Below are 57,671 nucleotides of genomic sequence, written 5' to 3' on the forward strand. Positions count from 1 at the left end.
AAACTATGGCGATAATGCAATGGGTCTCTCTGGGTTATCTTCTAAAATAATGAGGAAGAAATTAACCTTAGATACAATGGTAAGGACAAAAAATAAAATAGAAATTAAAATTAACAGCATTAATAAACAGGCATTAAAACTTTCCGCACACAACAGAAATGAATAATTAAATAAGGTTTTATAATAGTGCCACACTTATTTTTTTATCTTCCCGATTTTTGCTGCGATGAAAATATATAATGTAAACTACTCAACCCAACAATTGACAGAAGAACGTGCGGTATGAATGGTTTTGCCAACATAAATTACTAATATATTTCCTAAAAAAACTAATAGGTGATACTATGGTCAAAAAATATAGTAAACAAGAAAAGCAAAAAAAACGCTCATCTCAATCGGATAATACTGTTGAACACGATGAAGAAAATATGCTAGATAATGAAGAAATCATGAATGAAATTGGTGCAGCGGCAGTAAATAGTCAAAAAATGACCGTCCAAGATTTTCTTAAACTTCATAAAGATAATATTGGTGCACATGGATTTAGGAAAAATGAAGCAGATCGTTTATTTAGTAATGAAAATGAAATTCCACGCTATTACGACAAAGCAAAAAAAGACGGAAAAAGACCCTATTTAACCTCTGAACATACAATATTGAATAGCATACTTATCAATAATTCGCCCAGAGGAGAAGATGACATAAGTAAAGTATTGGAATTATTTGGACATGCTTATCAAGAGCTCGATGAAAATCATAGAGCTCATACTGGAAGTAATAAAACCGAACCAGATAGTAAAAATAAAGAAAAGGCCAGAGAGTATAACGCATACAGTTCCGAACAAGCCAGTTTGTTATCAAAAGGAAAGACTGCTTTAGCTATTCAGTTGAATCAAATTTACTATAGAGGATTGGACAGCTATCAAGACACCAGGAAGAAGAATAAAAAATATAATGAAATGGCAGACGACTCATTTTTTTATTCAATAAGTAAAAAGGATTATTATGCTCATTTGAGTGGAGAAGATGAAGTCACTATAGTCACTATTTCACCATTAGATAAACTAGAATTAGCAATATCACGATTAATGGTTATTTTAGATAGAGTACCAACCAACAGAGAATTAAGATATGTGGTTAATAAATACAATTTTACTGTTCCTGCCGGATATTTGCCATTTATTAATCATCCTGGATTCGATGATATGAACATTTTTGATACTACACCACGAATATCACCAGCTGAAACACCATTATCTCAAGAAGAGATACAAGCTCGTATTAAAAAAGGAAAGAAAAAAAGAAGTGAAGATAAAAACAAAAAAAACAATAACAACAAGAAAAGCAGTAGTAAAAAATAGAATCAAATAATCATATTATCGGGAGATGGTACAGGCAATCCCCCAGGTTCATTCTTTATAGCAAAAAATGGCAAATAAAATAGCTCTATTGGGATAGACAGTTAATAACCATACCAATAACTTTCATTGAGTAGTTGTTGTAAATATAATATTTTCTCGTTTTTTATTTTATAGTATTTTATTCTTTAGGCTCTTATATTAATGCATTCGGTAAAGATTTTCCTGAGGAAATCTGAAACAATGTTTTTTGTAACTTGGTAGAAATACTATACCTTGACAATGAGTGGTAATGACTAACTGATAAGACAGAGAAACAGATTGTGGCAAAGAAAGAAAAACGGCCTCACCATGATGCATTATTCAAGCATTTTTTAACGCAGCCCGAAACGGCCAGGGAGTTTTTATCCCTTTATCTGCCCGAAGAGATCCAGTCGTTGTGTGATTTAGCCACATTGAAACTGGAGCCTGGCAGTTTTGTGGACCGGCATTTACGTCAACTGCACAGTGATGTGCTGTACTCGGTTAAAACAGTTCGAGGACAAGGCTATATCTATTGTCTGATTGAACATCAGTCCACCCCTGACCCATTGATGGCCTGGCGGCTGATGTATTACGCCATGTCAGCCATGGCGGCTCACCTGAAAAAAGGCCATATTGAACTCCCTTTGGTGGCGCCTCTGCTGTTTTATCATGGTGAGGTTCGTCCTTATCCTTACTCAAACCGGTGGCTGGATTGTTTTACGCTTCCTGAACAGGCTGCTCGCTTATACCGCCAGGCGTTTCCGTTGGTGGACGTCAGTGTGCTCAGCGATGAAGAGATCCTGACACATAAAGGCGTCGCCCTGATGGAGCTGGTGCAAAAACACATCCGCTGCCGGGATATGCTGGAATGGGTCCCCCACTTGGTGGAACTCTTGAATGCGGGGTATAATACAGCCGAGCAGCGCAATGTGGTGTTACTCTATATTTTACTGAATGGACATACTCTGGATCTCTCACACTTTGTCCATCAACTGATTGAACAATCTCCGGAGCATGAAACGATGTTGATGACTATTGCAGAACAGCTTGAACAAAAAGGGCTTGAGCGAGGTATTGAGCAAGGCCGAACAGAAGGTAGAGAGGAAGGTAGAGAAGAAGGTAGAGAGGAAGGTAAACTGGAAACGGCCCGTGCCTTATTACGGCATGGCGTGAGTTTGGACATTATTGTCACCAGTACCGGACTGAGCCGGGATAAAATTGAAACATTAAAGCATTAAATTAATCTTCTTTTTCACAGCAAAATGCCGATATTCAAAATCGGCATTTTTGTTCTTATTTATAGGGAGCAAAATGACACCTTAAGAACATCGGGAACGCGATTAAGTGAGTTGTTTGCGGAAACAAAATCACGGTTTATAAAAAAACAAAAGTTATAATCTTATAATAAACCAATTATTGTCTTAATGAAAAAATATCAATTTTAACTATTTACTGAACTTCGTAGAAAATCGGTTAAATCGAATTACTACTAAATCTCATAATCAATAAGTAATCAAAAAAGTACCAATTCCTGAACATAATTAATATTGATTTCAAATTTCAAACTATAATAGACGTATTATCTGTCGCCCTAAAGAAACAATCTAACTTCAAACATGATTTCATTTTATCTATTTATTACTACCGTAAAAAATCCATTTTATTAGCACTGCAATAAGACTATACCTAATAGATTTAGAGTTNNAAGTGAATGAATCCCCAGGAGCATAGATAACTATGTGACTGAGGTGAGTGAAAGCAGCCAACAAAGCAGCAGCTTGAAAGATGAAGGGTATATCTTTTTCTTCTCTAATCTGAAGAGATACTTTTCCTCTTATACCACCAAGATTATTTTCTCCTATAGCGATTTGTATAATCATATTTACCTATCGATTTTTTGATCACAAATTAATCGATGAAACAGAAAATAATTCTCCATTCATCATTTCCCTACCCCTAAAACCAAATAAAACAGCACCAATACCTAAAATGGTTAACCTCTGCCATACCAACTAATAATTACCCTTCATTATTAATTAATATTCCCTCCAAAGATTCATTGCTTATAATCATGCCGCTTTATTAAATGCGAACTAAATAATCGCGACATAAATTTTTTCAGCATAAATAATAACCGCCATAAGGTTGGTTGCTGCGGTAGCTATACCCATAGCTCAGTGCTAGTCAAAATAAAGCAATAACGCTTTGTTTATCTTTTAAACGTAAATAACCAATTAAGGAAAAAATCATGGCTACAACTCCAGAACAAATCGCTGTTGAATATCCAATCCCTGCTTATCGGTTTATTGTCTCGATCGGTGATGAGAAAGTCCCCTTTAATAACGTTTCCGGGCTCGATATTTCTCATGACGTCATCGAATATAAAGACGGTACAGGCAATTATTATAAAATGCCGGGTCAACGTCAGGCGATCAATATTACCCTGCGTAAAGGTGTCTTCTCCGGTGATACTAAACTTTTTGATTGGCTTAATTCCATCCAACTTAATCGGGTCGAGAAAAAAGATATTTCAATCAGCCTGACTAACGAAGTCGGCACTGAAATTTTAATGACCTGGAGCGTGGCAAATGCCTTCCCAACTTCATTAACCGCTCCTGCTTTTGATGCCACCAGCAATGAAGTTGCTGTGCAGGAAATTAGCCTGACAGCAGATCGAGTAACCATTCAAGCGGCTTAAGACTTATTTATAAAGCTGTTTACTCAAAATATTGCATAATAATTGGAGGCAATATGCCAACAGTACCAACCTATCCCGGCGTTTATATTGAAGAAGACGCTTCACCAGCCCTCTCTGTCCGCGCCAGTGCAACGGCAGTGCCTGTCTTTGCTGTTGCAAGCAACAATTCATTAATATCAGGTAAACCCTATATTCGTGTGAGTAGTTGGATGAACTATTTGACACTAAAAAAAGGCGAGCCATTTAATCCCAAGAATATCCTTGACGTTTCACTGCGTGCTTATTTTATTAACGGCGGTGGATATTGCTATCTCGTCAAAACTCAAGACTTAGAAACACAAGTGCCAAAACTTGACGATGTGACATTACTGGTTGCTGCCGGAGAAGATATCAACGAAGTTACCGGGAAACTTTGTAAACCGGGCAAAGGATTATTTGCTATTTTTGATGGCCCGCAAAATGATACCGATATAAAAGAACCAGAAAAAGTCCTCAAATCTTATTCCCCTACTCCTTATGGCGCAGTTTATTACCCTTGGCTGACCGCTAAATGGGGAGAAAATAAAGCCGCCATTGATATTCCACCCAGTGCCGTCATGGCCGGTATTTATGCCAGTGTCGATAACAGCCGGGGGGTCTGGAAAGCACCCGCTAACGTTCCTATCCAAGGGGGATTACAACCTAAATACCCGGTAACCGATGACCTGCAAACGCAATACAACCAAGGTAAAGCGCTGAATATGATCCGTACCTTTCCTAAGAGCGGTACGCTGGTTTGGGGTGCTCGAACACTTGAGGACAATGATAATTGGCGTTATATCCCGGTTCGCCGCCTATTTAACAGTGCAGAGCAAAATATTAAAAATGCCATGAGTGCGATGGTATTTGAACCCAACAGCCAACCCACCTGGAAAGCCGTCCACCGCGCTATTGATAACTATCTCCATACCCTGTGGCAACAAGGCGGACTGATGGGCAATAAAGCCGAACAGGCTTACTTCGTTCAAATCGGTAAAGACACCACCATGACCGATGACGATATCAAGCAGGGCAAAATGATCGTCAAAGTGGGTCTGGCGGCAGTTCGTCCAGCCGAATTTATTATCTTGCAGTTTACGCAGAACATCGCTCAATAATGGGAGGCAGCATGCCAACAACACCAACTTATCCTGGCGTCTATATTGAAGAAGATGCATCACTGGCGCTCTCCGTTAGCCAAGGGAACACGGCAATCCCGGTTTTTATTGGCCGTTTCTCACCGAAAAAAACCTGCACAACGCCACAAGCAACACGCGTTAGTAGCTGGTTGGATTTCACTAACCAGTTTCATGTGGGTTGTATTACGTCAATCGACATCACATCAACTGCTCCGACTCCTCCTGAAAAACCTAAAACCGTCGAAAGCGATAACGGAGCCAAGAACGATACAAAAACGGAAACAGCAGTTGTTGCCGATGCAAAGGCCGCTACTCTCAGTGCAGATGAAGAAACTCCCAGTTACAAAGTGACTGTCGGCACCTACACAACAAGCAGTGATGCTTTAAAACTTTATTTCCAAAATGGTGGCGGACCTTGTTATATCCTGCCAATTGCTAACCCGGAAGATGCTAACACGCAGGCATTAATCCCTGAGTTAATTAGGCAAGCTTTAGAAATCACTTTAATCGTCTGCCCTGAACAGGATTCTGATTACCAGAGCAAGATATATAACAGTCTGACACCTTCATTATTAAATGAAGGCTATTTCCTTATCGCGGATAATCAGAATAAAGAAACCAAACTCAACATTAGCCCGCAATCACAAACCGCAACTTATTATCCCGCGGTTAAAGTCTCACAGCTTATTCAGGTGGCGGAGAGTGGCGTCGCGGTTTCAGGTTATCAGGATGCAAAAGTTACCAATCTGGCAGAACTCAAAAAGCAAAACTCAGAACTCTATGGGCAAGCTATCGAGAAAATAAAACAAAAAATTGCTGATAACAAACACATCATTCCTGCCAGCGCAGTTATGGCAGGCGTTTATTGTGCCACCGATGCCAACCGTGGCGTCTGGAAAGCGCCCGCTAACGTGGTGCTAAGCGGGATGAGTGATGTGGTGGAACGGCTCACGGAAGATGAGCAAGGTACCATGAATCAAAAAGGTATCAATGCTATCCGCTATTTCACCAACCAAGGTTTTGTCGTCTGGGGCGCACGTACTCAGCAAAATGATGATAACTGGCGCTACATTCCGGTTCGGCGTTTATTTAATGCGGCAGAACGGGATATCAAACAGGCAATGCGCATTGCCGTTTTTGAACCCAACAGCCAACCTACCTGGCAACGAGTCCGGTCAGCGATTGACAACTATCTCCATCAACTCTGGCAGCAAGGGGCGCTGGCCGGTAATAGCCCACAGGAAGCCTACTTTGTGCAAATTGGTCAAGGTCTCACCATGTCCGACACTGACATTAAACAAGGCAAAATGGTAGTCAAGGTTGGGATGGCGGCGGTCCGTCCGGCTGAATTTATTATCCTGCAATTTTCGCAAAATGTAACACAGTAACCCTACTGAGGCGCGGTTCGCCGCGCCTGTTCTATTGAGGAAATGAGAATGGAAATAACACAGCCGGGCGTCACCATCACGGAGAACCTGATATCCCAGAAACGAGATGAGGCATTTATCGGTGTACCGGTTTTTATCGGCTATACCCAACCTGCTAAAAACAATCGTGTTAGTGACAACACCGCCGTCAAGTTAAACAACTTGACCGATTTTACCCTGTCATTTGGTGAATCAGGATTAACATACTATTCCGTGCGTCACTTTTTTGACAACGGCGGTCAGCAAGCCTATGTACTGTCGCTAGGATCTGATAAACCACGAGACGATTTTCAATCATTAACCACTACCCTACAACAAGATTGGGTTAAACAAGCGATTTCAGCGCAGAGTGCTATCACGCTGATTGTGGTCCCCGATATTGTCTATCTGAATCAGATGAACAATCCTAATTCAGAAATCAATCAAAACGATAAAGTTCAAGTCTGGCTACAATTTTGGCAATCCGTACTTAACCTTTGCAAAAGTCGGCGCGGCATCATGGGATTGCTGGATGCCCCCGATGATCCCGCACTGGCCGCTGAATGTTTAACGCAGTTCTCTTCCAATGATCGGCAATGGGGCGCGGTATACTGGCCAAGGCTGAACAGTGCCTATCAGGAACAAGATCGGCCTGTTGCCCTTTCGCCGACTGCGGCAGTGGCCGCCATCATCCAGCGTAACGATAACCCAATGGCGGTCTGGCAGGCCCCCGCCAACGTCGCGTTAGCTAAGGTGATAAGCCCAATACGCTCTCACATTGAAGCCGATGCCCTGTTTAATCGGGATGGCCCTTCGTTGAATCTGGTTCGCAGCTTCCCCGGCAAAGGGACAAGGATCTGGGGATGCCGCACGCTAGACAACACTCCCGGTTCCCCCTGGCGCTATATCCAGACGCGTCGTCTGGTTTCCTATATCGAAGCCCATATGACTCAACTGGGCCGGGCCTTTGTGTTTGAACCGAATAACGCCATCACCTGGATGAAGTTTAAAGGTCAGGCTTACAACTGGTTACGTCAGTTATGGCTAAACGGCGGACTGCGGGGTACGCAGGAAGATCAGGCATTTGAGGTGTTACTGGGGGTTGATGAATCGATGAGCGAAGCGGATCTACGGGCCGGGAAAATGATCATGAAGATCAGGCTGGCGCTGTTAATGCCGGCGGAGTTTATCGAGTTGAATCTGACATTTGATACCCGTACCGGGATCACCCATTAAACAGGGGCAAAATATGAACAATTTATACACCCCATCGGTGTCACACCGTTTTATCGCCAGTTTTCTGTTTAACAATATTCCTAGCCCTCTCGACATTGCCTTTCAACGGATATCAGGACTCAGCCGTGAACTGCAAACCACCCAACACAGCCAAGGCGGAGAAAATGCCAGAAACGTTTGGCTAGCCGAGAAGATCCAGCACGGTAGCTTGGTACTGGAACGTGGTGTTATGACCGTCACACCGCTGACTTGGGTGTTTGATCGCGTCCTGCGCGGCGAGAAAGCCGTGTATGCCGATGTGGTCATCATGCTACTGAATGAGCATTCAGTTCCCGTAGCCAGTTGGACATTAAGTAACGCTCTGCCGGTTCGCTGGTCCACCGGCGACCTTGATGCCAATAGCAATACGGTGCTGGTTAATGCGCTGGAATTACGTTATCAGGATATGCGCTGGTTAGGAGTGAAAGCATGACTGTTGAAATTAAGGAGCTGATTATTCAGGCCAAAGTCACCGATTCAGCGAGTCACTCGGTCGCGCCACCAACATTAGCGCAGGAAACGCTGGATGACGCCCGCCTGATTGAGAAAGTGAAACAAGCAGTGTTAGACGCATTGCGTGAAACAGGAGGTCATTATGAGCTTAATTGAACGCAGCCTATCCAGACTCACCCTCACCGCCTTCAAGGACCGCGAGGGGAAAATTTCGGTAGGCAGTTTACAGGCAATGTATAACCCTGATGCCATTCAGCTCGATTATCAAACCCGTTATCAGCAAGATGAAAGCATTAACAGTGCCAACCAAAGCAGCCGCTATGTGTTATCCCAACCGGCGGGTCTGTCATTAGTCCTGTTATTTGATGCCACCATGCCCGGCAACAACACCCCGGTAGAAACCCAACTAGCAACGCTAAAAGCCTTATGTGCCGTGGATGCCAGCACTCACGTTCCCCACTTTCTTAACATCAAATGGGGCAAAATGCGTTGGGAAAACAAAGGCTATTTTGCCTGCCGCGCCAGTGGCCTCAGCATTCATTACACCCTGTTCGACCGGGACGCCACACCGTTGCGGGCCAGCGCTACCCTATCTCTGGTAGCAGATGAAAGCTTTGTTATTCAAGCCACCGAGCAGCAATTAAAATCGCCCCCGGCAACAGCGGTTAACGTAACGGATATGCTCTCCCTGCCGTTGATCGCCTTAGGCGCCGGAGCGTCTTTGGCGGGTGGTATCGATTATCTCTCGCTAGCCTGGCAAAACGGTCTGGATAATCTTGATGACTTTATCCCCGGACAAACGTTGCAAGCACAGAGGAAAGCATGAAGATACCGACGATAACGATCAAAATCGAGGGCAAAGCTCTCAGTCAATTTGCGGTTATCAGTCTGACCGTTAACCATCACATTAATGGCATCCCCTCGGTCAACATCACTTTGGGTATCGCCGGTGATGCCAGCCATATTTTTGATGCCAAGGCACAAGCTGAACTGACAAGTTGTCGCCCCAATCATCAACTTAGCGTACAGATCGAAACAGCCGTGGTGTTTAAGGGGATCATCGTTCGACAAGCACTGAGGCTTAAAGGTCAGGACAGCATCATTACTTTGACCGCCAAGCACTCATTGCAAAAATTAACTCACAACTTCCACTCGCAACTGTTCAACAAACAGAGTGATGAGGCGATTATCAAGAAGTTGTTTAGCCAAGCGGGTATCCCAGTCACGATAAAACAAGCCCCTCAGCTTAAAACGGTGCATGAACAAATGGTGCAGTTTCGTTGCAATGACTGGGCTTTTCTAAAAAATCGGCTGCTCGCGACTCATATCTGGCTGCTGCCCGGCAACGATAGCGTGACACTGGTCACCCCGGAATCACTGAATCGGTCAACCGTACATACCCTCCACCAGCGAGCTAGCCATCAAGATGCGGTGTTATTTGAAGCGAATCTGCAATGGGATAACCAACGCAGCCCCAAAACAGTGAATGTACAATCCTGGGATATTGCCCAACAAAAGCTGTCTCCAGCCCATCAGGTAAAAAGCAGCGGCCTTGGTCGCAATCAACTCGCCACAGACAGCCTGACATCATTGACCGACCAACAATGGCAATGGGTTTTCAGCTATCCATTGGACAATGAACAGGCCAAACAGCTTGCTCAAGGCATCCTGAATAACCGCCGAAGTCATAACGTATCCGGTAATTTTGAGGTCGAAGGCGATAACCGTTATCAACCGGGGGATGTGCTAGCGTTAAACGGCTTTGGTCAAGGGATGGATGGTCAGGCGATTATCACCGGTGTCAGTCAGACCATCAATCAACGGCAAGGTTGGCGTACTCGGCTAACGCTGGGGCTATTACCGGAAACAGAGCAAGTTGTACCGCAGGCGAAAGAGCTGCATATCGGGATCGTGGAAAAATACCAGCGGGATAGCCAATCATTGGGTCGTATTCCGGTCAAAATACCGGCCTTAAACTTAACCAATGGCACCCTTTTTGCCCGTCTGGGTAAACCTTACGCCAGCCATGAAAGCGGCTTCTGCTTTTACCCTGAACCGGGGGATGAAGTGATTATCGGTTTCTTTGAATGTGATCCGCGCTTTCCCGTGATATTAGGCTCGATGCACAATCCTAAAAACAAAGCGCCGTTAGAACCGAGTGAAAAAAATCCAGTGAAAACCTTAGTGATTAAACAAGGGGAAAATCAGCAGGCATTAATCTTTAATAATAAAGATAAAACCCTCGCATTGAATAGCGGAAAACATACCTTATCTCTGCAACAGGATAAAGATATCACACTTAATTCCGCTAAGAATCTTATTACCCATGCTCAGGAAATTAAAATAGAGGCCAAAAAATCTCTATCCGCCTCAGGGGAATCCGAGGTTGATATTAAAGGTGCGAAGATTAATCTAACCCAATAATAAGGTAATAAGATGACAAACAAAGCATTAGCCAACACAGTATTAGCCAATATTTACGGTCGGGGTTGGGCCTTTCCACCGCAATTTTCGATTAAAGATAATGCGCATTCTGAAATACCTACCGGCGTCACAATGGCGGAAGGGGCAGAAAACGTGCGCCAAAATATGAAAATTCTTTTTCTCACCGAACCCGGCGAACGAATTATGCGTGAGAATTATGGTTGCGGCCTGAATGATTATCTGTTTGCCAATATCCGTGACGAAATGATGGCCGAAATTCAAACTCGGATTGAAGAACGGGTATTACGTTATGAACCCCGCGCCGATATCGGCGAGATCCAAGTGAACCAGAGAACGGACGTACCCAATACCCTGCATGTTCAGGTCACTTACACGCTGAGAGGCAGCGAAATTAGCCAACAGATTGAAGGCGCCCTTGAAGTTAATGAAGGCCGGGTGCAGGTGAGCCTATGAGCAAACAACTGGTGGTGGATGGCGACACTTTGCTGTTCGAACCATTATTTGGCAACCGGCAAGTCACCATTCTGGGGCCAGCGACCATCCGGGGTAGCGGACACGCCCAAATTCAGGGCAAAAAGATCGTCATCGTAGGTGATGAAAAAAAGGTGCAACTTCAAGCGCAATATATTACCCCGAGCCACCCGGTACCCGGCATGGGGATGGTCACCATTGCTCAATTGGATGCCAGCCAGCAGGTAAACTTCTGCCGTAGTCCAGTCACGGTGATTGTCGTCGGACAACAATTTATCGCCCGTTTTACCCCGACACAGCCAGCCAATAATCCATCGAGTGGCCCGGATGTGACAGCACCCAGTATGGGTAAAGGCCGGTTTATCGCCAGTCAATATGCGGTCACTGCCGGATAAATAACCTTTTTAACTTTATTTAAATAACAAGGGTGGCAAAAATATGGGACAGGCCGAGTTAGAAAATAAACTCTCTGCTATTGTGCCAGATACGGCATTTAAACTTGATGAAAGAAGTACGCTAGATATTTTAAACTGGCTTAAAGCTTACGCTAAAGAAATTCCTTTCGATCAAGAGAAAAAACAGTTCTGGGATAGTTTTTATTTTATTCAAGCAAATAATCCTCAACAATTAGCGGATATTTATCAAAATATTAATAAAGCCGATGGCCTATTACCCGCCCATCAAGCTTTTGTTTTGGCTTTTTTAAAATTATTAGAAACAACTAATCGATTATTAAATACCTTTCCGGCCCGGCACCGTAATCTTTATTACCGGGAATTATTGGGGCTGAAACCCAAAAGCGCCCAAGCGGATAGCGTTGCTTTAGGCATTACCTTAAATACAGATAATGCAGAATATTTTATCCCTAAAGGAACCCTGTTTGATGCCGGACAGGATAGCGCCGGAAATCCGTTACAATATGCATCAGATACCGATCTATTAGCGAATCAAGGAAAATTGACCGATCTGCGTTGGCATTGGAAAGATAACACTGACTGGAAATCGGCAATAATATTAAGCCACTCAGATAATATTAAATTACCTGAAAACGGTATTAAACTTTTTAGCGAAACATCCCATGATGTCAAAGTTCAATCTACCACCATAAATTGGGGAGAAGCAAATATATCGTCACTAGTCAATAATACATTCTATTTAGGCTTTACCGATGTATTACCGGGGCAAACTTTATCTCTGTACTGGCAGTTAGAAGGCTTTGAAGCATTCTCCATATCCTGGTTTTATCTTAATAAAGACAATACATGGCAGTCATTAACCCAACGGGTTCACGACCAAACCCGCAACCTGTTTGATCGGGGAACTTTGCGAACGTTGTTACCACAAAACGCTTCAAATCAAACCTCTCTAATGCCCACAGATAAATACTGGCTAAAAGCTGAGATGGTACCCACGGTATCTGGTGAAAAACCGCCTAATTATCCAAGAATTAAAGGACTGTTGTATAACGCTATAACCGCTACTCTCATTAACGCAGAAACCATTGAGTCGGATCACTGGCTAAATGGATTAGCTGCCGACAGCATTAAACAGCCGGTAAACTCATCCGTTGCAATCAATGAAATAACTCAACCCTGGGTATCCTGGAACGGTCGCCCGCCAGAAACCGAACCAGCCTTCCTGACGCGGCTCCCAGCTCGGTTGTCTCACCGTAACCGGGCGCTAAGTTGGGGCAACATTGTCACCTTATTAAAAGAGCAATTTATCAGCCTGTTTGATGTCAAATACCCTTCTGCCAGTGAATTAACCAAAATTCCGGCACCAGAAAAACAGCAACTGATTGTGATCCCCAACAGCCGTTACAAAGATAACGATGACGCGCTGCGTCCAACGTTAAACCCCGCTCGGCTGGCAGAGATGGTCGAATGGATCAAACAACTCAGCAGCCCTTGGGCAATCATTGAGATCAACAATCCCAGTTACATTGACGTTAATGTGAACTACCAAGTGACCTTTATCGCGGGCGTTAACCCCGACTACGGATATCATCAGCTACAACAGGAATTAAGCCGAAAATATATGCCATGGGGCGAAAATGCCGCTATCGGCGTGACAGTCGGTAATCGTATTGATTACTACCAGTTGTTAGCCACGATCCAACAATCGCCTCTGGTAGAACGCGTCACGGATTTAAGCATAACCATCGCTAACCGAGTCACAGGCGCCGTAGGTAAAAGTATCGAGGCCGCCGATAATGAAGTGCTGATTTTAGTCTGGCTAGAGCAGCGTCCCTCAAACCAAGGAGTTAACCAATGAGTCATCAGGATGCCCTGTTTCCCATCGTCAAAGACGATATTACCTTTGATGCCTTACTCACTCAGGCCAAAACGGTTATTGAACAGCAATCCGGCCAATGCTGGAGCAATACCAGTGAAAGTGATCCCGGCATCACCTTATTGGAAGCCTGTTGCTATGGCGCTTCCGATCTGGCCTACCGCCACACATTACCATTGAGAGATCTGCTTACGCCAAGACCAGAGGACCAAACACTCAGCGACGGTATTTTTCCTCAGGAATTCGGGCCACAACAAACACTAACCTGTGGCCCCATCACCGCGGAAGATTATCGCCGGGCTTTGCTAGACCTGCACAGCAGTGACACAATTAATGACACCAATGAAGGTTATTTTTTCTTTAATGATGTCCAATTGATTTGTGAACCTAAAGATCAACGCTATGAATACTGGTATAACAAACAGAAACGTGAATATCGCTTTAAAAACTCCGGATCAGACAGCCAATTAGCTCTGAGAGGAAATTACTGGCTTTATTTACTCCCTAACCGGGAAACGCAGGCCGATAATAAGCTGGCTCAGGAAAAACTCAACGCTTTCCTAAAAGATAACCGTAATCTGGGGGAATCCGTCAGTCACATTATCTGGCTGCAACCTACCGATCTCCCCTTACAGATTGATATTGAACTTGAAGAGAACGTCATCGATTTTGCTGATATTTTCGCTCAAGTTTATATGACGGCGGAACAGATGGTGCTGGCAAAACCCAAACGTTATACCACTCAGGCCATGAAAGATCAGGGTTACAATCATGAAGAGATATTTTCCGGCCCTAATTTACATCACGGTTGGATACCGACATTACCTCAAGCCAAAAATTACACCGGCGCTACGGTATTAAATCTCAGCCATCTGGTTAACCGATTATTAGCTATTAAAGGTATTCAGCGTGTAACCCGGCTGGCATTAACTCATCACGACGAAACTATTACTCAATTATCGGACGATAATTGGTCTTGGAAAATCGCCCAAAGATATTACCCCAGACTATGGGGTAACGATCCACTGACATTAATTACCTCAACAAACAGCCCGCTTACCATTATTGCCAAAGGGGGAGTTAAAATTGCTGTTGCTAAACAAGATGTAGAGAAAAAAATAATTGCAGAACCCCTGATTAATACACAGCCGGAATTACTGCATTGGGGTAAACATCGTAAAGTCTTGGATTATTACCCGGTAAGCAATAAATTACCGGCTTGCTATGGATTGCAGACCAGCAAACCTACGCCACAACAAGTGCAATTGCACCAATTTATGCTGCCATTTGAACAAATGCTGGCTAACGGTTGTGCTGAACTGGCCCTGTTACCGAAATTACTGGCCTTTAAACAACGGGGAAAAGCAGTACATGGTGTGCAGTGGCCTTTTAAAACGGGTACAGTCAGCCATCGTGTTCATCAACAAAGCATTTCTAAATTAACCGCAAAACTCAGCCGCGATTCACAAATCTACATTAATGACCAAATTCAGAAGTCAAACTATATAAAAGAGGCGACAATTTTAAATCATCTGTTGGGCTATTTTGGTGCTCAACTTGCCGCCAGACCGCTCACATCAGACTCACTACTAGGTTTCCAAGACTTTCTATCTACTCAGCAAGGCTATCTGGCTCAACAACCGGAACTCATCTATCAACGTAATAATATTCGGATTGATAAAGTGTCGGCGCTACAAAAACGAATTGCTGCCCGGTTGGGTTTGGGCGGAGAATGTTTCAGAGACACGCCCGATCTGGCTAACCTGCCTTTCTATTTAATTGAGCATCGTCAGCTTTTGCCAATAAAACCCGATGCGAAATTCGATGATAAACATAAACCTGACGATCTAAAGATAATTACAGAGAATTTAAATGCTAAAAATCATCAACTCATCATCACCCAGCAAGGTACAGCAGGTCGGTTATTACAAGGTCAGGTAATTAACCTGATTATTATTGAAGGTGATAGAGAGTTTATATTACGGGGCCAAATGATCACCGAAGTGACAGAAGATTCATTCACCCTTAACACCCGTAACAGTAGTGATTTGGAACGCAATCTGTACAGAGTATATCAGGCATTTGAGGATGGTAATCTGCGTTGGCAAAATAGCCCAGTGTGGCTGGAAGATATGGATTATCAATTGGTTTATGCCGATGCAGCATCTCAAAGTGATGCTGAGGATGAACGATGGATTACTTCCAGTGCTCAAAGCCCCTTCCCTGCCATGATCAAAGTAGATGATGAAATCACCCTGAAATATGTCATTACCCCATCTGGGCCAGCCAAAAAAATATCAGCTCGTACCGTTCTCCCTGAACCGCAATCTGAATATGAACTCAAAGCACGGGTAGTTAAATTTGATCGTATTCAAGGTAAGATATTAATTAAACGCAATCAAGACTCACAGAATAAAAGCTTTCCAAAAGAGACCGAAGCATGGCGCTATTGCTGGTACTTCTCCAACGAAAAATACGCCTCGGCCGATCGCTTCTCATTTGTCGTCAGCGTGGTAGTGAATCGTCAGTTAATTGAGAATGACAAAGTTGACCCTTATAAGTTGGAATCTTGGGTGAAAAAGGAGATTCTCGCTGAATTTCCCGCGCATATTTCGATGATTATTCACTGGTTATCACCGGAACATTTTAAAGATTTTGCTAGTAGCTATAAACGCTGGCAAAACAATGGAGCTCCTTTAGGAGATGAGGCATACCATATTTTACAAACTTTAACCTTGGGATGCCGGCCTTCTGATACAACCGGTATTGGTAATATGCGAATTGCCACCGAACAACAGCGTATTGAGGTAATTGGCGAATCTGGAGATCAATGGAACGAGGAAGTCATAAAAAGTGATCAATTATTATATGTGCCTTATACCGGAGGAATAGCTAAGCTAAATGCAATGATTAATAAAAACAATAGCAAAAAATAGAAATTAATTTACCCAATATAAAAACAAATTAATATAGCATCACAAAAAATTTATTTTAACATTAAATATCTTTTCTTGTTTAATTATACAGAAACATCTATACCCAATAGATTTCAAGTTGCAGCGCGGCGGCAAGTGAACGCATCCCCAGGAGCATAGATAACTATGTGACTGGGGTAAGTGAAAGCAGCCAACAAAGCAGCAATTTGAAGGATGAAGGGTATACAAGATATTTGAATCATAATAATTTAACATCATATAAAACATAGGATGATAAAAATGGAAAAAAAACCTGATCTATCTAATACAAAATCCAATATGGAAAATATCAAATCAAATGGCCCATCAGCAGATAATTTAAAAAAACGCTTTAAAGAGGGCAGTATTCCATTACAAACCGATTATGCCGACTTGATTAATATTGCTGACATTGGTCGCCGGGCTGTTGGTAAAGCGCCCGGTCAGATAGATAATCCAAATTCAGCACTGAAACTGGATAATGGCGGTGCACTAGCAGTAAAACTTAACGACAACGGCGGTTTAAAGACAGGTGACTATGGATTAAGTGTAAAAATCAAGAATAAAAGCCTATTAGCTGATAATAACGGATTAGCAGTCAATACCGGCAGAGGATTGAGAATTAATAACGACAAGCTTGAAGTCGATAATCATCACGGTATTGAAATAGTTAACGAAGGTGTAAAAGTTAAAGCCGGTAATGGCATTAAGGTAGACAACAACGGTGTCAGTTTAAAAATGGGATGGCTTGCCAGCGGCAGACACTCTCCATTAATACTAGAAAAAGATATCTTATCTGTAAAAATTGATGATGGCCTGATTGATAGAAACAATGGATTATGTGTCAAAGCTGGTAATGGTATTAAAGTAGACAATAGCGGTGTCAGTTTAAATATTGGGAAAACTAACGATTCCCGTTACTCTTCATTAAGACTAAAAAATAATGTTTTCTCTGTAGAACTTAATGATGGTCTGATTGATAAATCCGGTGGAATAACCGTTGGTCAGGGTAATGGCATTGTTGTAGATAACTCGACAGTATCTGTCAAAGCGGGTGATGGTATCACTGTTAATTCAAACGGCGTCAGTATTGATCCCAACAAAATACTCCCCAGAGGAATGATTGTGATGTTCTCTGGTGATAGTGCTCCTCTTGGATGGGCTTTTTGTGATGGTAGTAATGGAACTCCAGATTTAAGAAGTCGTTTTGTCATGTGTGGAAATGATTTTTCTGATAAAGGAAACAGCAATAAAGCCAATGATAGTAGTAATGGAAAATACTTTTTCAAAAATACAACATCAACTAAGGTTTCTGTCAGTCTTAACTTGAAATCAACTAGTATTGGGAATGTTACATCCATCCCTTCTGACGGATTCACATTAATCCCAAACCACGTAGGTCCTTATGCGCCAGAAGCATTATCCTCACCACATAATCATAGCGTTGATGTAATTCCGCCTTATTATTTATTGGCCTTTATTATGAAACTTTAATTCTATTCCACGAATATAATTTTAAATTATCTATTATTTACTCATTACCAAGGAAATATCTATATGACGTCGGAGCCAAATCTGTTAAATCGGATTACCATTACGATTGAGGCTAATGATCAACAGGTAGCTAAAAGAGTATTGCATGGCTCCCTGCTTAATCAAATCAGTATAAATAAATTATTTAATTTATACTTTGATGAATATAATATTCATCAGGATATTTATTTAGAAACATTAACCCTCAATCTTAGTGAAATAGATTTTCATGATTTTAACTCATTGTTTCCTGCTCGCCTAAAGGAGGAACTGAATAAAGCATTCAGTCAATATCAGATAAACGATCATCAAGAAGAGATTCTACTGAATAAATCAATACCAAGTAAATTTATCAATAAGTCCTCTTTGGCTGGCGATAATAATTTCATTAATGCAGAGAATTTTATTCACTCTTTATATCAACAAGATTCCCAATTAAATACATTGGAGGTAATAACCAATAATAAAGAGATTAATATTAACAGACTTATTCATCAATTAGCACAGATAGAGAACCAATGGATATTGCTATTGGCAAAAGGTTGCCTATCTGAACACGGTATACAACAGCTTTTGGCTATCAAGCAATCCACTTTATTAATCGCCATCAACCGCAGATTATCCAAAAGAGTAAATAAACCACAACCTCAGGAGGAGCTTGTCTCCTCCGGGCAATTGATACTTAATGCACTGAAATATCTACAGCGGCATAATACTCAGGACATACCTAAACCCAATGCAAAAATCATCTCGCGTATTACAACTGAACTCAATAACGGCGTACTTAATGTTGCGCCTGTTATTACATTATTCCGCCAAACTATGACCGACAATAGTCCATTAAATAGTTGGCTGAAACAACTTTGGCAAACCGTTTCTGTTTCACGACTTTGCCAAAAGCATCTGTCGGTTGAAGAATACCAATATCTATTGGAATACTTTATGCCAAACCATACAGATAAAAATCCGCCTAGTAAAAAATCAACCATGAATAACGTTAATTTTTCAAATGTTCAGCAATATCGACATTCGACAAACCAAAAGATAATTACTGGAGATCAGCAAACATTATCAACATCGGATACCACATCGGTTACAGCAGGAAATAACCCTAACCCACTTCGAATTATTAACAAACCACACTCTGAACGGACTTTATTACCTGCACAAATCTCTCCACGCCAAGTTAGTAATGCGGGAGTATTAATTTTATGGCCGATGCTGCCCTCACTGTTTAATCAACTTGGTTTACTTGAGAAGCAAAAGTTTATTCATCGTCAAGCCCGATTCAGCGCCGTTAATTTCCTTGACCATCTAATTTGGGGAACCGAAGAAACACCGGCAGAACGTAAGAGACTCAATAACGTTCTGTGTGGATTAACGGCTGATGAAAATAGTGAATCAATCTCTCTTGAACCAGAAAAACAATTAATAACCGCGCAATGGCTGGATACCGTTATTGCTCAACTTCCCGGCTGGAAAAAACTAAGCCGCAATGACGTTCGCCAACTATTTTTACAACGGCCGGGGGAATTGCTGATTAATGATCAGGAAATTAAAATCACCATCCAGCAACAACCGTTTGATGCATTACTGGCCGATTGGCCATGGCCATGGCCATTAAATATCGCCAAACTTCCCTGGCTGGATCATGCTTTATTAATCGACTGGCAAAATATTTAACAGGTTTATATGAACTCTTTACTTAAAAATAATCACCACATGGTGACAGAATTGCGCTGGATTTATCCCCATCTGGAACGTATTGATCTGCGGTTACAACATTACTATTACCAAAACAGAGAAAAATACGATTATTTACCGGAAAGCTTTCTACTTACCGAAGATGAATTAAAACAGCATTTGGTAAAGCCACAGGGTATTCCTCATTGGATAACCAAACAGGGTGATATTATTAATATCCCTGAAATTGAAGGAAATCCCAATGCATTATCACGATTAATCGAATGTTTTGAACTCACTGAATTTGAGCGTGATGTTTTATTATTAGGTTTATTACCGCATTTCGATAACCGTTATCATGCGTTATTTGCCGCTCTGCATGGTAACAGTAAAAAACAGTGGCCCAGTTTTGCTTTAACTATTGAACTATTTAGCCAATGCCAAAGTGACCGGCAATTACTGCAAAACAGCTTCTTACCACAAACACCGTTAATCAATAACCAACTATTACGGCTCAATAATCACGAAGAGTCTATTTGGTTACAAACCCAATTTCTAACTCATAGCGCTGTCTGGCATTGCTTATCAGGCCAGCAAGTTATTTTACCGCCGCTGACAACTTGTGCTTATTGGCATTCTCCGGCTTCACATCTTTGGTATCCACAAACTCTTTATCATTCACTTGAAAAAATATTACTAAATGAAACCGATGAAATACGCCCGCTGATCATACTCAGAGGAAAACCGGATAGCGCCAGAGAATTAGCTGTCAGTCATATTATGGCATCTCATGATATCAGTACATTAACTTTAGACTTAGCTCAACTACCGGAGGAAAATAACCCTAACTTGCTGATGGACGCAGTCCGGGAAGTCAGGTTACACCATGCCTGCTTATTAATCCGCAATTTCTCTTTACTGAAAGAAGAAAAGAGAATATGGCACAACGAATTATCTACATTATTGAACCAACCAAAATTAAAGGTAATTTGTCTGGTAGAACCGAGTGATACATTAATATGGATTAAACATCTGCCAATGGTGCAAATTGATATGCCCGCACTGACTCTGGCAGATAAAGAAACCATGCTGGCAGCAAACTTACCGGATAATATCGCTCAGGAAATCAATATTACTCAGTTATGCCAACGTTTTTCATTTACCGCCGAAACATTACCGCTAATCCTTCAAGAAGCGAGTCAATACCAAATCTTACGGCAACCGGCAGGCCAATTAACAGAAATCGATCTGCGTAAGGCATTAAGTTTCCGCGCTCAACAAAATTTCGGTAAATTAGCTCAACGAATAACCCCCAAACGTAGCTTTAATGATTTAGTCATTTCCGATGCATTAGCGCAACAATTAAAAGAGATTATTGCGGCTATTTATTACCGTGACCAAATTCTTAGTGCTGGCTTTCAGGAAAAAATTGGTTATGGCACCGGCATTAGTGCACTATTTTACGGAGAATCCGGTACCGGCAAAACAATGGCCGCCGAAGTGATTGCCGGGCATCTTGGTGTGGATTTGATTAAAGTCGATCTCTCTACCGTGGTGAATAAATATATTGGTGAAACGGAAAAAAATATCTCTCGCATTTTCGACTTAGCCGAAGCAGATTCTGGCGTGCTGTTTTTCGATGAAGCGGATGCGCTATTTGGCAAACGCAGCGAAACCAAGGACGCCCAAGACAGACACGCTAATATTGAAGTCTCTTACCTATTGCAACGACTGGAAAATTATCCGGGATTAGTGATTTTAGCCACCAATAATCGTAGTCATTTAGATAGCGCATTTAATCGTCGCTTCACCTTTATTACCCGTTTTACTTATCCTGATGAAACACTACGTAAAAAAATGTGGCAAACCATTTGGCCGGAGCAACTGACACTGTCTGATGAACTTGATCTTGAACATTTGGCTAAACGGGCTGATTTAACCGGCGCTAATATCAGAAATATTGCTTTATTAGCATCAATGTTAGCGAAGCATGATCACGGTGAACAAATCGAAAATAAACATATAGATCGCGCCGTTACACTTGAATTAAATAAAACTGGCCGATTGGTTTTTTAAATATTCAATAAAATTGGAATAAACATGACAACCCTAATTGCTTCTGACAATGCGATTATTGAAGTAAATAACGCATTAAATAATATCTTATCCCAGTATCTAAATATCAATGGCAATAAAATTGATATCCGTTTTGACCTGCCCGAAATTAATGCCATCCAATCTGAACCCACCGTAAGCATATTTCTTTACGATATACATGAAGATCTGCAATTACGTTCCGCCGAACCAAGACGTTATAACCCGGTAACCAGCACATTATTACCGGGATGGATCAATATCAATTGTAACTATTTAATTACTTACTGGGAGGCTAATAACCCCTCTAGTGACAGCTCCAACCCAAACAGCCAGCCCAATAACCAAGCCACGCAAGTGATGACGCGAGTTTTAAATGCATTAATTAACAACCGTCAATTAACCGGCATTCCCGGTGCTTATACCCGAATTATTCCACAACAGGAGAACTTAAACAGCCTGGGTAATTTCTGGCAGGCTCTGGGTAATCGCCCGCGCCTCTCTTTAATGTATTCCATTACCGTACCAATGAAACTGCAAGATATTAAGGACAATATTACACCGATTAGCCAAATCTCCGCTTCTGTGCAGCAAAAACCAAACCTAAATAATTCACAAATCAATCAAGCTCTGGCAAATAAATTATATGCCGAATTGGGCGGTACAGAAGATATTCGCCTTGCCCTCTCTAAAGTGCGCCTGATAACTGACACAACAACAAATAGTAATGAAAGTCAAGAAAATATAAGCATTATTCTTGAAACTTATGGCATTACCCATTTAACTTATTTATCCAAAATAAAGGATACTCTTTCAAAATGGCAAAATAGCCAAAATGCTGTTGTTGAGATAAATGGTGTCAGTATTATTATCTCCAAAGAAAACTCTGACAAATTAATTGGAATTTAATTTTATTTCCATTTAAATCGCCCACCAAAAACTAACAGGTAATAATATGCCAAACAACAAATACAGTGAAGAAGTTAAACACTCAGGAAATAGAACGGGAAAACGCTCGATATATTCTAATGGATATAATACTATGAATAACTGTTCATTGGGATTAGGATTGGATTTACAGTTAGATAAAAAATTAAGAACAGGGAATGAACGAAATATAAAAGGTGCACAACCTTTTATTCCGTCCCCTTCGAAACAAAAACAATATAGCACCAACCCCATAGCAATGTCTGATATATTAAGTGAAAGCGCACTGACTTCACAACCGATTATTACTGATTTAATTAATCCGCAAAAAATAAACATGTCAAAAGAAGTAAAAGATATTTTAAATAACAAAGAAGGAAACGAAAATCTGGTGTTCAAGGCACTACAAATTAAACCCTCAGATGGAACTCTGCCATTCAACGCATTAAAAATTGTCGATACCCATCAAAAAGAAATGCCGGATAAAAACATGTCCATTTTAGCTTATTGGGCCCCACAAGGAGGATATGTTGATATCCCGGCACAACCCAATCTCAGTCTCCATCCACAGTATGTATTTACTCCAGGCTTTAGTGGATGTTCATTTGTTGTCGATAAAATGAATAAAGATATTCTCCGGGTTCGGCACGTACAAGGTGGTCAAGAAGATGTTGAATATAATAACCAGAATATTGATCACGGAATGGGTATGATTGCAGCAATGGAATTTCGCGATTATGGATACCACGAAGCTGATGGCAAAGTTATAGAAAATACCTATGGTTTTGCATTCTTAAAATTTAACCCAGAGGAAAAACAATGGCAACTTCACTATCAGAAAATAGCCGCTGCCCCTAATATCATAAATATAAAACCTAAATCTAATCGGTGGTTATTCAGTGAGCCTTCAATTGAAGCCAACACCTTTACCTCCAAAGATATGAAAGTCTCTGGGTATAATAGGAAGAATATCTCTGAATGATTATTTTCAGATAAATATTAAACGTAAAAAATTAATTATTATAGAGGGTTTATCAATGTTCAAACAATTTATTGCGAATAAGGTGCTTAATCAAGGCAATATTTCCCCGCTGAAAAAAAAGGGATTATTAGTGGGTAGTGACAATGCCCCAATCGATATACCGGTGACAGCACATCGTTATGACAGCAATCAGCAACTTACTCAGGCGAGGTCTTTGAGAAATAGTGACGCTGATCAGGAGAACCCTTTTCATGATGTTATTACGGGATTTCGTGGTGACCAAGTGACCTCTTCAGAATCCGGTTCAGGAACGATAGGAAAGCATTGGGGAAAAAATAGATTAGGCCGCAATATTACCGGTATTAATGTGGTTAATGGCGCATCGGGAACAGTGGGAATAAAAATTGCCTTGCGAGATATTCGGCCTGGGTATCCGGTCATTGTCACGTCTGGGGCGTTAAGCGGTTGTACCATGATGTATGCCGTGAAGGATAATTATTTCTTTGCCTATCATACGGGCCAGAAACCGGGTGATAATGAATGGAAAACCGGCCAAGATGGCGTTGTCACTACCGGTCAGAGTCATAAAGCCCTTTTATCGGATAGCAAACCAATTGCGGTTAACAAACAAAATAACGATTTGGTGAATATTTTTGCAGAGTATGATCAAAGTGTTATTACCTATATGGGAAAACAGGCAGTTGTGATTGATAATACCGCAGAAAATGTCAGTGTTTTTAACTATGATGAAATCAATCCGGGAAGACCAGTTATTAGAGCGGGCTATAGCTATGCGCTGTTGGCTAATGATAATGGCAAGGTGAGCGTCAAAGTATTATCGGAAGACGCTATCGTTTCACCGGGCAAGAAAGGCAATAGTATTGAGGTTATCAATTCACTTAAAAAACGGTTGTTATAGCCTGTCCGAATTATATTCTCTGCCGTTTTATAAAGGCTAATCTGATATACAAGATAGCTATCTCGATATTAAGCAGTTGCAAGAATCGCCGATTTTGATTAATTCAATAATTTATAATGGCACTTTCTTAAAAAGAAAGTGCCATTATATCAAGGGGATTCTGGATAGTGCCCTCTTTTAACGAATCCCGGTCAACTAGGCATTTCATCACCAAACCATATCGCGACTGGGAGTTCCAGTTCGCCCCATCACACCTTCCGACCAGCTCATGCAGCCCATTGCTTTAGGTTGCGCTTTGCCGGTTTTTCAGTTTTACATTCGATGATTTTTTAAATCAACAATTTGTTGACCAAAAGGTCTTTTATTGATATTTTGTTCAACATTATGTTTAATAATGGCTGTATTATGACCGTATCTGATAAACAAAATTATGCCCAAGATATGATTAACATACTGTCGGCAACTGTACGCGCACTGGGTAGTGTACTGGCCGGCAATACCGAAATTGTCCTTCATGACCTGCGAAATCCGGCCTTTTCAATAACTGAAATTGCTAACGCAGGTGTCACTGGGCGCAAAAAAGGCGATTCGGTGCTGGCTGGTATGCGGACTGATCGCGCATTTATCAGTGCAATGGAGAACAAAAATGAACCCGTGTCTTTATTGCTGGATTACGAAACGCTCACCCGCGACGGAAAAGCGTTGCGAAGCAGCACCGCTCTTTACCGCGATCGCACCGGTAAACCTTACGCTGCACTCTGCATCAATGTGGATAACTCCGGCATTGATGAGGCACTCAGGCTTCTCCAGTCACTGGCAGGTATTCGACCAGACGTGCAACCAGCCATGCAGGAAGACGCTTCATCTGAGGCCAGTCACGACAATATTGAAGATCTGATGCGGGACATCATCAGTACCACGACGGCTCTCAGTTCTGGCAGCCGCCGCGCGGATACCAAACGAGCCAATTTACTGGCGGTAAAGAATATGCAGGAAAAAGGCATATTCCTTATCAAAGGTGGTGTGGAGAAGGCCGCAGCTGCGCTCGGAGTCACCCGCTATACCATTTACAACTATCTCGATGAACTTAAAAGCGGTGATGGATAATGCGCCCATGCGCCATTCGTACCCATTTTTCTGACGGATTTCCGGCACGTACTACTGTTGTCGTGAGCCGTCTTGCGTTCGATCTTGATGTCGAACTGGAAGTTTAGGCACTGGCCTGAGCCCCCGAAATTTACGGAGTTAACCACATGTCTTTGAGTATCAATACTCCTCTGCTGGAGTCACTGCCATTGGGCCGCCTGAATAAGACCCGCGTCTGGATGAAGATGGAGGCAATGCAGCCATCCGGCTCATTTAAGATCCGTGGAGTTGGTCATGCCTGCGAGCAGCATTATGCCCGTGGTGCACGCCGATTCATTTCTTCTTCTGGCGGAAATGCAGGTCTGGCCGTTGCTTATGCCGGGCGCAAACTGGGGATACCCGTCATTGTTGTTGTACCCGAGTCAACATCAGAGCGCGCACGTCATCTGCTGGGGCTGGAAGGGGCTGATGTCAGAGTACACGGGAAAACCTGGGTAGAAGCGAATGAACTGGCTCTGTCACTACTGAACAATGATGATGCGTTTATTCATCCTTTCGACGATCCGCTTATCTGGGAAGGTCATGCATCAATGATCGACGAAGTGGTGGCCGAAGGTTTGCGTCCTGATGCGGTAATCCTCTCCGTCGGAGGTGGCGGTCTTCTTTCAGGGGTTGATGCTGGCCTTCGCCGCAACGATCTGGATATCCCTGTCTTCGCGGTTGAGACGAGCGGGATGTCATCTTTCCGCGCTGCATTACAGGCTGGTCACCCGGTATCACTGCCTGAACTGACGGGGGTAGCGACTTCCCTGGGGGCTCGTCAGGTGTGCCAACAGGCATTTAACCTCGTGAGTGAGAGAGAAATTATTTCCTTAACGGTGAGTGATAAACAGGCGGTGGATGCCTGCCTAGCCTTCCTAGATGACCACCGTACTCTGGTTGAACCGGCATGTGGGGCATCTCTTGCCGTTCTCTATGATCAGCAAATCGATGTCAGTGAAATGAAAAACGTGCTGGTCATTGTTTGTGGTGGTTCAACGGCTACTACGACATCTCTGCAAGGTTTCCGGGGCTAATAACATCTATTGCGCCATCCGTGGCGCATTTTTTTATTTTCTACTCATTAATACCGTAAAATAAATGGCCGTCGCGATGCATCTGAAATCCATAGGGTATATAACTAAAATATTACATTACTGATTCACAACTTGATCTTTAGGGTCAAATGTAAATACAGCATCTGTTGCCTGTTTTACATTTACACCTTTAGGTAATTTGATTTTAACAATAGGTAAAAATTTACCTGTTGCATCTTTATAATCACGTTGATCTTTTTGTGCATTAACTAAACCTGCATTTTCTGAATAAAAAAGGGCTTCAATAGGTAATGTTTGTGGCTTATTCTCATCCCAAGGTTGAACGACTATCTCATTATAATTTAAACCATTACCATGATAAGGCATTGCAAGTAATGTTTGATAAAAAGCATCTGCTGGGTTTTTAGCCGTCGGTCTAACATCAAATGCACAGATTCCCCATGCAGATTTTCTTGCAATAGCTTTATTTAATTGATGAGCGGTGAAAACACCAAAATCTTGGCATGATTTCGCATCTGAAGGTTTAGGCGGTGCACCACAATAATTTCCCTGACGCCCCCAAGTATTTGCATCAAGAACATAGGAGCATAATACAGGAACTTTAACCTTATCTTTAGGGGCCATCTGTTCAGGAAAAAGAATAAAACCATTAACGCTAGCAAATGTATTGCCAAATTTAGAATCTTTTCTTAAATATGAAAAAGAAACTCCATTATTTTTTATAGAAGATGGATTTAACTTCCAAAAGTTAAATCCAGGACGAGTCCCTCTCATCAAAACGCCAGAGCAAAGAAAAGCAGGTGATTGAGCATCACCACAATCTTTAACGGTATTATTATATTGTTGGGTTAATATACTCGCAATATCATTTTGTACCTCAGTTTCATTTTCCGCTTGAGTGAAAGCAAAAGTATTTGCTGAAAAAAAGACAATACTAAGGAGCAAACCTACGATAGGCTTTTTCATAAAATCCTCACTTAATTTAAAGTGTATTAATTGAAATTAAATTATTCCTCATTCACTGCCTAGTAGAGTTTTTCACTGTTTTGTTTATATCACAACTATCAGATTTGATAGTAAAACAAGGCTTCATAATTCTATTTGGCCATTTTCAATGGCCTTTATTATGGCTGCACCTCTAGAGTTAACATTAAATTTTTCTCTAATTTTTTTAAAATGAAAATTAACATTTGCTTCTGAGCAATTAAGTATGCGTGATATCTCCCATGTTGTTTTGCCAATTAAATACCAAGAACAAACTTCTTTTTCTCTTTCACTTAATTTAATGTTGTTTTTTTTGTTCTTTAAAATAATTAAATAATGTAGTATTATATCTCTTAATGCCATTAGTTGATTGAAATTTTTATTTATTGTCCTTGTATAATCATCTTCTTTGCAATAAAAAGATAAAGTTAAAATTCCAAAATCATGATTAATACCATGCATAGGAAAAGATATGCCATGGTTTATGCCATAATCTTTAATTTCATGTAAAAAAAGTGATTTTTCTTCTAGTTTATTGCAATCCCATATGAAAGGGATAGTGTTTTTTATGCAATATTCAAAAATGGGATTGTTATTGATATATTTTTCTTTCTGATATGTTAAGGCTAATTGATCATTATTGGTAATGAAATTTGCTTCTTTAATATTATTTTTAGTTGAAGAGTAAAAGAGAGAGTACCATTCTATATCAGTAATAGATTGAATGGTTTTAATAACAAAATGAAGATCATTAAATTCCTCAACAACACAATCTGAATAAAATTCATACAAGTCAATCATAGTTCAACCTGGGTATTGTTAAATATTTCAAAATGTTAATACTAAGATTAGTCCAATAATTGACTAGAACAACTATCAAATCTGATAGTTGTGATATAAACAAAACAGTGAAAAACTCTACTAGGCAGTGAATGAGGAATAATTTAATTTCAATTAATACACTTTAAATTAAGTGAGGATTTTATGAAAAAGCCTATCGTAGGTTTGCTCCTTAGTATTGTCTTTTTTTCAGCAAATACTTTTGCTTTCACTCAAACGGAAAATAAAACCGAGGTACAAAATAATATTGCGAGTATATTAACCCAACAATATAATAATATCGTTAAAGATTGTGGTGATGCTCAATCACCTGCTTTTCTTTGCTCTGGCATTATATTGCGTGGCACTATACATTCAAATAATCATAAATTTTGGCAACCTAGCCCATCATCTATAAAAAGTGGTGGTGTTTCTTTTTCCTATTTAAGGAAAGACGCTAAGTTTAAACGCTTAGCTTATGGCTATAAAAATGGATTTATTGTTTTTCCTGAACATATAGCACCTAAAGATAGCGTCGATTTTTCTGTATTGTGTGCATTTCCTATTGATGGCTATACAAATGAGAGAACGAATAAAGGCTGTGGTGAAAATATTACTAAGGCGACAGGTAAAGGTAAATCTTGCCAAGAACAAAATGTGATGAATTCCGATGATTGGATAAAAAATTATAGGAAAGTAAACTCTCAAGATCTTTTTCAATGTGGATTTAATGTTACTAAAGATGTAAATAATCCAGCTATAGCTTTCTATCAAATGTTAGAAAGTATCAAAAAACTTCCACGTACTCCGAATACGCCACCAAAACAGAATGAAATCAGAATGTCAACCTGGGAAGAAAATGATCCTAGTAAATTACCTATTGAAGCCCTTTTTTATTCAGAAAATTCAGGTTTAGCTGATGCACAAACAGATCAGCGTGATTATAAAAACGCAACAGGTAAATTTTTGCCTATTGTTAAAATGCTACTACCAAGAACTTTAAATGAAGATGCATTATTCAAATTTAATATTGAAGATCAAGTTATTAAGCCATAAACGATTATTGGATTACTGTAAGCTCTATTTTTCATACTGAGCTTACCTGTAATCCACCTTCGCTCTTCGTGATGAAACAGAACTCCACTTTGACATCCTCTTCACCCTAAAGAGGGTGTCGCAAAAGGCCAGCATTGAAAATAAAACCAATCCACTTATCCCAAGCAATAAAAACAACCCTATTCATTATCCCCGATCTGTCATACTTAAAATTGAACAACCAGAGAAAATAAACATCAGATAACAATCTCTGTTATTAATTGATGTTGCGTCTAAAAATCCCCCGCCCATAATTGTTTTGTTTCACGAAAAATTATTTAAATAACGATTGATTAAATTTTTAAATATAAACAATAACATCTATAAATCATGTTATTGCGGTAGCTATACTTTTCAATAAAAACCAAGTAATAAACGCTTTTTATATTTTAAATGCAAATAGTAAATAAAGGAAAAAATCATCAATTTCATTGATAAACAAAACAACCCAATATCATATACAAGGTGATAAAAATGGAAAAAAAATATAACCGATCCACTTCAGAATCCAACACAGAGCTTACCAATACTCTGGATCGCCATACAGTTGGTAAAACGCCCGATCGGACTGATAATCCACATTCAGCACGAAAACCAGGTGATGACTATACACAAGCAATAAAAATTAACCCTAACGGCGGCTTAAAAGTAGATAAAGATGGACTAAATGTAAAAGCGGGTAATGGTATTAAAGTAGACAGTAACGGTATCAGTATTGATCCCAATAATATGCTGCCAAAAGGAATGATTATGATGTTCTCCGGTATGGATGCTCCTACAGGCTGGGCTTTTTGTGATGGTAATAATGGAACCCCAGATTTAAGAAGTCGTTTTGTCATGTGCGGTGAAACTCTTTCTGAAACAGGGCAAAGCAGTAGTAAAGCTAATGGTAGTGGTGCCGAAAAAAGCTTTCCCAAAAATACAACATCAACAACAGTCTCTGTAAATGTTACTGTGGAAAATACAATATTAACAGAGTCACAAATACCTAGTCATAAACATATTGGGGGTATGTCTTATTGCTTCTGGACTGGAATGAAATATGGTTATAGCCATTATCCCCGAACCGAATTTCAAATAGATATTAGCCGTGATAGCTCAATATGGCAGAAACCTACAATAGGATCTAATCTTTATGCCAACACATCAAACACAGGAGGAGGACAAGGACATAACCACCCGGCAACGGCATCGTCTCTTGCACATGATCATAGTGTTGATATTATTCCACCTTATTATTTATTGGCTTTTATTATGAAACTTTAATTCCATTTCACCAAAAAGATTTAAATTATCTCTTATTTTCTAACCACAAAGGATACATAACAATGAATATATCTAGTTATTTCTTCCTAAATGAAGAGAACATTAAGTTCAATAATCAATGTTTAAATACATACATGGATTATCCCCAACCCATCGGTAAAGATTGGCCCAACCTGCCTACCGGGTTCCAAAGATATATTGACGATGTTATTAATTTAAATGGTTTTTTATATTTTTTTAAAGGTTCACTATATCTTAAATTCGATATCGAGAAAGCACAGGTCGTTGACGGCCCAAACTTCATTATAGATGGCTGGCCTGGATTAAAAGGAACAGAACTTGAAAATGGAATAGATGCAGCCATAGAATTGACCACCAACACCGTTTGTTTCTTTAAAGGTAGACATTGCATAGATTACACCATCGATTTACACACAGTTAAGATAAGTACTATTTCAGACCGGTGGGGAATGACAGAGGAATATGAAAAATTTAGTAGCAATCTGGATGCTATTATTTCATGGCCAGATATCGATGGAAATTTTATTTATTTTTTCAAAGGTGATTCTTTTATTCGGTTCGACCCAAATTTGAATGCACTTGATGCCGGGCCTATCATTATCTCCAGCGATAATAATGGTTGGAGAGGATTAGCCTTCAAAAATGTTCAAGCGGCAGTATCGGTCGACACTGATTTATTAGGCAGTCACCGAGACAATAATGGAGGCAATAGTAAAGTCTGTAATGGAACATGTGGTACTAATGATACGGGTAAATATTGTTTCAAGTTACCTCAAAGTATTAGATTCGGCCTGATAGCCTACGCTAATACAAATATTTCGCAAACTGTAAAAGTATATATTGATGATCTTCTGGTAGATACATTAACCGGTAAAGGTCAAAATAATCTCATAGCGACTAAAGCCTACACATCAGGTACAGGCAAAATCTGTATTGAGATTGCAGGAGATGGCAAACCATGCAAACTTCGTTATTTCGATAATACATTTGATGGAAATCCGGGAACAGCTATTATCGGTGCTGAAAATGGTACCAATAGTCATTACAATGATAGCGTGGTGTTCTTGAATTGGCCTCTGACATAAACTAAAAATACTTGCTAGATTAGAATAATTATTGCGCCACCCTTGGCGCATTTTCTTTATTAACGCGTTTATTTATCTGACTGCCTTTCCTGCAAACTCCCACCACTCACCTGCTCTAATGATTTAAGTAAATGTTTTGCATTAGCTGATGATCGTAATAAATAAGCGGTTTCTTCAAGACTTGCATATTCTGAACTTGAAATAATGACACAATCTCCACCGTTTTGTCTGGTGATCAATATTGGCGCACCATCCTGAAAGGCTTGATCCATAATTAAAGCAAGATTTCCCTTTGCAACGCTATACCCTTCATCTTTCAAGCTGCTGCTTTGTTGGCTGCTTTCACTCACCCCAGTCACATAGTTATCTATGCTCCTGGGGATTCGTTCACTTGCCGCCTCGCTGCAACTCGAAATCTATTAGGTATATATGTTGTCTTCCGCATAATATGTCCTTTTCCCGTATCAATAATACCGAATCTTAATAAGCAGAAAATAATGGTACAATTTTTCAAGCTAAATATCTATTGCGCCATCCATTTTCCTCATTAACCCGGTTTAATCCCCCACCAAGGCGTTATTATTGTGGCAATATAATGGGGCAACTCATTCGCGGAGGAGATCGAAAAGGTATTTGGGCGGTAAGCGTATCGGGTAACTGGAGATTAACTTTCGAATTTAACGATGGTGATGTTTATATACTGAACTACGAGGACTATCATTAATGACTAAACGTATGCCACCCCATCCGGGGCGCTATATCTCTGACGAGATGGAGCACTTAAATATTAGTCTTAGAGCGCTTGCACGTGCGCTGGATGTCTCACCGTCAACTATTGGGCGTGTTGTTGAAGGTAACGCGGCAGTAACGCCAGGAATGGCGGTTCGTTTAGCCAGCGTGATCGGCAGTACGCCGGAAATGTGGCTGAGACTCCAGGAAGCGTATAGCTTGGCACAAGTTAAACAGGAAATAGATTTAACTCGTCTAACTCCCCTGTTTACACCAGCACCTTAACATGGCAGCAAGCTCCGTCTGGTGAACGGAGCTGAATTAAAACAGAGTGCCAGATAAAAAACCCGCACTTTGTCAATAATCTATTGCGCCATCCGTGGCGCACTTTCTTTATTTTCCCAACTTATAATGACCGTAAACCATCCATTTAATTAAGCGATAGCATCTGAAATCAATTGAGTTGCCGGAACATCCTGCCCAAATCCTCGCAGCCCAACCACATGAACATGTTCGTGGTTGTTAAATACTTTACGCACCAGTTTATAGGTGGTCCCTTTTTCAGGGCTGATATTTTCAGGCGCGGCGATAATTAACTGCATTTGTAGGCGTTCGCATAATTCAAATAAGGTCGCGATAGATTTGGCATCCAGACGCGCCGCTTCATCAAGGAATAACAACCGACAAGGGGAAATATCTTTACCACGCAGACGGCGGGATTCCTCTTCCCAACTCTGCACCACCATCACCAGAATCGACATGCCGGTCCCAATCGCTTCACCGGTCGATAACGCCCCACTCTCTGCTTTTAACCAGCCATCAGATCCACGGTTAACTTCAACGTCCAGTTCCAAGTAGTTGCGATAATCCAGCAACTCTTCACCTATGGTTTGCGGCAAGCGCTGCCCCATATCTACTTGCGGATTCAGGCGCTGATACAGTTTTGCCATTGCCTCCGAGAAGGTTAATCGCTGGCTGTTAAATAGATCCTGATGCTGTTCCTGCTGTTCAGAAAGCACATCCAGCAATATCGCGTGGCTTTCACGCACGTTTACATTCAACCGCACACCACGAACTTGTCCGAAGGAGACCGCTTGTAATCCCTGATTTAGCATTCGGATACGGTTCTGTTCACGCTGAATGGTTTTGCGGATGATATTCGCCACACTTTTTGAACTGATAGCCAATTTTTGCTCACGAGCAGTCAGCTCTTCTGTCAAACGGGCCAGCTCGATTTCCATCTGTTCAATGGCATCAACCGGATCGTCAGTGCGGATAATATCTTGACGAATGCGTTCACGCAGGTGCTGATAAACAGCAATAAAGAACTGAATTTTACGTTCAGGGCGTTTTGGATCTTCGGATAAACGCAGCGCATCGCGTAGATGTTCGTTATCAGCTACTGCCAGACGCAATGCACCCAGTGCTTTATCCGACATGGAGCGTAATGCGCCCCCCTCCATATACGCCAGTTCACGACGATGCAGACGACGCTCAACACCGTTGTCTTTCACCATGCGCATCACTGAGCACCAACCCGCTTTGGCAGAAACCACCTGCTCACGGATTTGATAGTAATCGCGTTCCAGTTTACGCAGCTTTTTCTGCAAGCTTTCCATTTCCGCTTCGCAAAAGGCAATCTGCTTCTCAAGCTGATTGACTCTGGAACGGTTAGCGCTAAGCGCTTCATGCAGGTGATCCCGACGTTCACGAGCACGCGCTTCTGCATTAGCATCTGCCTGAACACCGAGAGCTTTCATCTCCTGTTGCAACTCTTTCAGCATATCCTGTTTGGTTTCGTAAGAACTTTTCAGGGATGCCAGCACTTGGTTAAATTGGGAATATTGCGCTTGCTGTTGACGCAGTTGTTCGCGGGCGCGGCTGCGGTCCGATTCTGCATGTTCCAGACGCTGACGCAGTTTGTCATTCAGATCCGCATTTTCGTTGAGCATACCGGCAGAATCGCTGTAGCTAAAATGCGCACGACGCTGTACCATTTCCACCAGCGTAAAAGCCCGTTGTTTAGCTTGATGCTGGTTCTGTTTGGCGGTTTCATAATCCTGTTGCAACTGTTGATGCTGCTGTGGATCGCTTTGCAGAACAGCAACCATCGGTTCCAGCTTCACCAGTGCCGAACCATGCCGTTGCAAGAAACGGGCGGCTTCTTGCGCTTCATCCAATTCTTCACGTATTTCTTCTACGCGATCGATTAAGGTTTCATCCAACAGTAATGTGATTTGGGGGAGCAAACGATTTAATGCGGTCAGGCTCTCTTTAGCCTGAGTATATTGCTGGCGCTGTTGTTGAGTCTGCTCTTCAAACCGGGATAGCTCCCGCTCTAAGTCTGTACGCTGCTGTTTCAGTTCGCGGATTTCCGCTTCTGGATCGGTATCAAATGCGACAGAGAGGTGTTTACCGACAAACTGACTGAACGACTGATGCGCACGCTGGATTTTCTGCACATCAAAAGAGAGCGTGGCATAACGCTCTGCCAAAGTGTCACGTTCCAAATTCAAAGTTTCTAAACGGTTTTCTCTGGCAGCACGACCAAACAGCGGCAATTCAGGATAACGAGAATAACGCCACTGGCGGTCAGAGGATTTGACTAATACCGCACTTTCTTGCTCTTCGGCATTAAATACGCTGTCATCAAAAGATTGCGGATCTCCTTCAATTAAATAGAGATCTTCCGGGCAATCTTCCAGCGTTTCAAGCTGTGGACGCACCAAAGAGAGATCTGGCACTACAATGCCGTGGCGGGCAGGCCCATACAGGGCGGAGAAGTACGGTGCATCATCAATGGTGATATCGTCATAAATTTCTGACAGCAAAACCCCACCGAAACGTTCCGCCAACGCAATCATTCGGCTGTCTTCCGCACCACTTGGCTGACTGAGACGCTCGATTTGCTTTTCCAACTCACGTTTCTGTGCGGCAACTTCATCACGCTCTACCGTGGCTTCACGCTCACGCTCAAGCAACTGCTGCATATATTCGGTCACGTCATTGCTGCTTGCCAGTGTTTCACCACTCTGTTCGCACAGTTGATGCAAGGTATCCTGTGCAGCCAACCAAACCGGCGCACGAGCAGTCAATGACTGAATTTTCTGTTTCAGTTGTTCAAGCGTCTGACGCATCTCCATACGGCGTTCACCGCTTTCATTGACACTCAGACTCAGCGCATCTTGCCGGGCTTCAAGTTCATTTTGCAACGCTTCCAGATCTTCGGCTTGATACTGTCGCCCCTGTCGCTTACAAAACTCGCTTAATAAACTCTCAGCATCCTGTTGGTTGTTCAAACTCTGTTCCAGTTCAGCCAATCGCATCCGCAATGGCTGCACACGAGCCGCCAGATGTTGCTGTGCCGGCCAATCACGCAGCAATTCACGAGCGCTCTGCCATGCTGCACTACGGCTGATTTCACCAACCATACTTTTGACTAATTGATACGCCTGTTCGAACTGATTATGAGCCGCATCGGCAACACTTAATTTCTGTTCCAACGCCAACAGGGCTTCTGTTGCCTGTTGCTCTTTATCCTGAAAAGTTTCCAACCATGTTTCTGCATTATCAGCGGAAAGATCCGATAGCCGACACAGCTCTCGGGCGCGCTCCAGCGCCTGTAACGCCTGTTGATACTGAATGGCGCGGGTTTGCTGAACATCCAATGCCTGCTGGTAATCCGCCAACTGGCTTTTCAGCTCATCGACTTCCTGTTCTGCCGCTTCCGCTCTGGCTTCATATTCAGACTGAATTTCCGCTGCTTCTTCAACAACCTCAGTCTGCTCTTCCAAACGGTAAGAAAGCTCTTCCAGATCCCCCTGATAGCGGTCAATTTTTTCCTGCTGACGCATGGCTGTCTGCACCAGATTCAGGTGGTCACTGGCCGCCTGATGATCAGCTTCTAAATCAGTAGCGGCGCCATTCTGCTCAGCCAGTTCTCGCGCTATCTCTACATGACGATACCGCTCAGTCGCCAGTTGCCTATGGCTGCCAAACAGTTCTCCACGCAATGCTAATGCCTGATCCAGATGGGTGCGACGTTCATTGGCATGACGCATATAATCAGCAGAAACGTAAGAAGTCGCTTCGGTGATCAAATGTTTAAACAGATCGCGATCAGATTGGGTTACCCGGATAGCTTCCAGTGTTATACGGTTTTCACGCAGCGCCGCTTCCATATCCTGAAATGCTTTCCGAACCCCACTGTTTTCCGGCAGCAAGTAATCGCGCAAGGAACGGGTAATGGCGCTGGAAATACCGCCATACAGGGAAGCTTCGATCAGACGATAGAATTTACTGCGATCACTCGCTGAACGCAGGCGTTTGGGTATCACCCCCAAATCAAACATCTGCGCATGATAATCGGTGATGGAGTTAAATTGTTTGAACTGCACGCCTTCCATTTCATCAAGGCGGTCTTTCAGTTCATTTAGCGGCAATACGCGCGCCTGCCTTTCACCCACATTTTCAGTTAATAGCTGCGTAGGTTGAATAGCGGTTGGCAAGCCTTGGATCATAAAGGGTTTGATATCGACCTTACGGTCACGCCCCGCCACTTGTTGCAACCTCACCCCAACGATGACTCGCTGATGGCGAGAGTTAATCACATCTAACGTTGAGTAACAGACCCCCGCTCGCAACTTGCCGTGCAAACCCTTATCACGAGAACCGGAAGTGGCACCGGCTTCGGTGGTGTTACGGAAATGCAACAAGGTTAAATCAGGGATCAGCGCGGTGACAAAAGCTGCCATCGTGGTGGATTTACCCGCGCCATTGCCGCCTGATAAGGTGGTCACTAATTCATCAAGATCAAATGTTCTGGCAAAAAAACCATTCCAGTTAACCAGCGTCAGTGAACGAAATTTACCGCGTTCAATCATGGTTGTTCATCTCCCGCATCTTCTGCTGAGTTATCCGGTGTTTCATCATTTTCACTATCATCAAGCGATAAGCCGCCTTCAACCGGCATTGCCTCACCGTCACGGATCATCCTCAGTTGGACTTCACGAGGATCGTCGCCACTGCGTACATCCGCACCAAAACGGAATACCGCCTCAGTGATGGTAAATTTGTTGTTGTCATTTGGCAGGAAATAGACCATACCCAGACGGCGCAGCCGATTCAGCGCCGTGCGCACTTTTTCCTGCAATTTCTGTTTATCCAAATCGGAACCGGAAGAGCGCTGGTTGACAAATTTCATCAACTTGCCTTCATCGGCCAATGAGATCAGCTCTTCATACAGCTCCTGAGCAGTAAAAATCCCCTGATTAGCCAGACGTTCCGGGCTGAGATAGAGGTAACAGAGGATTTTTCCTACCATCATATCCAGCTCTGATAATACCGAGCGCGGGATTAAGGTCGTTGAACGGGGACGCAGATAGAAGAAGCCTTCCGGTGCACGGATCAACTCCACATTATAGCGGGCGTAAAATTCTTCCAATTGCTCCTGAAAATCCATCAGAAAAGCGTGATTATCAAGATCATCTATCCCGATATGACGGCCCGCGCGAAGCTGGCTGTCCAGTTCCGGGAAAAGTGAATTGGCTAACGCCTGTGCCAGTTTAACCGGCATAAATTGTTCAATATGTGTCGATGACATGTGCCTGTACCTTGGCTCCGTAATCATTAATCGCTAACCATTCCGCTGGCAACCCAGAGAAATCCGCTTCTGCAACACCCAACCGCACAGCCTGATCCACCAAAATACGCGCCACATCGAAGTGACGGGGAAGCGGATGTTGAGCAAGGTAGTCTCTTAGTACCGCCCCCAAATCCAGTGGGCGTTGCTCCTGCTGATATACCAACAGGGCTTTTTCAATCATTGCTGCCAGTTGATCGTTTATTTCACTGAATTCTTCATATTCCAGTTCTAACGGCAGTTCGCCGGTCACTTCTTCATTACGTAACGTCAATTCTTCGTCCCGCATATCTAGCAAACGTTCGGCGTTAGCAATCGTGAGGGTCCATGGGTTATCAAAATAGTGTTGAACCGATTGACGTAAGCGCTGAGAGAAAATACGGTTTTTATCCATATCAATCGCGGTACGGATAAATTTGTGAACGTGACGATCATAGCCGATCCATAAATCAATCGCCTGCTGACCCCAACTGATAATACGGTCCAATTTGCTTTGCAGATCAAATACCAGTTTATCAACCAGTTCTGATCCGCCACTGCCCATATTCGCATCCTGAATGCGCAGCAAATTGGCCTGTAGTTTATCTCCCGCCGCTTCCAGTGTGTCCTGGAGTTCCCGCAATGTCCCTGATGTTTCGGATAACAGTTGCTCACAGTTGGCAATCGCTGCCTGCCAATCTTGATTCAGCAACGCCGCGATATCTTCTTTAACCGAGCTTTGCTGCTCATCCATGACGCGCTGAGACATGTCGATGCTATCGAAGATTTCTGCAACAGAATATTTCAGCGGCGCAAAAACATTACGGTGCCAATGAAATTCATCGCCCCCTTCTTCCGCCGCCTCTGCCGCCCGGTGCAACTCATTCGCCACAATTGAAAGCTGCATAGAGAGGCGTAAGGTAGAAAACTCCCGCTGGCGAATGTAGTAGTCACTGATACTGATACCCAGCGGTGTTAAGCGATAGATTGCGTTGCCATCGGCCAGTTCACTGGTAAAACGGTTAAGCAGTTTCTGGCGCACCATGTCATTGATAGCATTATTGGCCCGCACCGCGACAGATTCCGTGGTCTGCTCAAATCCTTTGCAAACTTCACGAAAGGCATCAACCAGCTCTTCTTCGCTCATCTCGCCATCCAGACGCTCACTATTCAACACCGCGATTGCCATCAGAAAAGCCAGTCTTTCCGCGGGCAAGGAGATGGAAAAGTCGTTTTTCCTGGCCCAAGACACCAGTTCCGGGACAGTCTGGGAATATTCACTCATAATTTGTCCTTTAAACCGTTAAAGCTGGCTTACGTGCCATGACATGAATGTAACGCCCCAAACTGATATAAGGCTCCTGTCGGCAATAACGCTGCTCTAATTCCAGCAACGCCGGAAAGTTTTCATTCTGTAATTGGCGATTTTGCAAATAGTCGTGAAAAACACGCACGCCTGTTTTGCCGGTAATCGTCATATTTAATTCATCAAGCCATTGATATACCTGCTCAGGCGCCAATGGATTCTGAGGCGATAATGAACGTTTCCTGCGACGTTGTATATTGGGTGTCGCTAAATGAAAATTACCTAAAATAGCATTACGCATGACCAAACCATTGGCATTGTAAAACATTAAAGACAGAGCACCACCCGGATTAATGATATTCATTAGCACTTCTATTGCATATTTCTGATCGGTAATCCATTCAAGTACTGCATGGAATAATACCAAGTCTACCGGTTGCTCTATATATTGGCTAATTTCTTGTACCGGACTTTGTATAAATTGCATATTTTGGCTGACCCCTTTCTCTTCCGCGGCCAGCCTTGCCCTCTGGATCATCTCTTCTGATAAATCGCACAATATCACTTGATGACCCAATTCAGCTAATTGGCATGCCATATTTCCCTCTCCGCCACCCGCATCTAAAATACGTAGTGGACGTTGAGGTAATTGAGCCAGTAATTCGCTAATATCCTGCCAGACAACGGCTTGCCTGATTTTACCTTTGGTTGTGCCGTAAATATTACGAGAGAATTTGTCTGCAATATCATCGAAATTGCGATCCCGCATGAAAAACTGCCTCACTAATGGAATATACCCTTCATCTTTCAAGCTGCTGCTTTGTTGGCTGCTTTCACTCACCCCAGTCACATAGTTATCTATGCTCCTGGGGATTCGTTCACTTGCCGCCTCGCTGCAACTCGAAATCTATTAGGTATAGATCTGATTTATCTGTTGAGATTTCATTACGCTGGCTGCTATTTTGGCACAGCATTCGTTGATATAACCACTTTTGACAACAAACTGTGAACCACATGGCTACAATTCAACCAAATTAAGGTAAATAAATGCAATTTTTATTTAAAAAGTACCTCGGCGCAATGGTGATGCCTCTGCCATTAATATTGCTAATTTCATTTGCCGCTTTATTACTGCTGTGGTTCACCCGTTGGCAAAAAACAGGAAAAACGGTTCTGACATTCAGTTGGCTCACGCTACTTCTACTAAGTTTGCAACCTGTTGCCGATAAGCTGCTGTTACCACTGGAATCGGTTTATGCCAAAAGCGATCAAGCTGATCCCAGTCACATCAATCCACCGGTTGATTATATCGTCGTTCTTGGCGGCGGCTTCACTTATAACCCAAATTGGGCACCCAGTTCAAACTTACTTAACAACAGCTTGCCACGAGTGACAGAAGGCATCCGTTTATATCGCCTGAACCCCGGATCTAAAATGGTCTTTACCGGTGGTAAAGGAGTGAATACTAAAAGCAGTGCTGAAGTCGCCGCTATCGTAGCCCAATCGCTCGGCGTGCCCGCAGAAGATACGATCGCACTGACAAAACCAATGGATACTGAGCAAGAAGCCAATGAGGTTGAGAAACTGATTGGTAACCAACCCTTTATTTTAGTGACTTCCGCCAATCATATGCAGCGGGCAATCACTTTCTTTAAACAACATGGATTGAACCCCATTCCCGGCCCAGCTAACCAATTAGCGATCACTTCACCATTACATCCTTGGGAAAAATATCTGCCCTCAGCTTACTTTCTGTCTTATTCGGAACGAGTATGGTATGAAACTTTAGGCACCCTCTGGCAACGTATTAAGCCGTCGAAAAGTTCAGCATCCCCACAAACATCAGAGCATGCTCAACCGGTAAATGATCCACAAACCATGCCTTGAAATAACATGGAGAAACGAAAACACAAATAGTAATAAAATGACGCGCTTTCGTTAACTCGATAATGGGTTCAAACAAATCATGAGATTTCAGCAAAAACTTTTCTGACGGCGGCTAAATCTTCCGGGGTATCAACGCCCACTCCCGGCGCTTTTAATGCAATCCCAACATGAATTTTTTCGCCGTACCAAAGTACCCGCAGTTGTTCCAACATTTCAATCTGCTCCAACGGGCTTGGCTCCCATTGTACATAGCGACGGATAAAACCCGCGCGATAGGCATAAATACCAATATGACGCAGGAAATTATCTCCAATCGTTTCCCGTGATTGAATAAAACGGTCGCGCTCCCAAGGAATAGTAGCTCTGGAGAAATAGAGCGCATAGCCCTGTTTATCCATAACGACTTTCACAGCATTAGGGTTGAAAGCTTCCTCTGCATCATGAATCTGCACGGCCAACGTTGCCATTCCCGCTTTGCAGCCCGCCAAATTCTCTGCAACCTGTTTAATAATCTCTTCGGGAATTAATGGTTCATCCCCCTGAACATTAACGATAATTTCATCATCAGAAAATTGATATTTGTTGATAACCTCAGCTAACCGTTCGGTACCAGAATGATGATTTTCGTTGGTCAGACAAGCCTCTCCCCCCGCCGCCACAACGGCATCAACAACATCATGATTATCTGTTGCCACAATAACGCGTTCAGCACCTGAACGCTTCGCTCGTTCCATAACACGGACAATCATCGGCTTGCCGTGAATATCGGCTAAAGGTTTACCGGGTAAACGGATTGAAGCAAAGCGGGCTGGAATAATAACGGTGAACATGCTTTATTTTTCCTCATCCAGAGGTAATTCACGAGCTTCGTGATCTAACAGGACGGGAATACCATCACGTACAGGAAATGCAAGTCGATCCAACTTACAGATAAGTTCAAAATTCTCTTTATCGTAACTGAGTTTTCCGTTACATACAGGACAGGCAATAATTTCGAGTAAACGGTGATCCATATACATCCTCCCGTTATGGAGCTTTTATTTGATGCGGCCCAGAATAACATAAGCCTGGTATCACCGTTAACTCTTGTTATTTGATCTTTCGATCCTTTTCCCAATATCATTCACAAAAATCCAAATAGAGGAAATGTGAAGGTTCAGAACCCTCTCAGGAGATGTTATGCTTTTGTCTGAGAACCGATTTAGCTCTCTCTTTAATCATTAAAGAGCAACAAATAAAATAATCTAATGAGATGAAGTCTTAAAATGCAATTACATCGGTTGCAGTTAAGCTATAACCGTTACGAGTAATTGAAAATTCTACATTTTGTCCTTCTGTGAGTGATTTGCTTTTTGTATTAGCAATCGCTTTTCTTCTGACTAATATGTCTTGCCCCCCATCTTGTGGAGAAATAAAACCATATCCTTTATTCTCATCAAACCATTTCACTCGGCCCATCTTTAATTGTAATGTCATGATAAATCCCCCATTTGTTCATCTCACAATAATTTAATTTATTGTTTTTGATGTTTTTTACTCTTGATTAAGTTTTCGAATAGAACCTCGTCTCAGTTTCAATACGCTAAAATACACTTAATTCGAGTAGTACATTTGCTTATACCCTTCATCTTTCAAGCTGCTGCTTTGTTGGCTGCTTTCACTCACCCCAGTCACATCGTTATCTATGCTCCTGGGAATTCGTTCACTTGCCGCCGCGCTGCAACTCGAAATCTATCAGGTATATAAGATTTACTTAAACTTGTTTATTCGCTTCCAATAATGAATCTATTTCATTCAGCATTGCCTGCCCTTTTTCCTGGGGTAATTGGGCATCTACCGGTAAATACCACCAATTTGGCCGGGCAAATTTAAAGCACTTAACGGCATCTTTTTCCGTCATCAGTAAATTCTGGTTTGTATCAGCCAGATGAGTCAACTGCTCTTCGGTGTACATTTGATGATCGGCAAATGCATACTCTTTTTGCAACTCAGCCCCCAACTGTTGCAGGGTCGCAAAGAACCGAGGTGGATGGCCGATTCCAGCCATAGCAACAGCGCGAGGTATCAGATTCACGGCGCGCTTTTCACCGCTCACCATATTCACGGCTAACTCGCCAGCTAATGTCATGGATAATTCGCCTGGCTGAGAAGTACCACCGTTGGTAACAATGGCATTAACCCGATTCAATCGCCCAGATAATTCACGCATTGGACCTGCCGGCAGCCACCAGCCATTACCAAAACGGCGAACACCATCAATAACCGCAATTTCAAAATCCCGCTGCAAAGCATAGTGCTGTAAGCCATCGTCAGTCACGATAATATCCAATGACGTATCTGCCAGTAACGCTTTCACTGCTGCAACCCGTTTTGGCGCAACAGCCACTGGTGCGCCAGTACGACGATGAATTAATACCGGTTCATCACCGGCTTGAGCCGTAGTGATATTTTCAGTCACCAACAGAGGATAACTTTCCGCTTTACCTCCATAGCCGCGGGAAACAACACCAACCCGATAACCTTTTTTCTGCAACTGCCCCACCAGCCAGATAACTACCGGCGTTTTACCATTACCGCCGGCAGTTAGATTACCCACGACCACAACAGGTACAGGCGCTTTCCAAGATTGCCTTAACCCTGTTTTATAACTCAACCACCGTAAGCCACTTATCAGCCCATAAAGGGCTGAAAAAGGTAACAACAGCAAATAAAGCCATGAGCGGCCTGACCATATGCGTTCAATCATTGACCAAATTGCATCCGATGTAGTTGTGAATAGACACCATTTCGTTCCAGCAGAGAGAGATGATTACCTCGTTCAACAATATGACCATCTTCAATCACCAGAATTTCATCCGCGTTTTCAATGGTTGATAGACGATGTGCAATAACCAGCGAGGTTCTGTTTTTCTGCAATTCATCCAATGCTGCCTGAATTGCCCGTTCAGATTCCGTGTCCAGCGCCGAGGTTGCCTCATCAAGAATCAAAACCGGAGAATCACGCAACAAGGCACGTGCGATAGCAATACGCTGACGTTGACCGCCAGAAAGCAGCACACCATTCTCACCGATCATCGTATCCAAGCCGTTATCCAGCTTCCTGATGAAATCCATTGCATAAGCCATCTCAGCGGCTTTCTCAATCTCTTCACGGCTGTATCGGTTTTCACTGGCATAAGCAATATTATTCGCTACCGTGTCATTAAATAGATGCACATTCTGCGATACCAGAGCAACCTGTCCACGCAAGGAAGAGAGCGTATATTCCCGCAAGTCATGCCCATCCAACAAAATATTACCTTCGTTGACATCATAAAAACGGGTCAGCAAATTCGCTATTGTGGATTTACCAGAACCAGAGCGCCCTACCAAAGCAACAATTTTTCCCGCCGGGATATACATGGAAATATTTTGTAACGCCGGTAATTCCTTGGTTGGATAGCAGAAAGTCACATTACGGAACTCAATATCACCGTTCGCTTTTTTAAGCTCCCGCTTGCCATCATCTTTTTCCTGTTCCATATCCAGAATCGAAAACAGAGTCTGACAGGCGGCCATGCCTCGCTGGAATTGCGCATTAACATTCGTCAACGATTTCAATGGACGCATCAACGCAATCATTGATGAAAACACCACCGTAATTTTACCCGCTGTCAGTGTTTCCATAATATCCGGGAAACTTGCTGCATACAGGACAAAGGCCAAAGCAAACGAGGCAATAAGCTGAATGATAGGATCAGAAATTGATGAAGCAGAAACCATTTTCATGCCTTGCTGACGCATATGGTTACTGACTTTATTAAAACGCTCAGTTTCTACTTTCTGCCCACCAAAAATGAGCACTTCTTTATGCCCCTTCAACATTTGTTCAGCGCTGGCTGTGACTTGCCCCATGCTGTTCTGCATATTTTTACTGATACTGCGAAACCGCCCCGATACGGCACGAATAACTAATGACACTATCGGCGCAATCACAATCAGGATCATAGATAGCTGCCAGCTATAGTAGAACATTAGGATAAACAGGCCGATAATGGATGCCCCTTCCCTGACCACGGTAATCAGTGCACTGGAAGAGGAGGAGGCCACCTGTTCAGAATCATAAGTAATGCGGGAAAGCAGTGTCCCGGTAGATTGTTGATCAAAGAATGACACCGGCATCCCCATCATATGGCTGAACAGACGACGGCGCATCTGCATTACCACTTTACCGGAGACCCAAGAGATACAATAACTTGATACAAACCCGGATAGCCCCCGCATAATCATTAAAGCAATCACAATCAGTGGCATCCATTTCAGTACATCACTGCTTGCTTTGCCGAAACCTTCATCAAGTAAAGGCTTAAGCAATGAAAGCATTAACGTATCACCGGCAGCATTAAGGATCAGTGCAACCGCAGCAACTATCAGCCCAATCCTGAACGGAGAGACAATTGGCCATAGTCGGCAAAACGTCTGCCAGGTAGAAAGGTCTTTATCATTCATTATTGAGTTACCAACACAAAAAGAAATAGCGGGTTATTCTACTCATGATCACCACGAATACCAAACCACTGATGATACCAACGTGACATAATTTGTTGCCTATAGCTCATCATTTCAACATGATCGCCATAAAAATAACCCGTTATCTGCCCGGATATTGCGGTACTACGCCATTCTGCTCCGGTTTTACGATAACGTCGCTGCACTTTAACCGAAGGAAGTCGCCACGGGCTATAACGTGCAACAGAGGCCAGTGCATATTGTGGTGAGACGGTATGAATAAAAGCGGCTGTAGATGACGTGTTACTACCATGATGTGGAACCTGCAAGATAGTCGATCTTAAATTCTCTTTTTCTATTCCCAATAGCTTATATTCCCCTTGCTTTTCCAGATCTCCGGTTAAAAGCAAGCTATGTTTGCCATCGTCTACCCGAATGACACAAGATTCGTCATTACCTGCGTGTAATGATCTTACCGGCGGCCATAATACACGGAAGCTCAACCCCTGCCAGAACCACTGTTCACCGCGTATACATGGAAGATGTTGCTGATTAATTAAAGAACTTCTCACAGCAATACCAGGATATTTTTGTTGTAAGAATTCCAGCCCGCCCGTATGGTCAAGATGATCATGACTGATAATAATCTGCTCTGGCGTTAATCGATGCCAACGCAAATAAGGGATAATCACCCTTTCAGCCATACTGCCGGTTTCCCAACGATTAGCGGTATCAAAAATCAGCGCTTTGCCATCTTTTTCAATGATAACCGCAAGCCCATGCCCTACATCCAACATAGAAAATCGCCACAGATATTCTTCGGTGCGCCTCAGATAGCAGAGCATTATCCCTAAAGAAATACCAATCAGTAACTTATATGATTGCCACCAAGCGAATCGCCAAATGATGACAACAAACCAGCCAATAAACGTTATTAATAGGGGAAAACGACCCGTTTCACTCCATGACTGTTGCAAAACTGGCAAAGGAATTAAAGAGAAGGTTACAGAATAATCGACTAATTGCCATAATAAAGCGTTAATAAAGCAACAAAAATGGCTGATTAATGCCAGCATAATCAACGGAACAGTAATAAAAGAGATGATTGGCACGGCCCAAAAGTTAGCAAATAAAGCGGCAAAATTGACTCCATGAAATAATAATAGCTGGAGAGGAATAAGCATCAGCATCATACCCATTTGCATATATAACCCGCGCAACCATAGCCATTTCCAACCATAACGAAATGGCTCAATCAACGGCGCCCAACAGAACCAGAACATTAGCGCCATCACAGCAAAGAAAGAGAGCCAGAAACTGTCAGAAAGCACAGTTAAGGGATCAAATAAGAGAATCATTGCGGCTGTCCACAATGCCCACTGCCAAGGGAAACAGAGAATATTTCTGTAACGTAAATATAGCCAGAGCGTTAAACCCAGTAGTGCACGAATAGCCGGAATGCCCCAACCCGATAGCCAGACATAATTTATTGCCACTATCCAACCGATAATCAATGGAAATCTGTGCCCTATCCAGTGCACGGGAAAGAAGAGCTGTAATAATCTTGCCATCCACCAACCAAACATACTGGCAACGGTAATATGCAACCCGGAAATAGCCATAAGGTGAGCCGTACCTGTTTGTTGCAATAATAAATTGTCCTCCTTACTTAACCACCGACGTTCCCCGAATGCTAATGCCATCGCAATGCCACTATGCTTCAATTCACGAATATCCGGTGCAATATGACTGACCAATAGCTGACGTAAGTTACATTTCCCGTCAATTAATTCAGCGTGAATGACTTTCCCTGTTAAAGGTCGGCGGATAGCTAATGCCCTACGCTGGCTGTCATATCCACCTTGATTTAGCTGGCTATGCACTGGCCGCAATTTCATTTTCAACAACCATTCTTGACCGGCACACAGAGATTCAGGCGAAATATCCCAAGCAGCGGAAACATACAGTGGTGGAAAAATAACTTTGTTTTCATTCTCAATAATACGCAGGATAACCCTACCTTTATCTTCATTATCTAATGATAAACTTTCAATAATAACCCGTGATAAATGCGCTTTTTCACTAAAATAGATTATCTGTTCGAGCAGATGATTTCCCTGCCAACACCCAATAAGAAATGCCAGTAATGAAATTGAAACCATCCGGCAAAGACAAAATGGCAAAAATAAGTAGAATAGCGCCAGTAATAACAATGTCATAATCTGCCATTGCTGTGGTAACTCAGGCAGAAAAAGCAAGGGTACAATACCGACAATAATAGCTATTGCAGCCTGATTCACGCTAATGATTGGTATAGGTTGTTTCCAATTTGTTGTTATCTTATTTATCACAACTGAAAACCACATCCTTATTCATCCTTACCCTTTTATTTTTCCAGCAGAGTATTCCTTATTTTTTACAAAGCAGCCAGAAGCACAAAAAAGATTATCAAACACCTTCGCAGATTAATTTCAGGCTAATAATCATTTCACAAATATATGCGAACAGCTTCGCAAATACAGAAAATCCCACCTGCTAATTACCAACTATGTGTTATATTGATATACCCTTCATCTTTCAAGCTGCTGCTTTGTTGGCTGCTTTCACTCACCCCAGTCACATAGTTATCTATGCTCCTGGGGATTCGTTCACTTGCCGCCTCGCTGCAACTCGAAATCTATTAGGTATAGCAAATGCAATATTGCGATCCTGATATCAAATAAAATATTTGGTAAGGTTTTGTCTACATCCTCATTACAGATATAAAAACTCACTAAAAGTTACATTATCCACTTATTATTATAATTAAACACTAAATCCATTTTTGAAATTATTAACCAATCCTATAGATTAATAAAATAATTAATCTAATCATACGTAAAATAGTAAAAAATCATTATTACCAGAGATTACATCAATTATTGAATACTGAATTAGTTAAACTACTTAAATGAGTACCCACTTTTTGTTTTGTGATTAAGATCGCATTGATTGAACTTGAATGATACTAAATTAATATTTCCATTCTATTTTTATATGGAAAATAATCAAAAAATCATGTTAAATACAATAAGGTGGTTTTTATGAAAAACAAAATAATTGTGTCTGACTCTCTACAAGAAAATTATCTTACTAAATTATTTAATGACGAAGTGTTAGCAATCCATATAAAAAAATATGTTAATAGTGATATCGCAAACAAGCTTTCTGATTTTTTCCTCTCCCATGAAAATCTAGAATGCCATCCCCATGATTTGAAAAAAGGAGATGAAGTTGTTTTAGTTGATTATGGTGTTGATAGAATTGGTCCGTCTTACAATACAACTTTTGGTCACCCCAAAGATAGCGATAGCTATAAAAAATATTTTGAAAATGCGCTACCTGCCATCAGAAACGTCAGAAATTTCTGTGCTCCAATGTTAGCCCCTTTCGATAAATTTCGTTTAGAACTGGACGAAGTATGGTCCGCAGGGGCCAGTATTGCCAACTTTGAAGGTAAAAAGATGCATGCTGGGATTGCTAGAGTAATGAACAGACCAGAACGCTCTTTCATGGTTGAAAAACAACCTCATTTTGATGGACTTCAACAACAATCCGTCAATTTGTTGGGGCAATTCTCAGTGAATATATACATAAAAATGCCTGCAACTGGAGGAGAGCTGGAGCTGTGGGATGTTCCTGAGATTCCTATCACCAAGTTAATTGAAGATAATGCAGAAAATGATTGGCGAGGCACGCTTCCGCCATCTGTCCTTATTAAACCAGAACAAGGAGATTTGATCATAATAAATACCAGGAAACCCCATGCTATTCGTAGTTTTTCCGAAGGGTGCAGAATATCATTACAAAGCTTCATTGGATTATCACTAAATAAACATCTCATGTTATGGAATTAATTATATGGTTGATGTAATCAGTACATTAGGAACATTTTTTCTTTTAGGATTGGGAGCTGCGGCTCCCGTTGGACCTATAAATATAGAAATTATGCGTAGGCACTTGAATATCAGTTGTCTTCACGCAGTAGTTTTTGGTTTAGGTGCTTGTTTTGCCGATATAATTTATTTGTTACTTTTAGGCTTTGGTATATTACAATTATTTTCCAATACTATTTTTATGCCTATTTTGGGTTTTTTAGGGGCATTAATGGTCATTTGGTTTGGTATTACCAGCTTCATAAATAAGAAAAATGAGGAAAATATCAATATCATCTCAAAACCCTATCATAAACAATTTTTTGATGGTGTATTGTTAACACTATTAAATCCATATAATGTTATTTTTTGGCTGTCTGTCAGTGCACAACTCAACAATATTGCATCAGGTAAATATAGTTTAGCTATTGGTGCAATAGGGACCATTATTGGCGTTATTGTTTGGGTTGCCTTTATTAATATTATTATATTCTTCTCCAGGAAAATGCTCAGTCATCGTGTTATCAAGTTTATTAATTACACCAGCGGTGTTATTCTCATTATGCTTGGAATCTATTTCTTCTCATATTCAATAACATTATTTAATCTGAATTTTCATTAAATCAGGAAATTCCATGCCTGAGGCTCTAATAACGTTTTTAATCAAACTAAATTTCGTGGAGATCCTTAGGCATCACTTCTAGAACTTGCTGGTAAAGCCCCGGTAGAGCAGCTGTCGATACGCTTGATGGCTTCTAGGTGTGCGCCAGATAGTCGACAAGACGCTGCTGATCACGGCTCATACAGGCACAGCCTCGGCAAGAACGGTCGCCCTGAATTTCTCTGGTAGTGCCTTCGGAGTCAGCACATCCACTGGCACACCGAGCAGTTGCAACAACTCATGCCGGATCGCGCCAATGTCAAAGAGAGTGGTTTCCGGCGTCGGGTCAATCAGGATGTCTAAATCACTGTCCTCGGTGTCATCACCGTGTATAACAGACCCAAAAACACGGGCATTACGGGCACGATGAGACTCCACTACACGACGGATGGCCTCCCGATTGGCAGCCAAAGCTACTGATGGTTTCATGCCATTAACTCCACAACAAAATGTGGTTTTATAATATGGTGGCACCAAGAGGAAAGCAGCACCAAAGTCCGCTTTCCATCATCAATGTCGGTGCCAAAATCCGTGTTTTTTCTGATGATTATGACGCAGGAATCGCTCCGTGAGACAGTAACGCGAAATCATAGTTGTCAATTTATGTGGCAGTTGCTTAATTATGTTGATGCCTTTTTGAGATCGTTTTCATCACAGCAAGAACCAGGAAGACAAAAAAATGGGTGTAGCACTATTATGAAACCTTATTTAAAATAACTGCTCTGATTTCATTATTTATTGTTAATTAAACGAGAAGGATTGGTATCAAGCTGTGGAACGTCTTATCCGTACTGAACAGAGGATACCGGAGCGGTAACGATTCTCGACACACGCATTAAATTCAAGAACTACGGCAAGGATATTCTCAATTTCTTGCCCCCGTTCCATTGTGTTATCCGATAAGGCGTTTACGCCATTAAAAAAATGATCAAACAAACTTAGTTGAAGTTGCTACGACTTTGGCATATATTTTGTGCAAGGATTTTTTAAATTAATTCTCTCGTAGGGCGAACTTCAAGATGAATGTACCTGATATCAAAAAAGCACAACATGTTGCCTACACTCAGCGTGTAAAAGAGCAGAGGAGTGGTCATGCGACTCCACAGCCTGTTATACAAAGACCTGCTTTAAGTGTGCCATCAGGTAGTTCCGTTGCTGGTATGGCTCCGAACTTCTGATTCTTTCCCCTGTACCGAACATGATATAATGAGCCAAGTGTTTATAATATTTGGTTCTTTTTTATGACGGTTGAACACATACCGCCTTCTGAGCAAATTTATTTGCTTAATCAAGAGTTAATCCAAAACGCTGATAGCTTAGCAGGGCCAGCAATCACTGTTGGTGGTCAAGCTGTGCGCTACTGGGTAAATACATACCTTCATAAATACTCGAAAAATAATTTACCTAATGAAGTTTTCATAACTTCTGTTGATGTTGATTATGTAACAAAACGAAACAATGTTGAAAATATCGCCAAAGTATTCAACGTTGAACCTCATTATAACAACCCTCTTGATCTCCCATCTATTGCAATATGCCTTCTGACCGATAAGGACACAAAGACGATATTGAGGTCGAGAAAGAGCGCATCAAAAGCCTGATGATCCCTGCTTACTACTTCCTGTTGGAAAAACTTGAGCATGAAGATTTTCGAACAGCCAGAAAATATATTGAAAACTTTGGTTATCTGCTACAAGAACGAGCCCGGCGTCACTGTCTTGTGAAGTATGGGATTGAACTCTATAAAGTTCTTGAATCACTTCACGTTAATCTTTCTGAACACCGGGATGATTACGAGCTGCCGGATATGTTTCTTGATGAAAAGTTAAGGCGAATGGCTGATTATCATAAGAACCAATACCTTAGGCTAAGAACTCACTTACAGTTAGACCAATAACCTTATAAGAACGAACGACCTATTGGGCGTTTCAAACCGCTACTTTTTAAAGCCCGGTGTACCGTTTTTAGCTCGCCATTCTTTAATTTTTTTCGTTATTGCCTTAGGGAAACAATGTCAAATTGACAGGATTATGGGGTAGGTTTTCTCAGTATAAAAATCAGCTCTTTTTATATGAGCCTTGATTAGATCAAAAAAGTGCTGACCAGAAAGGCCAGCACTTTATTATGAATCTAAAACAGCATCGAAAGCGCCGTTTAGAATAAGCAATAACTTGTTATCTTCAAACTTAATCGTAGATATTCACGCGATCACGTAACTCTTTGCCAGGTTTAAAGTGGGGAACGTATTTACCTTCCAATTCCACTTTATCGCCGGTTTTAGGGTTACGGCCTACGCGCGGAGCACGGTAGTGAAGAGAAAAACTGCCGAATCCGCGCACCTCTATACGTTCACCATCTGCCAATGTTATTGCCATGTGGTCGAGTATTTCTTTCACTGCATCTTCAACGGTTTTGGCCGAAATATGAGATTGCTGGCCAGCAAGTCTTTCAATTAATTCAGACTTGGTCATAAGTACCTCCCTAAACTACCGCACCTGGATAACACTTCCGTGTTATCCACCGTTATTCACTTGAATTATTCGCCTTTCGCTGCTTTGAAAGCTTCAGCCATTGCATTGTTAGCAAAGTTTACGTCTTCTTGTTTGTTCACAGAAGCGATAGCGTCTTTTTCGTCAGCTTCGTCTTTAGCGCGAACAGACAGATTGATAACGCGGTTTTTGCGATCAACACCAGTATATTTAGCTTCAACTGCATCACCCACGTTCAGAACCAGCGTTGCATCTTCAACACGGTCACGAGAAGCTTCTGATGCACGCAGGTAACCTTCAACGCCGTCAGACAATTCTACTGTAGCGCCTTTAGCATCAACCGCAGTCACTTTACCAGTCACAATAGCACCTTTCTTATTCACAGACAGGTAGTTATTGAATGGATCTTCCGCCAGTTGTTTAATGCCCAGAGAGATACGCTCACGCTCTGCATCTACTTGCAGAACAACAGCCGCGATTTCATCACCTTTTTTGTATTCACGAACTGCTTCTTCGCCGGCAACGTTCCAGGAGATGTCAGACAGGTGAACCAAGCCATCAATGCCGCCATCCAGACCAATGAAGATACCGAAGTCAGTAATAGACTTGATCTTACCTTCAACACGGTCATTTTTGTTGTGAGTTTCAGCAAACAGCTGCCAAGGGTTAGCTTTACACTGTTTCAGACCCAGGGAGATACGACGACGTTCTTCGTCGATATCCAGAACCATAACTTCTACAACGTCACCAACATTAACCACTTTGGATGGGTGAATGTTTTTGTTGGTCCAATCCATTTCTGAAACGTGTACCAGACCTTCAACGCCTTCTTCGATTTCTACGAAGCAGCCGTAATCAGTCAGGTTAGTTACGCGACCAGTCAGTTTAGTGCCTTCTGGATAACGCTTAGCGATTGCTACCCAAGGATCTTCGCCCAGTTGTTTCAGGCCCAGAGATACACGGGTACGTTCACGGTCAAATTTCAGTACTTTAACTGCGATTTCGTCGCCCACATTGACGATTTCACTTGGATGTTTAACACGTTTCCAAGCCATATCAGTAATGTGCAGCAAGCCATCAACACCGCCCAAATCAACAAATGCGCCGTAGTCAGTCAGGTTCTTAACGATACCTTTAACTTCCATACCTTCTTGCAGGTTTTCCAGCAGTTGATCACGTTCTGCACTGTTTTCAGATTCGATAACAGCACGACGAGAAACTACGACATTGTTGCGTTTCTGATCCAGTTTGATGACTTTAAACTCAAGCTCTTTACCTTCCAGGTGAGTTGTATCACGAACTGGACGAACATCAACCAGAGAACCAGGCAGGAATGCACGGATACCGTTCAATTCAACAGTAAAGCCGCCTTTTACTTTGCCGTTGATGATGCCGGTAACTGTTTCTGCGTCTTCGTAAGCTTTTTCCAGCATCAGCCACGCTTCATGGCGTTTTGCTTTCTCACGAGACAGAACAGTTTCACCGAAACCATCTTCAACAGCGTCTAGCGCAACATCAATTTCATCACCGACCTGGATTTCCAACTCACCCTGAACATTTTTAAACTGTTCTACAGGAATAGCGGATTCTGATTTCAGACCTGCATCAACCAATACAACATCTTTATCAATAGCAACAACGATGCCACGAACGATAGCACCTGGACGAGTTTCAATAGATAGCAGGGATTCTTCAAAGAGTTGAGCAAAAGATTCTGTCATGTTAATGATCTTCAAGATTTTAATTTAACGTCCATTTAGCTTCCCGCCGAATGGGGTTGTTTTACATGCCCTGCTACAATTCCCTGTAACAGGGTTGTTTGGTTTGCGAAAAAATTCGATACCCGAGTACCTAATTTTTAGTACATCGTCATCAATTATAAGCTAAAAACTTAAAATCGCTCAGGTAATTGAGAGAATTTTTTTCGCATAATTTAGCGCCTTGTCGATAACTTCTTCGATAGACATACTGGTTGAATCCAATATTAATGCATCTTCAGCCGGCGCTAACGGCGCAACTGCCCGGTTACGGTCACGGTAATCACGTTCCTGTATCTCGGACAAAAGACATTCAAAGTTAACACTAAAGCCTTTTTCCTGCAACTGTAGCATACGTCTGCGTGCGCGTTCTTCTGCACTGGCATCAAGAAATATTTTTACCGGAGCGTCGGAAAACACCACAGTTCCCATATCACGGCCATCCGCAATCAAGCCCGGTGCAACCCGAAAAGCACGCTGACGCCGTAACAACGCTTCACGAACTCGTGGGAAAGCAGCCGCCTGCGAGGCAGTATTGCCGACCGTCTCGGTACGGATCTCATTACTGACATCCTCGCCCTCAAGCATCACACTGAGCTTCCCTTTTCTAGGGACAAAGCGCACATCAAGATTAGCAGCCAGAGGAACTAACGCGTCTTCAGACTGGATATCCACCTGATGATGAATCGCTGCCAGTGCCAACACTCGATAAATAGCACCTGAATCAAGCAGTTGCCAACCTAAAGCCTCTGCCAGTGCCTGACATAATGTTCCTTTACCTGCACCGCTTGGCCCATCAACAGTTATTACTGGGGCTATCGCCACCATTATTGTTCTCCTTTAGCATGGCAAGTTAACACTTCACCAGATGCTGAATATTTACTCAATAAAATAATCAATATCTGCCGTTTATTATACGCACTCACAGAGTGAACGAAATAAGCGCATGCCATGTATACCCGTTATCCTTCAAGTTGCCTCTTTGTTGGCTGCGCTCACTCACCCCGGTCACATAGTTCGCTATGCTCCCGGGGATTCACTCCCTTGCCGTCGCGATGCATCTTGAAATCCATAGGGCATAGATAGATTTTGATCAAAGAAATACGCTTTATTGAATCATAATAATCGATAATTATGACTTTCGCTGGCTTAATCTCTCCAACTGATTGAAATAATCAGGAAAGGTCTTTGCTGTACAACCTGGATCGAGAATGGTAACCGGTGTATCGGACAGCGCCACCAACGAGAAACACATCGCCATTCGATGATCATTATAGGTACCAATTTCAGCAGGTAATAATCTTGGTGGCGGTGTGATGCGAATGTAATCAACGCCTTCTTCCACCTCCGCACCGACTTTACGCAATTCAGTTGCCATCGCATGGAGCCGATCTGTTTCTTTTACCCGCCAGTTGTATATATTGCGAATGACGGTCTCCCCTGCCGCAAACAACGCAGTGGTTGCAATGGTCATAGCAGCATCAGGGATCTCATTCATATCCATATCAATGCCAGTAAGGGTGCCACGTTCACATTCAACAAAGTCATCACCCCAACGAATTTTCGCCCCCATTTTCTCCAGTACATTGGCAAATTTGGTATCTCCTTGCAGGCTATTTTTACCAATTCCGGTTACGCGCACAGTGCCACCTTTAATTGCCGCGGCCGCCAGAAAATAGGAAGCAGAAGAGGCATCACCTTCAACCAAATAGTGACCCGGAGAAACATATTGCTGTTGGCTTTTAATATGGAAAATCTGATATTGATCGTGATTTAAGGTAATACCAAAACTTTTCATCAATGCCAGAGTGATATCAATATAAGGTTTGGAAACCAATTCCCCCTCAATATGAATCTCAGAATCATGTTCCGCCAATGGCGCTGCCATCAGCAATGCGGTCAGAAATTGGCTGGAAACCCGGCCATCTACCGTCATTTTGCCGCCAACAAAACCCCCTTTGATGTGTAACGGCGGATAATTTTCCTGCTCCAGATAATCAATTTCTGCTCTCCCTTGACGCAAAGCATCCACCAGGTGACCAATTGGACGCTCTTTCATTCGGGGTTCGCCGGTAAGAACGACGTCATTTTTACCCAGGCATAACGCGGCGGTTAGAGGGCGCATTGCCGTGCCGGCATTACCAAGAAACAGTTCTATCGGGCCTTTATGGGTAATCAACCCACCAATACCGTCAACTTCACAACGGGTGCGATCATCAGATAAACGATAACTGACGCCCAACTCAGCCAAGGCATTGAGCATATGGCGAATGTCATCACTGTCCAACAAGTTAGTTAAGCAGGTAGTACCTTTAGCAAAAGCCGCCAATAATAGTGCACGGTTGGAAACACTTTTTGACCCTGGCAGGTTAATAATTCCGTTAATGGAGGAAATAGGTTGTAGCATCAAGGATTGCATAAATAACGGGCTCTCCGATTCTGGATTACATTGTTTTAATTATTGAGTCATTTTTACGTTTGAGGAAATATTTTTTACCTTGAATAGGCCGGGAACCATTGTTCCCGGTAATAGTTGACAAATTAGCCGTTACGGCGCTCAAAATCAGCCATAAAATCAACTAAAGCCTGAACCCCTCCTATCGACATCGCATTATAAATAGAAGCGCGCATACCGCCGGAAACCCGGTGCCCTTTCAGTGCCTGCAACCCTTGTGCATCAGCCTCTGCCAGAAACT

Annotated in this window: 52 protein-coding genes and 2 pseudogenes (1 of these 54 cut by a window edge); 33 read left to right on the forward strand and 21 right to left on the reverse strand. The window is 42.2% G+C overall.

Annotation, left to right across the window (positions count from 1 at the left end; genetic code table 11):
- Window positions 1-344: 344 nt before the first annotated feature.
- From KZ793_RS00300 to KZ793_RS00405, 22 genes are all read left to right on the forward strand, one after another.
- Window positions 345-1,361 (forward strand): hypothetical protein, encoded by a 1,017-nt coding sequence (locus tag KZ793_RS00300; RefSeq protein WP_225812479.1) that lies wholly within the window; start codon window positions 345-347, stop codon window positions 1,359-1,361.
- Window positions 1,362-1,681: 320 nt separating this feature from the next.
- Window positions 1,682-2,620: an Rpn family recombination-promoting nuclease/putative transposase gene (locus KZ793_RS00305; RefSeq protein WP_225812481.1), complete on the forward strand. Its 939-nt coding sequence runs from the start codon at window positions 1,682-1,684 to the stop codon at window positions 2,618-2,620.
- A gap of 1,010 nt (window positions 2,621-3,630) precedes the next feature.
- Window positions 3,631-4,080 (forward strand): phage tail protein, encoded by a 450-nt coding sequence (locus KZ793_RS00310; protein ID WP_225812483.1) that lies wholly within the window; start codon window positions 3,631-3,633, stop codon window positions 4,078-4,080.
- A gap of 53 nt (window positions 4,081-4,133) precedes the next feature.
- Window positions 4,134-5,216 (forward strand): phage tail sheath family protein, encoded by a 1,083-nt coding sequence (locus tag KZ793_RS00315; protein ID WP_225812492.1) that lies wholly within the window; start codon window positions 4,134-4,136, stop codon window positions 5,214-5,216.
- A gap of 11 nt (window positions 5,217-5,227) precedes the next feature.
- The gene (locus tag KZ793_RS00320; RefSeq protein WP_225812502.1) at window positions 5,228-6,625 is read left to right on the forward strand and encodes a phage tail sheath family protein; all 1,398 of its coding nucleotides are present in this window, start codon (window positions 5,228-5,230) and stop codon (window positions 6,623-6,625) included.
- 48 nt (window positions 6,626-6,673) lie between these two features.
- Window positions 6,674-7,879 (forward strand): phage tail sheath C-terminal domain-containing protein, encoded by a 1,206-nt coding sequence (locus KZ793_RS00325; protein ID WP_225812504.1) that lies wholly within the window; start codon window positions 6,674-6,676, stop codon window positions 7,877-7,879.
- A 13-nt stretch (window positions 7,880-7,892) separates the two neighbouring features.
- Window positions 7,893-8,351 carry a phage tail protein gene (locus KZ793_RS00330; protein WP_112876577.1) on the forward strand — a complete coding sequence of 153 codons (459 nt, stop codon included), beginning with the start codon at window positions 7,893-7,895 and terminating at the stop codon, window positions 8,349-8,351.
- Window positions 8,348-8,527, forward strand: coding sequence for a DUF5908 family protein (locus KZ793_RS00335; RefSeq protein ID WP_225812506.1), 180 nt, complete (start codon window positions 8,348-8,350; stop codon window positions 8,525-8,527). The genes KZ793_RS00330 and KZ793_RS00335 overlap by 4 nt, the downstream gene beginning before the upstream one ends.
- A complete protein-coding gene (locus KZ793_RS00340) occupies window positions 8,514-9,197 on the forward strand; it encodes a CIS tube protein (protein ID WP_225812508.1) in 684 nt (227 codons plus the stop codon). Before KZ793_RS00335 ends, KZ793_RS00340 begins: the two co-directional genes overlap by 14 nt.
- Complete coding sequence (locus KZ793_RS00345) at window positions 9,194-10,795, forward strand: phage baseplate assembly protein V (protein WP_225812510.1); 1,602 nt, start codon at window positions 9,194-9,196, stop codon at window positions 10,793-10,795. The genes KZ793_RS00340 and KZ793_RS00345 overlap by 4 nt, the downstream gene beginning before the upstream one ends.
- 12 nt (window positions 10,796-10,807) lie before the next feature.
- Entirely contained in the window at window positions 10,808-11,269 is a 462-nt protein-coding gene (locus KZ793_RS00350) for a GPW/gp25 family protein (RefSeq protein ID WP_225812512.1), read from the forward strand.
- The gene (locus KZ793_RS00355) at window positions 11,266-11,682 is read left to right on the forward strand and encodes a hypothetical protein (RefSeq protein WP_225812514.1); all 417 of its coding nucleotides are present in this window, start codon (window positions 11,266-11,268) and stop codon (window positions 11,680-11,682) included. The genes KZ793_RS00350 and KZ793_RS00355 overlap by 4 nt, the downstream gene beginning before the upstream one ends.
- A gap of 43 nt (window positions 11,683-11,725) precedes the next feature.
- Window positions 11,726-13,561, forward strand: coding sequence for a hypothetical protein (locus KZ793_RS00360; RefSeq protein ID WP_225812515.1), 1,836 nt, complete (start codon window positions 11,726-11,728; stop codon window positions 13,559-13,561).
- Entirely contained in the window at window positions 13,558-16,515 is a 2,958-nt protein-coding gene (locus KZ793_RS00365; RefSeq protein WP_225812517.1) for a hypothetical protein, read from the forward strand. Before KZ793_RS00360 ends, KZ793_RS00365 begins: the two co-directional genes overlap by 4 nt.
- Before the next feature lie 279 nt (window positions 16,516-16,794).
- Window positions 16,795-18,027 carry a tail fiber protein gene (locus tag KZ793_RS00370; protein ID WP_225812519.1) on the forward strand — a complete coding sequence of 411 codons (1,233 nt, stop codon included), beginning with the start codon at window positions 16,795-16,797 and terminating at the stop codon, window positions 18,025-18,027.
- Window positions 18,028-18,090: 63 nt separating this feature from the next.
- Window positions 18,091-19,749: a contractile injection system tape measure protein gene (locus KZ793_RS00375; RefSeq protein WP_225812521.1), complete on the forward strand. Its 1,659-nt coding sequence runs from the start codon at window positions 18,091-18,093 to the stop codon at window positions 19,747-19,749.
- A 9-nt stretch (window positions 19,750-19,758) separates the two neighbouring features.
- On the forward strand, window positions 19,759-21,825 hold the full coding sequence (locus KZ793_RS00380; protein WP_225812523.1) for an AAA family ATPase: 2,067 nt from the start codon (window positions 19,759-19,761) through the stop codon (window positions 21,823-21,825).
- 24 nt (window positions 21,826-21,849) lie between these two features.
- Window positions 21,850-22,752, forward strand: coding sequence for a DUF4255 domain-containing protein (locus KZ793_RS00385; RefSeq protein ID WP_225812525.1), 903 nt, complete (start codon window positions 21,850-21,852; stop codon window positions 22,750-22,752).
- Between the two features lie 46 nt (window positions 22,753-22,798).
- Complete coding sequence (locus KZ793_RS00390; RefSeq protein WP_225812526.1) at window positions 22,799-23,752, forward strand: hypothetical protein; 954 nt, start codon at window positions 22,799-22,801, stop codon at window positions 23,750-23,752.
- A gap of 55 nt (window positions 23,753-23,807) precedes the next feature.
- Window positions 23,808-24,671, forward strand: a complete 864-nt coding sequence (locus tag KZ793_RS00395; protein WP_225812528.1) for a cytotoxic necrotizing factor Rho-activating domain-containing protein — start codon at window positions 23,808-23,810, stop codon at window positions 24,669-24,671.
- Window positions 24,672-25,076: 405 nt separating this feature from the next.
- Window positions 25,077-25,778, forward strand: coding sequence for a helix-turn-helix transcriptional regulator (locus tag KZ793_RS00400; RefSeq protein WP_225812530.1), 702 nt, complete (start codon window positions 25,077-25,079; stop codon window positions 25,776-25,778).
- A gap of 146 nt (window positions 25,779-25,924) precedes the next feature.
- Window positions 25,925-26,833 (forward strand): pyridoxal-phosphate dependent enzyme, encoded by a 909-nt coding sequence (locus tag KZ793_RS00405; protein ID WP_225812532.1) that lies wholly within the window; start codon window positions 25,925-25,927, stop codon window positions 26,831-26,833.
- A 117-nt stretch (window positions 26,834-26,950) separates the two neighbouring features.
- On the opposite strand, the gene KZ793_RS00410 is transcribed toward KZ793_RS00405, so the two are convergent.
- Both KZ793_RS00410 and KZ793_RS00415 read right to left on the reverse strand, forming a co-directional pair.
- Window positions 26,951-27,820 (reverse strand): hypothetical protein, encoded by an 870-nt coding sequence (locus KZ793_RS00410; RefSeq protein ID WP_225812534.1) that lies wholly within the window; start codon window positions 27,818-27,820, stop codon window positions 26,951-26,953.
- A 123-nt stretch (window positions 27,821-27,943) separates the two neighbouring features.
- Window positions 27,944-28,639, reverse strand: a complete 696-nt coding sequence (locus KZ793_RS00415) for a helix-turn-helix transcriptional regulator (protein WP_225812536.1) — start codon at window positions 28,637-28,639, stop codon at window positions 27,944-27,946.
- Between the two features lie 183 nt (window positions 28,640-28,822).
- On the opposite strand from KZ793_RS00415, the gene KZ793_RS00420 reads away from it, so the two are divergent.
- From KZ793_RS00420 to KZ793_RS00430, 3 genes are all read left to right on the forward strand, one after another.
- The gene (locus KZ793_RS00420; protein WP_225812538.1) at window positions 28,823-29,713 is read left to right on the forward strand and encodes an N-acyl homoserine lactonase; all 891 of its coding nucleotides are present in this window, start codon (window positions 28,823-28,825) and stop codon (window positions 29,711-29,713) included.
- Between the two features lie 513 nt (window positions 29,714-30,226).
- The gene (locus KZ793_RS00425; RefSeq protein WP_225812540.1) at window positions 30,227-31,018 is read left to right on the forward strand and encodes a tail fiber protein; all 792 of its coding nucleotides are present in this window, start codon (window positions 30,227-30,229) and stop codon (window positions 31,016-31,018) included.
- A gap of 62 nt (window positions 31,019-31,080) precedes the next feature.
- Complete coding sequence (locus KZ793_RS00430; RefSeq protein WP_225812542.1) at window positions 31,081-32,124, forward strand: fucose-binding lectin II; 1,044 nt, start codon at window positions 31,081-31,083, stop codon at window positions 32,122-32,124.
- A 68-nt stretch (window positions 32,125-32,192) separates the two neighbouring features.
- On the opposite strand, the gene KZ793_RS00435 is transcribed toward KZ793_RS00430, so the two are convergent.
- Window positions 32,193-32,444, reverse strand: coding sequence for a type II toxin-antitoxin system prevent-host-death family antitoxin (locus KZ793_RS00435; protein WP_225812605.1), 252 nt, complete (start codon window positions 32,442-32,444; stop codon window positions 32,193-32,195).
- A gap of 296 nt (window positions 32,445-32,740) precedes the next feature.
- Between KZ793_RS00435 and KZ793_RS00440 the strand changes: the two are divergent.
- Together KZ793_RS00440 and KZ793_RS00445 are read left to right on the forward strand one after the other, a co-directional pair.
- A pseudogene (locus KZ793_RS00440) lies at window positions 32,741-32,848 on the forward strand (type II toxin-antitoxin system RelE/ParE family toxin); the annotation flags it as partial.
- Entirely contained in the window at window positions 32,848-33,138 is a 291-nt protein-coding gene (locus KZ793_RS00445; RefSeq protein ID WP_225812544.1) for a HigA family addiction module antitoxin, read from the forward strand. The pseudogene KZ793_RS00440 and the gene KZ793_RS00445, both read left to right, overlap by 1 nt.
- Before the next feature lie 149 nt (window positions 33,139-33,287).
- On the opposite strand, the gene mukB is transcribed toward KZ793_RS00445, so the two are convergent.
- Genes mukB through cmoM form a run of 4 tightly spaced genes read right to left on the reverse strand, consistent with a single transcriptional unit; the run spans window position 33,288 to window position 40,548 of the window.
- Window positions 33,288-37,736 (reverse strand): chromosome partition protein MukB, encoded by a 4,449-nt coding sequence (gene mukB / locus KZ793_RS00450; RefSeq protein ID WP_225812546.1) that lies wholly within the window; start codon window positions 37,734-37,736, stop codon window positions 33,288-33,290.
- Window positions 37,733-38,455: a chromosome partition protein MukE gene (mukE, locus tag KZ793_RS00455; protein ID WP_225812548.1), complete on the reverse strand. Its 723-nt coding sequence runs from the start codon at window positions 38,453-38,455 to the stop codon at window positions 37,733-37,735. The genes mukB and mukE overlap by 4 nt, the downstream gene beginning before the upstream one ends.
- Entirely contained in the window at window positions 38,436-39,758 is a 1,323-nt protein-coding gene (mukF, locus tag KZ793_RS00460; protein WP_225812551.1) for a chromosome partition protein MukF, read from the reverse strand. The genes mukE and mukF overlap by 20 nt, the downstream gene beginning before the upstream one ends.
- Before the next feature lie 10 nt (window positions 39,759-39,768).
- The gene (gene cmoM, locus KZ793_RS00465) at window positions 39,769-40,548 is read right to left on the reverse strand and encodes a tRNA uridine 5-oxyacetic acid(34) methyltransferase CmoM (protein WP_011145927.1); all 780 of its coding nucleotides are present in this window, start codon (window positions 40,546-40,548) and stop codon (window positions 39,769-39,771) included.
- 278 nt (window positions 40,549-40,826) lie between these two features.
- Here cmoM and elyC point away from each other — a divergent pair, with 278 nt between their 5' ends.
- Window positions 40,827-41,666, forward strand: a complete 840-nt coding sequence (elyC, locus tag KZ793_RS00470; RefSeq protein WP_225812553.1) for an envelope biogenesis factor ElyC — start codon at window positions 40,827-40,829, stop codon at window positions 41,664-41,666.
- A gap of 77 nt (window positions 41,667-41,743) precedes the next feature.
- On the opposite strand, the gene kdsB is transcribed toward elyC, so the two are convergent.
- The 6 genes from kdsB to KZ793_RS00500 form a co-directional block, all read right to left on the reverse strand.
- On the reverse strand, window positions 41,744-42,496 hold the full coding sequence (kdsB, locus tag KZ793_RS00475; RefSeq protein WP_225812555.1) for a 3-deoxy-manno-octulosonate cytidylyltransferase: 753 nt from the start codon (window positions 42,494-42,496) through the stop codon (window positions 41,744-41,746).
- Window positions 42,497-42,499: 3 nt separating this feature from the next.
- Window positions 42,500-42,679 carry a Trm112 family protein gene (locus KZ793_RS00480; RefSeq protein WP_049585246.1) on the reverse strand — a complete coding sequence of 60 codons (180 nt, stop codon included), beginning with the start codon at window positions 42,677-42,679 and terminating at the stop codon, window positions 42,500-42,502.
- Window positions 42,680-42,926: 247 nt separating this feature from the next.
- A complete protein-coding gene (locus KZ793_RS00485) occupies window positions 42,927-43,142 on the reverse strand; it encodes a cold-shock protein (RefSeq protein WP_021325185.1) in 216 nt (71 codons plus the stop codon).
- A 277-nt stretch (window positions 43,143-43,419) separates the two neighbouring features.
- Entirely contained in the window at window positions 43,420-44,412 is a 993-nt protein-coding gene (gene lpxK, locus KZ793_RS00490) for a tetraacyldisaccharide 4'-kinase (RefSeq protein WP_225812557.1), read from the reverse strand.
- Entirely contained in the window at window positions 44,409-46,157 is a 1,749-nt protein-coding gene (msbA, locus tag KZ793_RS00495; RefSeq protein ID WP_225812614.1) for a lipid A ABC transporter ATP-binding protein/permease MsbA, read from the reverse strand. Before msbA ends, lpxK begins: the two co-directional genes overlap by 4 nt.
- Window positions 46,158-46,192: 35 nt before the next feature.
- Complete coding sequence (locus tag KZ793_RS00500; RefSeq protein ID WP_225812559.1) at window positions 46,193-48,520, reverse strand: ComEC family protein; 2,328 nt, start codon at window positions 48,518-48,520, stop codon at window positions 46,193-46,195.
- A gap of 717 nt (window positions 48,521-49,237) precedes the next feature.
- Here KZ793_RS00500 and KZ793_RS00505 point away from each other — a divergent pair.
- Window positions 49,238-50,050 (forward strand): 2OG-Fe(II) oxygenase, encoded by an 813-nt coding sequence (locus tag KZ793_RS00505; protein ID WP_225812561.1) that lies wholly within the window; start codon window positions 49,238-49,240, stop codon window positions 50,048-50,050.
- A gap of 4 nt (window positions 50,051-50,054) precedes the next feature.
- On the forward strand, window positions 50,055-50,690 hold the full coding sequence (locus tag KZ793_RS00510; protein WP_225812563.1) for a LysE family translocator: 636 nt from the start codon (window positions 50,055-50,057) through the stop codon (window positions 50,688-50,690).
- A gap of 177 nt (window positions 50,691-50,867) precedes the next feature.
- Here KZ793_RS00510 and KZ793_RS00515 read toward each other — a convergent pair whose 3' ends face one another.
- Together KZ793_RS00515 and KZ793_RS22490 are read right to left on the reverse strand one after the other, a co-directional pair.
- Window positions 50,868-51,203, reverse strand: a complete 336-nt coding sequence (locus KZ793_RS00515; RefSeq protein WP_265379819.1) for a nucleotidyltransferase family protein — start codon at window positions 51,201-51,203, stop codon at window positions 50,868-50,870.
- A 291-nt stretch (window positions 51,204-51,494) separates the two neighbouring features.
- On the reverse strand, window positions 51,495-51,617 hold the full coding sequence (locus KZ793_RS22490; protein ID WP_255619110.1) for a hypothetical protein: 123 nt from the start codon (window positions 51,615-51,617) through the stop codon (window positions 51,495-51,497).
- Between the two features lie 131 nt (window positions 51,618-51,748).
- Between KZ793_RS22490 and KZ793_RS00520 the strand changes: the two genes are divergently transcribed.
- The 3 genes from KZ793_RS00520 to KZ793_RS00530 all read left to right on the forward strand — a co-directional run bounded on the left by KZ793_RS00520 (window position 51,749) and on the right by KZ793_RS00530 (window position 52,626).
- Window positions 51,749-51,907 carry a hypothetical protein gene (locus tag KZ793_RS00520; protein WP_225812565.1) on the forward strand — a complete coding sequence of 53 codons (159 nt, stop codon included), beginning with the start codon at window positions 51,749-51,751 and terminating at the stop codon, window positions 51,905-51,907.
- Window positions 51,908-51,970: 63 nt separating this feature from the next.
- Window positions 51,971-52,330, forward strand: coding sequence for a hypothetical protein (locus KZ793_RS00525; protein WP_225812567.1), 360 nt, complete (start codon window positions 51,971-51,973; stop codon window positions 52,328-52,330).
- The gene (locus KZ793_RS00530; RefSeq protein WP_225812569.1) at window positions 52,330-52,626 is read left to right on the forward strand and encodes a hypothetical protein; all 297 of its coding nucleotides are present in this window, start codon (window positions 52,330-52,332) and stop codon (window positions 52,624-52,626) included. Before KZ793_RS00525 ends, KZ793_RS00530 begins: the two co-directional genes overlap by 1 nt.
- A 39-nt stretch (window positions 52,627-52,665) precedes the next feature.
- Here the strand turns inward: KZ793_RS00530 and KZ793_RS22785 are convergent.
- The 6 genes and pseudogenes from KZ793_RS22785 to serC all read right to left on the reverse strand — a co-directional run.
- Window positions 52,666-52,734, reverse strand: a pseudogene (locus tag KZ793_RS22785) (bacteriocin immunity protein); the annotation flags it as partial.
- A 181-nt stretch (window positions 52,735-52,915) separates the two neighbouring features.
- Window positions 52,916-53,200 carry an integration host factor subunit beta gene (ihfB, locus tag KZ793_RS00540; protein ID WP_011145915.1) on the reverse strand — a complete coding sequence of 95 codons (285 nt, stop codon included), beginning with the start codon at window positions 53,198-53,200 and terminating at the stop codon, window positions 52,916-52,918.
- Window positions 53,201-53,265: 65 nt separating this feature from the next.
- Entirely contained in the window at window positions 53,266-54,939 is a 1,674-nt protein-coding gene (gene rpsA / locus KZ793_RS00545; protein WP_225812571.1) for a 30S ribosomal protein S1, read from the reverse strand.
- 180 nt (window positions 54,940-55,119) lie between these two features.
- Window positions 55,120-55,803, reverse strand: a complete 684-nt coding sequence (cmk, locus tag KZ793_RS00550; protein WP_225812573.1) for a (d)CMP kinase — start codon at window positions 55,801-55,803, stop codon at window positions 55,120-55,122.
- A 304-nt stretch (window positions 55,804-56,107) separates the two neighbouring features.
- Window positions 56,108-57,394, reverse strand: a complete 1,287-nt coding sequence (gene aroA, locus KZ793_RS00555) for a 3-phosphoshikimate 1-carboxyvinyltransferase (protein ID WP_225812575.1) — start codon at window positions 57,392-57,394, stop codon at window positions 56,108-56,110.
- Window positions 57,395-57,516: 122 nt separating this feature from the next.
- Window positions 57,517-57,671 carry the 3' portion of a 3-phosphoserine/phosphohydroxythreonine transaminase gene (gene serC, locus KZ793_RS00560; RefSeq protein ID WP_225812577.1) on the reverse strand. 934 nt of this gene lie beyond the right edge of the window, so only the last 155 of its 1,089 coding nucleotides appear in the window; the start codon falls outside the window, past its right edge — the gene reads right to left on this strand; its stop codon occupies window positions 57,517-57,519.

This window comes from Photorhabdus antumapuensis, assembly GCF_020387775.1.
GTDB classification, from domain to species: Bacteria; Pseudomonadota; Gammaproteobacteria; order Enterobacterales; family Enterobacteriaceae; genus Photorhabdus; species Photorhabdus antumapuensis.

Excerpts from the sequence above, each read along its gene's own strand:
- mukF (WP_225812551.1), bottom strand. The coding sequence starts at position 39,758 with ATGAGTGAATATTCCCAGACTGTCCCGGAACTGGTGTCTTGGGCCAGG.
- lpxK (WP_225812557.1), bottom strand. The coding sequence starts at position 44,412 with ATGATTGAACGCATATGGTCAGGCCGCTCATGGCTTTATTTGCTGTTG.
- KZ793_RS00330 (WP_112876577.1), top strand. The coding sequence starts at position 7,893 with ATGAACAATTTATACACCCCATCGGTGTCACACCGTTTTATCGCCAGT.
- cmk (WP_225812573.1), bottom strand. The coding sequence starts at position 55,803 with ATGGTGGCGATAGCCCCAGTAATAACTGTTGATGGGCCAAGCGGTGCA.
- KZ793_RS00480 (WP_049585246.1), bottom strand. The coding sequence starts at position 42,679 with ATGGATCACCGTTTACTCGAAATTATTGCCTGTCCTGTATGTAACGGA.
- ihfB (WP_011145915.1), bottom strand. The coding sequence starts at position 53,200 with ATGACCAAGTCTGAATTAATTGAAAGACTTGCTGGCCAGCAATCTCAT.
- KZ793_RS00350 (WP_225812512.1), top strand. The coding sequence starts at position 10,808 with ATGACAAACAAAGCATTAGCCAACACAGTATTAGCCAATATTTACGGT.
- KZ793_RS00370 (WP_225812519.1), top strand. The coding sequence starts at position 16,795 with ATGGAAAAAAAACCTGATCTATCTAATACAAAATCCAATATGGAAAAT.
- KZ793_RS00395 (WP_225812528.1), top strand. The coding sequence starts at position 23,808 with ATGTTCAAACAATTTATTGCGAATAAGGTGCTTAATCAAGGCAATATT.
- KZ793_RS00360 (WP_225812515.1), top strand. The coding sequence starts at position 11,726 with ATGGGACAGGCCGAGTTAGAAAATAAACTCTCTGCTATTGTGCCAGAT.
- elyC (WP_225812553.1), top strand. The coding sequence starts at position 40,827 with ATGCAATTTTTATTTAAAAAGTACCTCGGCGCAATGGTGATGCCTCTG.
- kdsB (WP_225812555.1), bottom strand. The coding sequence starts at position 42,496 with ATGTTCACCGTTATTATTCCAGCCCGCTTTGCTTCAATCCGTTTACCC.
- cmoM (WP_011145927.1), bottom strand. The coding sequence starts at position 40,548 with ATGCGGGATCGCAATTTCGATGATATTGCAGACAAATTCTCTCGTAAT.
- KZ793_RS00335 (WP_225812506.1), top strand. The coding sequence starts at position 8,348 with ATGACTGTTGAAATTAAGGAGCTGATTATTCAGGCCAAAGTCACCGAT.
- KZ793_RS00525 (WP_225812567.1), top strand. The coding sequence starts at position 51,971 with ATGACGGTTGAACACATACCGCCTTCTGAGCAAATTTATTTGCTTAAT.
- KZ793_RS00340 (WP_225812508.1), top strand. The coding sequence starts at position 8,514 with ATGAGCTTAATTGAACGCAGCCTATCCAGACTCACCCTCACCGCCTTC.
- KZ793_RS00385 (WP_225812525.1), top strand. The coding sequence starts at position 21,850 with ATGACAACCCTAATTGCTTCTGACAATGCGATTATTGAAGTAAATAAC.
- mukB (WP_225812546.1), bottom strand. The coding sequence starts at position 37,736 with ATGATTGAACGCGGTAAATTTCGTTCACTGACGCTGGTTAACTGGAAT.
- KZ793_RS00375 (WP_225812521.1), top strand. The coding sequence starts at position 18,091 with ATGACGTCGGAGCCAAATCTGTTAAATCGGATTACCATTACGATTGAG.
- KZ793_RS00420 (WP_225812538.1), top strand. The coding sequence starts at position 28,823 with ATGAAAAAGCCTATCGTAGGTTTGCTCCTTAGTATTGTCTTTTTTTCA.
- KZ793_RS00320 (WP_225812502.1), top strand. The coding sequence starts at position 5,228 with ATGCCAACAACACCAACTTATCCTGGCGTCTATATTGAAGAAGATGCA.
- aroA (WP_225812575.1), bottom strand. The coding sequence starts at position 57,394 with ATGCAATCCTTGATGCTACAACCTATTTCCTCCATTAACGGAATTATT.
- KZ793_RS00520 (WP_225812565.1), top strand. The coding sequence starts at position 51,749 with ATGAATGTACCTGATATCAAAAAAGCACAACATGTTGCCTACACTCAG.
- KZ793_RS00445 (WP_225812544.1), top strand. The coding sequence starts at position 32,848 with ATGACTAAACGTATGCCACCCCATCCGGGGCGCTATATCTCTGACGAG.
- KZ793_RS00505 (WP_225812561.1), top strand. The coding sequence starts at position 49,238 with ATGAAAAACAAAATAATTGTGTCTGACTCTCTACAAGAAAATTATCTT.
- KZ793_RS00400 (WP_225812530.1), top strand. The coding sequence starts at position 25,077 with ATGACCGTATCTGATAAACAAAATTATGCCCAAGATATGATTAACATA.
- KZ793_RS00430 (WP_225812542.1), top strand. The coding sequence starts at position 31,081 with ATGAATATATCTAGTTATTTCTTCCTAAATGAAGAGAACATTAAGTTC.
- KZ793_RS22490 (WP_255619110.1), bottom strand. The coding sequence starts at position 51,617 with ATGGAACGGGGGCAAGAAATTGAGAATATCCTTGCCGTAGTTCTTGAA.
- KZ793_RS00325 (WP_225812504.1), top strand. The coding sequence starts at position 6,674 with ATGGAAATAACACAGCCGGGCGTCACCATCACGGAGAACCTGATATCC.
- KZ793_RS00510 (WP_225812563.1), top strand. The coding sequence starts at position 50,055 with ATGGTTGATGTAATCAGTACATTAGGAACATTTTTTCTTTTAGGATTG.
- KZ793_RS00345 (WP_225812510.1), top strand. The coding sequence starts at position 9,194 with ATGAAGATACCGACGATAACGATCAAAATCGAGGGCAAAGCTCTCAGT.
- KZ793_RS00410 (WP_225812534.1), bottom strand. The coding sequence starts at position 27,820 with ATGAAAAAGCCTATCGTAGGTTTGCTCCTTAGTATTGTCTTTTTTTCA.
- KZ793_RS00355 (WP_225812514.1), top strand. The coding sequence starts at position 11,266 with ATGAGCAAACAACTGGTGGTGGATGGCGACACTTTGCTGTTCGAACCA.
- KZ793_RS00300 (WP_225812479.1), top strand. The coding sequence starts at position 345 with ATGGTCAAAAAATATAGTAAACAAGAAAAGCAAAAAAAACGCTCATCT.
- KZ793_RS00425 (WP_225812540.1), top strand. The coding sequence starts at position 30,227 with ATGGAAAAAAAATATAACCGATCCACTTCAGAATCCAACACAGAGCTT.
- KZ793_RS00390 (WP_225812526.1), top strand. The coding sequence starts at position 22,799 with ATGCCAAACAACAAATACAGTGAAGAAGTTAAACACTCAGGAAATAGA.
- KZ793_RS00500 (WP_225812559.1), bottom strand. The coding sequence starts at position 48,520 with ATGTGGTTTTCAGTTGTGATAAATAAGATAACAACAAATTGGAAACAA.
- KZ793_RS00405 (WP_225812532.1), top strand. The coding sequence starts at position 25,925 with ATGTCTTTGAGTATCAATACTCCTCTGCTGGAGTCACTGCCATTGGGC.
- KZ793_RS00315 (WP_225812492.1), top strand. The coding sequence starts at position 4,134 with ATGCCAACAGTACCAACCTATCCCGGCGTTTATATTGAAGAAGACGCT.
- KZ793_RS00485 (WP_021325185.1), bottom strand. The coding sequence starts at position 43,142 with ATGACATTACAATTAAAGATGGGCCGAGTGAAATGGTTTGATGAGAAT.
- KZ793_RS00365 (WP_225812517.1), top strand. The coding sequence starts at position 13,558 with ATGAGTCATCAGGATGCCCTGTTTCCCATCGTCAAAGACGATATTACC.
- KZ793_RS00415 (WP_225812536.1), bottom strand. The coding sequence starts at position 28,639 with ATGATTGACTTGTATGAATTTTATTCAGATTGTGTTGTTGAGGAATTT.
- KZ793_RS00530 (WP_225812569.1), top strand. The coding sequence starts at position 52,330 with ATGATCCCTGCTTACTACTTCCTGTTGGAAAAACTTGAGCATGAAGAT.
- rpsA (WP_225812571.1), bottom strand. The coding sequence starts at position 54,939 with ATGACAGAATCTTTTGCTCAACTCTTTGAAGAATCCCTGCTATCTATT.
- KZ793_RS00310 (WP_225812483.1), top strand. The coding sequence starts at position 3,631 with ATGGCTACAACTCCAGAACAAATCGCTGTTGAATATCCAATCCCTGCT.
- mukE (WP_225812548.1), bottom strand. The coding sequence starts at position 38,455 with ATGTCATCGACACATATTGAACAATTTATGCCGGTTAAACTGGCACAG.
- KZ793_RS00380 (WP_225812523.1), top strand. The coding sequence starts at position 19,759 with ATGAACTCTTTACTTAAAAATAATCACCACATGGTGACAGAATTGCGC.